This window comes from Pseudomonas sp. 3JA (assembly GCF_036961705.1).
Taxonomy (GTDB): Bacteria; Pseudomonadota; Gammaproteobacteria; order Pseudomonadales; family Pseudomonadaceae; genus Aquipseudomonas; species Aquipseudomonas fluorescens_Q.
The window spans coordinates 1-57671 of the sequence record NZ_JBAMDJ010000038.1 but is presented as its reverse complement, the minus strand read 5'-3'; the positions used below and the strand labels follow the sequence as shown (position 1 = coordinate 57671).

General features: G+C 60.4%; 52 protein-coding genes (1 of these 52 running past the window's edge). 31 read left to right on the top strand and 21 right to left on the bottom strand.

The genetic code is table 11. The features are described 5' to 3' along the window. From V7773_RS24380 to V7773_RS24360, 5 genes are all read left to right on the top strand, one after another. Window positions 1-314, top strand: the final stretch of a protein-coding gene (locus tag V7773_RS24380; RefSeq protein ID WP_336075659.1) for a putative bifunctional diguanylate cyclase/phosphodiesterase. 1561 nt of this gene lie to the left of the window's left edge; only the last 314 of its 1875 coding nucleotides appear in the window; its start codon lies off the left edge, out of view; the stop codon is at window positions 312-314. A 42-nt stretch (window positions 315-356) separates the two neighbouring features. Continuing rightward, window positions 357-1316 carry a cytochrome-c peroxidase gene (locus tag V7773_RS24375; RefSeq protein WP_063324561.1) on the top strand — a complete coding sequence of 320 codons (960 nt, stop codon included), beginning with the start codon at window positions 357-359 and terminating at the stop codon, window positions 1314-1316. Next, window positions 1313-3115, top strand: coding sequence for a DAHL domain-containing protein (locus V7773_RS24370; RefSeq protein ID WP_336075658.1), 1803 nt, complete (start codon window positions 1313-1315; stop codon window positions 3113-3115). The genes V7773_RS24375 and V7773_RS24370 overlap by 4 nt, the downstream gene beginning before the upstream one ends. Further along, window positions 3112-4518, top strand: coding sequence for an ATP-binding protein (locus tag V7773_RS24365; protein ID WP_336075657.1), 1407 nt, complete (start codon window positions 3112-3114; stop codon window positions 4516-4518). The genes V7773_RS24370 and V7773_RS24365 overlap by 4 nt, the downstream gene beginning before the upstream one ends. Before the next feature lie 217 nt (window positions 4519-4735). Beyond that, a complete protein-coding gene (locus V7773_RS24360; protein ID WP_336075656.1) occupies window positions 4736-6379 on the top strand; it encodes an FMN-binding glutamate synthase family protein in 1644 nt (547 codons plus the stop codon). Between the two features lie 166 nt (window positions 6380-6545). Here the strand turns inward: V7773_RS24360 and V7773_RS24355 are convergent, their stop codons facing one another. The 4 genes from V7773_RS24355 to V7773_RS24340 all read right to left on the bottom strand — a co-directional run bounded on the left by V7773_RS24355 (window position 6546) and on the right by V7773_RS24340 (window position 10982). Beyond that, the gene (locus V7773_RS24355) at window positions 6546-8075 is read right to left on the bottom strand and encodes a glucosyltransferase domain-containing protein (protein ID WP_336075655.1); all 1530 of its coding nucleotides are present in this window, start codon (window positions 8073-8075) and stop codon (window positions 6546-6548) included. A gap of 23 nt (window positions 8076-8098) precedes the next feature. Next, entirely contained in the window at window positions 8099-9028 is a 930-nt protein-coding gene (locus V7773_RS24350; RefSeq protein ID WP_336075654.1) for a glycosyltransferase family 2 protein, read from the bottom strand. After that, on the bottom strand, window positions 9025-9399 hold the full coding sequence (locus V7773_RS24345) for a GtrA family protein (RefSeq protein WP_336075652.1): 375 nt from the start codon (window positions 9397-9399) through the stop codon (window positions 9025-9027). The genes V7773_RS24350 and V7773_RS24345 overlap by 4 nt, the downstream gene beginning before the upstream one ends. 161 nt (window positions 9400-9560) lie before the next feature. Beyond that, entirely contained in the window at window positions 9561-10982 is a 1422-nt protein-coding gene (locus V7773_RS24340) for an amino acid permease (RefSeq protein ID WP_092413052.1), read from the bottom strand. Window positions 10983-11566: 584 nt separating this feature from the next. Here V7773_RS24340 and V7773_RS24335 point away from each other — a divergent pair. Then, window positions 11567-12028: an REP-associated tyrosine transposase gene (locus V7773_RS24335; RefSeq protein WP_336075649.1), complete on the top strand. Its 462-nt coding sequence runs from the start codon at window positions 11567-11569 to the stop codon at window positions 12026-12028. A 312-nt stretch (window positions 12029-12340) separates the two neighbouring features. Then, window positions 12341-15451 (top strand): transglycosylase domain-containing protein, encoded by a 3111-nt coding sequence (locus V7773_RS24330; RefSeq protein WP_336075647.1) that lies wholly within the window; start codon window positions 12341-12343, stop codon window positions 15449-15451. Between the two features lie 144 nt (window positions 15452-15595). Here V7773_RS24330 and V7773_RS24325 read toward each other — a convergent pair whose 3' ends face one another. The 10 genes from V7773_RS24325 to V7773_RS24280 form a co-directional block, all read right to left on the bottom strand. Then, window positions 15596-16087, bottom strand: coding sequence for an adhesin (locus V7773_RS24325; RefSeq protein WP_336075645.1), 492 nt, complete (start codon window positions 16085-16087; stop codon window positions 15596-15598). 55 nt (window positions 16088-16142) lie between these two features. Continuing rightward, the gene (locus tag V7773_RS24320; protein ID WP_336075644.1) at window positions 16143-16634 is read right to left on the bottom strand and encodes an adhesin; all 492 of its coding nucleotides are present in this window, start codon (window positions 16632-16634) and stop codon (window positions 16143-16145) included. 39 nt (window positions 16635-16673) lie between these two features. Then, window positions 16674-17162: an adhesin gene (locus tag V7773_RS24315; protein WP_336075643.1), complete on the bottom strand. Its 489-nt coding sequence runs from the start codon at window positions 17160-17162 to the stop codon at window positions 16674-16676. A 226-nt stretch (window positions 17163-17388) separates the two neighbouring features. Beyond that, entirely contained in the window at window positions 17389-17898 is a 510-nt protein-coding gene (locus V7773_RS24310; protein WP_336075641.1) for an adhesin, read from the bottom strand. A gap of 180 nt (window positions 17899-18078) precedes the next feature. After that, a complete protein-coding gene (locus V7773_RS24305; RefSeq protein WP_336075639.1) occupies window positions 18079-18561 on the bottom strand; it encodes a CS1 type fimbrial major subunit in 483 nt (160 codons plus the stop codon). A 44-nt stretch (window positions 18562-18605) separates the two neighbouring features. Continuing rightward, window positions 18606-19349, bottom strand: coding sequence for a molecular chaperone (locus V7773_RS24300; protein ID WP_336075637.1), 744 nt, complete (start codon window positions 19347-19349; stop codon window positions 18606-18608). A 93-nt stretch (window positions 19350-19442) separates the two neighbouring features. Continuing rightward, window positions 19443-20678, bottom strand: coding sequence for a hypothetical protein (locus tag V7773_RS24295; RefSeq protein ID WP_336075635.1), 1236 nt, complete (start codon window positions 20676-20678; stop codon window positions 19443-19445). A gap of 66 nt (window positions 20679-20744) precedes the next feature. After that, window positions 20745-22013, bottom strand: a complete 1269-nt coding sequence (locus V7773_RS24290; protein ID WP_336075633.1) for a hypothetical protein — start codon at window positions 22011-22013, stop codon at window positions 20745-20747. A 94-nt stretch (window positions 22014-22107) separates the two neighbouring features. Continuing rightward, window positions 22108-24642, bottom strand: a complete 2535-nt coding sequence (locus V7773_RS24285) for a CS1-pili formation C-terminal domain-containing protein (protein ID WP_336075632.1) — start codon at window positions 24640-24642, stop codon at window positions 22108-22110. 126 nt (window positions 24643-24768) lie between these two features. Then, entirely contained in the window at window positions 24769-25254 is a 486-nt protein-coding gene (locus V7773_RS24280; protein WP_336075630.1) for a CS1 type fimbrial major subunit, read from the bottom strand. A gap of 428 nt (window positions 25255-25682) precedes the next feature. Here V7773_RS24280 and V7773_RS24275 point away from each other — a divergent pair, with 428 nt between their 5' ends. The 4 genes from V7773_RS24275 (at window position 25683) to purT (ending at window position 29009) form a co-directional block, all read left to right on the top strand. Next, a complete protein-coding gene (locus V7773_RS24275; protein WP_336075628.1) occupies window positions 25683-26246 on the top strand; it encodes a PadR family transcriptional regulator in 564 nt (187 codons plus the stop codon). Next, on the top strand, window positions 26243-27028 hold the full coding sequence (locus tag V7773_RS24270) for a siderophore-interacting protein (RefSeq protein WP_336075627.1): 786 nt from the start codon (window positions 26243-26245) through the stop codon (window positions 27026-27028). Before V7773_RS24275 ends, V7773_RS24270 begins: the two co-directional genes overlap by 4 nt. A gap of 230 nt (window positions 27029-27258) precedes the next feature. Continuing rightward, window positions 27259-27726, top strand: coding sequence for a preQ0 transporter (locus tag V7773_RS24265; protein WP_336075625.1), 468 nt, complete (start codon window positions 27259-27261; stop codon window positions 27724-27726). Window positions 27727-27827: 101 nt separating this feature from the next. Continuing rightward, window positions 27828-29009 carry a formate-dependent phosphoribosylglycinamide formyltransferase gene (purT, locus tag V7773_RS24260; RefSeq protein ID WP_063324546.1) on the top strand — a complete coding sequence of 394 codons (1182 nt, stop codon included), beginning with the start codon at window positions 27828-27830 and terminating at the stop codon, window positions 29007-29009. 417 nt (window positions 29010-29426) lie between these two features. On the opposite strand, the gene V7773_RS24255 is transcribed toward purT, so the two are convergent. Next, on the bottom strand, window positions 29427-30812 hold the full coding sequence (locus V7773_RS24255; protein ID WP_092349276.1) for a sensor histidine kinase: 1386 nt from the start codon (window positions 30810-30812) through the stop codon (window positions 29427-29429). Then, window positions 30790-31473 (bottom strand): response regulator transcription factor, encoded by a 684-nt coding sequence (locus tag V7773_RS24250; protein ID WP_039592999.1) that lies wholly within the window; start codon window positions 31471-31473, stop codon window positions 30790-30792. The genes V7773_RS24255 and V7773_RS24250 overlap by 23 nt, the downstream gene beginning before the upstream one ends. 266 nt (window positions 31474-31739) lie before the next feature. On the opposite strand from V7773_RS24250, the gene hcnA reads away from it, so the two are divergent. From hcnA to hcnC, 3 genes are read left to right on the top strand one after another with little or no spacing between them, the layout of a single operon-like run. Further along, a complete protein-coding gene (gene hcnA / locus V7773_RS24245; RefSeq protein ID WP_092464337.1) occupies window positions 31740-32066 on the top strand; it encodes a cyanide-forming glycine dehydrogenase subunit HcnA in 327 nt (108 codons plus the stop codon). Next, window positions 32063-33472 carry a cyanide-forming glycine dehydrogenase subunit HcnB gene (gene hcnB, locus V7773_RS24240; protein WP_336075621.1) on the top strand — a complete coding sequence of 470 codons (1410 nt, stop codon included), beginning with the start codon at window positions 32063-32065 and terminating at the stop codon, window positions 33470-33472. The genes hcnA and hcnB overlap by 4 nt, the downstream gene beginning before the upstream one ends. Next, entirely contained in the window at window positions 33465-34727 is a 1263-nt protein-coding gene (gene hcnC / locus V7773_RS24235; RefSeq protein WP_336075619.1) for a cyanide-forming glycine dehydrogenase subunit HcnC, read from the top strand. Before hcnB ends, hcnC begins: the two co-directional genes overlap by 8 nt. A gap of 233 nt (window positions 34728-34960) precedes the next feature. On the opposite strand, the gene V7773_RS24230 is transcribed toward hcnC, so the two are convergent. Both V7773_RS24230 and V7773_RS24225 read right to left on the bottom strand, forming a co-directional pair. Next, window positions 34961-35566: a glutathione S-transferase gene (locus tag V7773_RS24230; protein ID WP_092146027.1), complete on the bottom strand. Its 606-nt coding sequence runs from the start codon at window positions 35564-35566 to the stop codon at window positions 34961-34963. 38 nt (window positions 35567-35604) lie between these two features. Continuing rightward, complete coding sequence (locus V7773_RS24225) at window positions 35605-36528, bottom strand: MurR/RpiR family transcriptional regulator (protein ID WP_092349270.1); 924 nt, start codon at window positions 36526-36528, stop codon at window positions 35605-35607. Window positions 36529-36842: 314 nt separating this feature from the next. Between V7773_RS24225 and V7773_RS24220 the strand changes: the two genes are divergently transcribed. The 14 genes from V7773_RS24220 (at window position 36843) to V7773_RS24155 (ending at window position 53872) form a co-directional block, all read left to right on the top strand. Further along, window positions 36843-38780 carry a bifunctional 5-dehydro-2-deoxygluconokinase/5-dehydro-2-deoxyphosphogluconate aldolase gene (locus V7773_RS24220; protein WP_336075614.1) on the top strand — a complete coding sequence of 646 codons (1938 nt, stop codon included), beginning with the start codon at window positions 36843-36845 and terminating at the stop codon, window positions 38778-38780. 194 nt (window positions 38781-38974) lie between these two features. Then, on the top strand, window positions 38975-39868 hold the full coding sequence (gene iolE, locus V7773_RS24215) for a myo-inosose-2 dehydratase (protein WP_092349265.1): 894 nt from the start codon (window positions 38975-38977) through the stop codon (window positions 39866-39868). Continuing rightward, window positions 39865-40674, top strand: coding sequence for a 5-deoxy-glucuronate isomerase (gene iolB, locus V7773_RS24210; RefSeq protein ID WP_336075611.1), 810 nt, complete (start codon window positions 39865-39867; stop codon window positions 40672-40674). The genes iolE and iolB overlap by 4 nt, the downstream gene beginning before the upstream one ends. A gap of 30 nt (window positions 40675-40704) precedes the next feature. Next, window positions 40705-42207 (top strand): CoA-acylating methylmalonate-semialdehyde dehydrogenase, encoded by a 1503-nt coding sequence (locus V7773_RS24205; protein ID WP_336075609.1) that lies wholly within the window; start codon window positions 40705-40707, stop codon window positions 42205-42207. A gap of 35 nt (window positions 42208-42242) precedes the next feature. Beyond that, on the top strand, window positions 42243-43064 hold the full coding sequence (locus V7773_RS24200) for a TIM barrel protein (protein ID WP_336075607.1): 822 nt from the start codon (window positions 42243-42245) through the stop codon (window positions 43062-43064). Window positions 43065-43212: 148 nt separating this feature from the next. Further along, window positions 43213-45144 carry a 3D-(3,5/4)-trihydroxycyclohexane-1,2-dione acylhydrolase (decyclizing) gene (gene iolD, locus V7773_RS24195; protein WP_336075606.1) on the top strand — a complete coding sequence of 644 codons (1932 nt, stop codon included), beginning with the start codon at window positions 43213-43215 and terminating at the stop codon, window positions 45142-45144. A 31-nt stretch (window positions 45145-45175) separates the two neighbouring features. Next, window positions 45176-46186, top strand: coding sequence for a Gfo/Idh/MocA family protein (locus tag V7773_RS24190; protein WP_092224803.1), 1011 nt, complete (start codon window positions 45176-45178; stop codon window positions 46184-46186). A gap of 39 nt (window positions 46187-46225) precedes the next feature. Further along, window positions 46226-47278 carry a Gfo/Idh/MocA family protein gene (locus V7773_RS24185; protein ID WP_336075605.1) on the top strand — a complete coding sequence of 351 codons (1053 nt, stop codon included), beginning with the start codon at window positions 46226-46228 and terminating at the stop codon, window positions 47276-47278. Window positions 47279-47420: 142 nt separating this feature from the next. Continuing rightward, entirely contained in the window at window positions 47421-47573 is a 153-nt protein-coding gene (locus V7773_RS24180; RefSeq protein WP_175456230.1) for a hypothetical protein, read from the top strand. Window positions 47574-47624: 51 nt separating this feature from the next. Continuing rightward, complete coding sequence (locus tag V7773_RS24175; RefSeq protein ID WP_063320683.1) at window positions 47625-48551, top strand: sugar ABC transporter substrate-binding protein; 927 nt, start codon at window positions 47625-47627, stop codon at window positions 48549-48551. Window positions 48552-48628: 77 nt separating this feature from the next. Continuing rightward, a complete protein-coding gene (locus V7773_RS24170) occupies window positions 48629-50182 on the top strand; it encodes a sugar ABC transporter ATP-binding protein (protein WP_063320684.1) in 1554 nt (517 codons plus the stop codon). Window positions 50183-50330: 148 nt separating this feature from the next. Then, window positions 50331-51353: an ABC transporter permease gene (locus V7773_RS24165; RefSeq protein ID WP_063320685.1), complete on the top strand. Its 1023-nt coding sequence runs from the start codon at window positions 50331-50333 to the stop codon at window positions 51351-51353. A 327-nt stretch (window positions 51354-51680) separates the two neighbouring features. Beyond that, the gene (locus tag V7773_RS24160; RefSeq protein ID WP_003202859.1) at window positions 51681-52085 is read left to right on the top strand and encodes a TraR/DksA family transcriptional regulator; all 405 of its coding nucleotides are present in this window, start codon (window positions 51681-51683) and stop codon (window positions 52083-52085) included. A gap of 182 nt (window positions 52086-52267) precedes the next feature. Further along, the gene (locus tag V7773_RS24155) at window positions 52268-53872 is read left to right on the top strand and encodes a methyl-accepting chemotaxis protein (RefSeq protein ID WP_336075599.1); all 1605 of its coding nucleotides are present in this window, start codon (window positions 52268-52270) and stop codon (window positions 53870-53872) included. 213 nt (window positions 53873-54085) lie between these two features. Here V7773_RS24155 and V7773_RS24150 read toward each other — a convergent pair whose 3' ends face one another. The 3 genes from V7773_RS24150 to V7773_RS24140 all read right to left on the bottom strand — a co-directional run bounded on the left by V7773_RS24150 (window position 54086) and on the right by V7773_RS24140 (window position 55006). Then, a complete protein-coding gene (locus V7773_RS24150) occupies window positions 54086-54322 on the bottom strand; it encodes a DUF2789 family protein (protein WP_336075597.1) in 237 nt (78 codons plus the stop codon). An 87-nt stretch (window positions 54323-54409) separates the two neighbouring features. Next, window positions 54410-54640 (bottom strand): hypothetical protein, encoded by a 231-nt coding sequence (locus tag V7773_RS24145; protein ID WP_063320688.1) that lies wholly within the window; start codon window positions 54638-54640, stop codon window positions 54410-54412. Between the two features lie 129 nt (window positions 54641-54769). Then, window positions 54770-55006, bottom strand: a complete 237-nt coding sequence (locus tag V7773_RS24140) for a hypothetical protein (RefSeq protein WP_092146011.1) — start codon at window positions 55004-55006, stop codon at window positions 54770-54772. Window positions 55007-55432: 426 nt separating this feature from the next. On the opposite strand from V7773_RS24140, the gene V7773_RS24135 reads away from it, so the two are divergent. From V7773_RS24135 to V7773_RS24125, 3 genes are all read left to right on the top strand, one after another. Next, a complete protein-coding gene (locus V7773_RS24135; RefSeq protein ID WP_003202850.1) occupies window positions 55433-55882 on the top strand; it encodes a hypothetical protein in 450 nt (149 codons plus the stop codon). A gap of 171 nt (window positions 55883-56053) precedes the next feature. After that, on the top strand, window positions 56054-57064 hold the full coding sequence (locus V7773_RS24130; protein WP_336075596.1) for an ABC transporter substrate-binding protein: 1011 nt from the start codon (window positions 56054-56056) through the stop codon (window positions 57062-57064). 140 nt (window positions 57065-57204) lie between these two features. Then, window positions 57205-57642 (top strand): DUF3995 domain-containing protein, encoded by a 438-nt coding sequence (locus tag V7773_RS24125; protein ID WP_063320692.1) that lies wholly within the window; start codon window positions 57205-57207, stop codon window positions 57640-57642. Window positions 57643-57671 lie beyond the last annotated feature (29 nt).

The window sequence follows — 57671 nt, the reverse complement described above, 5'->3', positions numbered from 1 at the left end:
TTGGCACCGGCTATTCGAGCCTGAGCTACCTGCAGAAATTTCCGGTGGATGTGTTGAAGATCGACCAGTCGTTCGTCGGTGACCTGAGCATCGACAGCAACGACGCCAAGCTGGTGAGCACCATCATCAGCCTGGGCAAGAGCCTGAACCTGCACATCATTGCCGAAGGTGTGGAAACCCTCGAACAGTTGGAATTTCTCAAGAAGCACCATTGCGAGGAGGTCCAGGGTTATTACTTCAGCAAGGCCGTCGAACCGCAGGCCTTCGCCGACTGGATGACCGAGTGGGAAAAACGCCAGAACCCGTTTTCGTGAACACCTGAGTGTTATCAACCAAAGTTTCAAGGAAAGCATCCCATGGCGTTACATGGACTGATTCTGGCTCTCGGCCTGCTCGTGGGATCAAGCGTGACCGCTCACGCCGAGCCACTGGACGAACCCCTCAAACCCCTGCCAGCGGCTCCGGCCCTGGACCCCAAGCGCGTCCAACTGGGGCTGCGGCTGTTCAATGACCCGCGGCTGTCGGTCAACAACACCCTGTCCTGTGCCAGTTGCCATCGCCTGGACAAGGGCGGTGCCGACGACAAGCCGTTCTCCCTGGGCTTCGACGGCAAGCCGGTGGAGGTCAATACGCCGACCGTGTTCAATGCCGGCCTGAACTTCCACCAGTTCTGGGATGGTCGTGTCGACACGTTGGAAGAACAGGTCCACGCAGTCGTGACCAGCCCGGCGGAAATGGGCAGCACCTGGGAATCGGTCGTCAAGCGCATCGCCGATGACCCCGGCTATGCCAAGGACTTCAAGGACGCGTATCCCGACGGCGTGACCAAGCCCAATATCCAGGGCGCACTGGCGGATTACGAGCGCACCTTGCAGACACCCAATTCGCGCTTCGACCAATACCTGCTGGGCAATACCGACATCCTCACGCCCCGGGAAAAGTTCGGTTACCAGCGCTTCAAGGAGTACGGCTGCATCGCCTGCCACCAAGGCGTGAACATCGGCGGCAACATGTTCCAGAAGTTCGGGGTGATGGGCGACTACATCAAGGATCGGGGCAACCCTACCCGAGCCGACGAAGGACGCTTCAACATCACCGGCGATGAAGCCGACCGCCAGGTCTTCAAGGTACCCAGCCTGCGCAATGTGGCCGTCACCGCCCCGTATTTCCATGACGCGTCGGCACCGACCCTGGAACGCGCGGTGGAGGTCATGTTCAAGTACCAACTGGGGCGTGAGCCCCTCAAGAACGATACGACCCTGATCGTCGAGTTCCTCAAGACGCTGACCGGTGAATCGGAGGGCAAGCCCCTATGACCACTCTCCGTCGCCTCGGCCTTGCGTTCATCGGCCTGTTGCTGGCATCGGTCCTGCTGTTCATGTACATCAATTCAGGGGCCCAGCAGGCCGCCTCGTACATTGAGTCCCGGGACCTGATTCGCCTGCTCAAGCAGCAAGACGCCATCTGGGACAACGAGGTGCTCAAGTCGCGGATCGCCCTGACCCACGACTACGATCCCCTGGTCACGCCCCTGCATGAAATGGCGCGCCTGTGGCAGCGTCTCGACGCCATCGAATCGGAGCCCGGACGCCACAAGCCGTCACTCTGGGAAGCCCAGCGCGACGAGTACCTCAAGGCGGTCAAGGAAAAGACCCGGTTGGTGGAACAGTTCAAATCCCACAACGCGGTGCTGCGCAACTCCATGGCCTTCCTGCCCTCCGCCGAGGACGACATCCAGGCCCAATTCGCCCGGCTGCCCGACACGGAGCGCCTGCAACTGCAAAACGTCGCCATCGACACCTACGACCTGTTGCTCAGCAGCATGGAGTTCGCCCAGTTGAGCACCAGCGAGGTAGCCGCCGAGGTGCTGCTGGGCCTGAACCGGCTGGACATCAACAAGGAGCGCATGCCCCAGGGGCTTCAAGGCCCCGTTGACATCCTGAGCAGGCACATCGCGCTGATCCTGCGCGAACAACCGCGGGTCAATGAGCTGTTAGCGGCCATCGAAGCGATCCCCGTGTCCGGACACCTGGACACCATTACTGACCTGTTGGAGAAAGACCAGAGCAAAGCCGCGGCCAAGTACGAACGTAACCACGTCTACCTGCTGGTGTTCGCCACGCTCCTGGTCTTGATACTGATCTGGCTGGCGATCCGGCTGGTACGCAGCTTCGCCGAGATCAAAAGGGTCAACAACGCGCTGCAAAGCGCCAACGATGAACTGGAGCAGCGGGTTGAAGAACGGACCCGCCAGCTCAAGGACACCCAGAGCGAATTGATGGACACCGCCCGCCAGGCCGGCATGGCGGAAATCGCCACCAACGTGTTGCACAACGTCGGCAACGTCCTCAACAGCGTGAACATCTCCGCCGACCTGGTCAGCCGCAAACTGCGCAGTAGCAAGGCCCAGGGGCTGGGCAAGGCGATGCAACTGATCAACGAACACGCCGATGACCTCGGCCACTTTCTCACCGAAGACGCCAAAGGCAAGCTGCTGCCCGGTTACCTCAACCAACTGGTCGAGGCCATCGCGCTCGAGCAACAGGGCCTTACCGACGAACTGGCCCAGTTGAGCAAGAGCGTGGACCACATCAAGGACATCGTTTCCACCCAGCAATCCTATGCCGGGGCCAACAGCCTGCTGGAACCCTTGGTGGTCAGCGAACTGCTCGAAGATGCCTTGCGCATGAATTCGGGCGCCCTGACCCGTCACCATGTTACGGTGATCAAGGAATACGGCGATGTGCCGCGGATCATGGGTGACAAACACCGCTTGCTGTTGATCCTGATCAACCTGATCAGCAACGCCAAATACGCCATGGCGGGGGTTTCCAATCATGCGCGAAACATGACCCTGAAGGCTGCCGTCGTCGATGGCCAGACCCTGCAAATCAGCGTCAAGGACGAAGGCGAAGGTATCCCGGAGGAAAACATGACGCGCATCTTCGCCCACGGTTTTACCACGCGTAAGGAAGGCCACGGCTTTGGCCTGCACAGTTGCGCATTGGCGGCCATTGAAATGGAAGGCCGCCTCACCGCCCACAGTGAGGGGCCAGGCAGGGGGGCGACGTTCCAACTGCAACTGCCCCTGAAACTTGCAGAAGGTGAGCCATGAATAGCATGAGTAACCGCCGCATCCTGTTGATCGACGATACACCCGCCATTCATGAAGATTTCCGCAAGATCCTCACCCCGGAGGATGACAGCAACGCTGACTTGCTGGACATGGAAAGCGCGCTGTTCGGCGAAGCACCAAAACCTGCTGCCACCGTGTTCGAACTCGACTCGGCCTATGGCGGGATGGAAGGCCTGAACAAGTTGCTGGAGGCATCGGCAAAAGGGCGTCCTTATGCCCTGGCCTTTGTCGACATGCGCATGCCCGAAGGCTGGGATGGCGCCAAGACCATCGAAGAACTCTGGAAGCGCGACCCGCAGTTGCAAGTGGTGGTCTGCACCGCCTATTCGGATTATTCCTGGGATGAACTGCTCGACCGTCTGAACGGCCACGACCGTTTGCTGATCCTGAAAAAGCCGTTCGACAACATCGAAGTCCAGCAGATGGCCAACACCCTGACCACCAAATGGGAAATGACCTCCCGCGCGCAACTGAAAATGAACAAGCTCGAAGACCTGGTGGAACAACGCACCCAGGCGTTCAAACAGGCCAGCGAGCTGCTGCAAATGGAAATCGACGAACGCAAGATGCTGGAAACCCAACTGGTGCAATCGGAAAAGCTCGCCTCGCTGGGACAGTTGGCGGCTGGGGTGGCCCATGAAATCAACAACCCGATCGGTTTCATTTCTTCCAACCTGGGTGCATTGGACGGCTACTTCGGCAAACTCCAGGAAATGCTCAGCGCCTACGGCAGCGCCGAGGGGGCCATCGCCTCGCCGGAGCTGGTGGTGCAATTGCGCAAGCTGCGCGAACAGGTGGAGCTGGACTTTCTCGTCGAGGACATTCCCCTGCTGATCAAGGAATCCAAGGACGGCATTGGCCGAGTCGGACAGATCGTCAAGGACCTGAAGGATTTCTCTCGCGTCGATTCCAGCCAGGAATGGCAGATGGCCAATTTGCAGCACGGCATGGATTCGACGTTGAACATCGTCGCCAATGAAATCAAATACAAGGCCGACGTGGTCAAGGAGTACACGCCGTTGCCGGAAGTGGAATGCCTGCCGTCGCAGATCAACCAGGTGATCATGAACCTGATCGTCAACGCCGCCCAGGCCATCGGCCCCGAGCGTGGCACCATCACCCTGCGCAACGGCGTTGGTGATGAAACCGTATGGATCGAAGTCGCCGACAACGGCTCGGGCATCCCCCCCGATACCCTGCAGAAAATCTTCGACCCGTTCTTCACCACCAAACCCATCGGCCAGGGCACAGGGCTCGGGCTGTCGTTGTCCTACGGCATTGTGAAAAAACACAACGGCGAAATCACGGTACGCAGCGAAGTCGGCGTCGGCACCACCTTCCGCGTGGAATTACCGTTGCGGCAGATGAAGCAGGCGGGCTGAGCAACTGTATCGCCTAACAGCAGCGAGCAGGCTCTTGTGGCGAGGGAGCTTGCTCCCGCTCGGCGGCGCAGCCGTCGCAAAACGCCTGACGCGGTCTACCTGAATGATCGCAGTGATCCAATTGGGGCCGCTTCGCAGCCCAGCGGGAGCAAGCTCCCTCGCCACAGCCTGCATTCCAAGCTAATGTCTCGCCAAATCGCCCCCCCAAGGAAACCGTATGAGCCTGTCGCTGCTGAGCCGTTACGCCTTCTTCGCCGGCTGTGTCATCTTCACCCTCGCCAGCCTGCCGTTCCTGCAACACGACTGGCTCTGGCCGATGGCATTGGTGACGGGGCTGTTAAGCCTGCTGGGGCTGTTCGACCTGCTGCAAAGCCGCCATGCGGTGCGGCGCAACTATCCGATCCTGGGCAACATCCGCTACCTGGTAGAAGGCATCCGCCCGGAGATCCGCCAGTACCTGCTCGAATCCGACAGCGAGGCCCTGCCCTTCTCCCGGGCCCAACGTTCGCTGGTGTACTCCCGGGCCAAGAACGAAAGCGCCGACAAACCCTTCGGCACCCTGATCGACGTCTACCAGACCGGCTTCGAATTCATCGGCCATTCCATGCGCCCGGCACCGTTGAGCGATCCCAGCGGTTTTCGCGTGACGGTCGGTGGCCCGCAGTGCACCCAGCCGTACTCAGCGTCAGTGTTCAACATCTCGGCGATGAGTTTCGGCTCCCTGAGCGCCAATGCGATCCGGGCGTTGAACCAAGGCGCCAAGTTGGGCAACTTCGCCCACGACACCGGTGAAGGCAGCATCAGCCCCTACCACCGCGAACACGGCGGCGACCTGACCTGGGAACTGGGCAGCGGCTACTTCGGCTGTCGCACCAGCGACGGGCGCTTCGACCCGGAGCGCTTCGCCGTCCAGGCGCAGAACCCGCAGGTGCGGATGATTGAAATCAAGATGAGCCAGGGCGCCAAACCCGGCCATGGCGGGATCCTGCCCAAGCACAAGGTCACCCGGGAAATCGCCGAGACCCGGGGCATCCTCATGGGCGAGGATTGTGTTTCGCCGTCACGCCACAGCGCGTTTTCCACGCCGATCGAACTGATGCAGTTCGTCCAGCAACTGCGCGAACTGTCCGGCGGCAAACCGGTGGGCTTCAAATTCTGCCTGGGCCACCCCTGGGAATTCATGGGCATCGCCAAAGCCATGCTGGAAAGCGGAATCCTTCCCGACTTCATCGTGGTGGACGGCAAGGAAGGCGGTACGGGCGCGGCGCCAGTGGAATTCACCGACCACATCGGCGTGCCGCTGCGTGAGGGCCTGCTGTTCGTGCACAACACCCTGGTGGGCCTGAACCTGCGGGACAAGATCAAGCTCGGCGCCAGCGGCAAGATCGTCAGCGCCTTCGACATCGCCAGCGTCCTGGCCATCGGCGCCGACTGGGCCAACGCCGCGCGCGGCTTCATGTTCGCCATCGGCTGCATCCAGTCCCAAAGCTGCCACACCAACAAATGCCCCACCGGCGTCGCCACCCAGGACACCCTGCGCCAGCGCGCCCTGGTCGTCCCGGATAAAGCCCAACGGGTCTACAACTTCCACCGCAACACCCTCAAGGCCCTGGCCGAAATGCTCGCCGCCGCCGGGCTTGAGCATCCCTCGCAACTGCAACCCAAGCATCTGGTGCGGCGCATGTCGGCCACTGAAATCAAGTTGTTTTCCCAGCTGCATGTGTTTTTGAAGCCGGGGGAATTGCTGACGGGTGAGGTCGATGGGGCGTTTTATTCGCGGATGTGGCAGATGGCGCGGGCGGATAGTTTTGAGGCGCGGGAGGTGGTGACAGCATGTAAATCGAATCTTGCTAACGCTTAGGCTTTCGTGGGGAGACAATAGGGTCCCACCCTACACAACGCACACGCCTGTGAACTCGGATGTAGCGGTGGGCAACGGCCAAAGAGAATGTGGCCTGAAGGTGAGAGATGAATCAGCTATTTTTACGGCAGAAACCCGACAAGCATTGGAGATGCATATCCCGCTATCACCAGGGGTCATCCATATACTTTTCCGAGTCGACTATTTCTTTCATGACAATGAAATCACCAGATTCAGTGATGTAAATGGAATAGAATTTTCTATCCACGACAAGCTTCGACATTTTGCTGGAGGACATCGCCGCCTCGAATACTTCCCTTGTGCGACCATCAACATTATTAATACCTAGCCTTGGAAAAAACTGCGGATGCAACAGCTCACTTGCATTACTCAAAATATACCTCAATACCGGCATATAGCTCATTGCTGGGTGCCCCATAGGCAACCAGTTCCCATTCGCTCGGGGTCCAATGAAGAAAATTACTTTGCTAGGCTTCAGTTCATCAGTTGCGATAATGTCATAGGCGATAAATGTAGCCAGAGCTGTTTCAAGCTCTTTCTTTGCAACAATGACCTGCCCATAAGCAAAACAAAGTGAATACATACACAAGACCGGAATAATTAAAAGCAACCGTAGCCCGCTCCAAACACGCCCCAAGCACTCATAATTAAGCAGAAACAAAAAAAACAACACACCAGAGAATCCCAAGAAATTTCTGGCAAAAATGTTTTTTTCATCCAACAACAACATAGCGCCAGGAACACCTACTATCAGTACTGGTATCACAAGCAGATAGACGGCCAAAACCAGAAGCCTATCCCCTCGACCACCCTCTAATATAAAAATATTTTTACCCAACCTTATAAACTCTATGCCAGCCACAAGCAGAATCAAGATAGAAAAATAAAAATTACCTGAATTAACAAGTTCCAAAACCCTCTCCATCGAGAACAAAAGCTTCCCACTCACTACTTCAAACCAATGCTGATCAAGAGGTATAAAGCTCCCTCGCGAACTAACAACCATCTGAAAGGCTGTAAGGTAATATACAAATCCTCCTAAGGCTAGATGCAACGCACGCTGCCCCAAGCCGAGCAGCACCACTCGCGCAGGTATTTTATTTCGCACATTCCACATACACTCCACAAAACACAAACTTATAAAAACAGTTACCGTCAGTTGGTAAAGGCTCAGCATAACGGCCAGTAGCAGGGCCGACAACGCCCCGCGCAAATACACACTCCCGCGGTTACAGGTCAACGCATAAATAGCGGCCGCCACCGCAAGCATCATTCCAGGCCCATCATACTGATAACTAATATTTCCTAAAAAAAATGGATTACATAAGATAGGAAGTACGACTAAACATGCGCTCCACCTCGGCCGAGAGAAGAACCAGAACGTCAACAAACTCATCGCATGGGCCAGTACAAAGGTAGCAATCAACAAGGGAAGTGGGAATATATTGATGGAGGCGTTATTAAAGGCCAGAAATTTTGTTACCCCCTCAGCCAACACTCTGCCTTGGTTCCTCCAAGCTTCGTCCGCCCACAAAAGCGCTCTCCAGTTGTCATCTATATAGGCGTAATCGGCATGAATAATAGGAAACACATATAATAAAGAAGCAAGGATAAAAAAACCAAATACCTCACCTCTACTGAACGCTCTCTCTCCCCCCATAGCCTCCACCCCCATGAATCAGAACGTGCTTAACCAACTTATCTAGTCTCGCCAACCACGTCCTTAATTACATATCTTGGACGATGCTTAGTTTCCAGATAAATTCGTCCAACATACTCACCCAGCACCCCAATCCCAATAAGTTGCACACCGCCCAAAAATAAAATCGCAGTCATCAATGACGGGTAACCTGGCAAATCGTTTCCGAAAAACAACTTACCTAAAACCATGTACACTGCATACAACATCGAAACCATAGAAATACAACCGCCTACATAAGTCCACAGCCGCAACGGCACCGTACTGAACGAAGTTATGCCTTCCAGCGCCAAATTCCACAACTTCCAACCGTTGAATTTGCTATTGCCGGCTGCGCGAACAGCGCGGTCGTATTCGATGATGGCGGTGTTGAAACCGGCCCATGACAATACGCCTTTCATGAATAGCTGATATTCGGGCAATGTCTTGATCACCTCCACCACTTTGCGATCAAGCAACCTAAAGTCCCCAACGTTCCGTTCAATATGAGGGTAGGCAATCCGATCCAGCAGCCGATAGAACAGCGCAGCGCATCCACGCTTAAGATAGCTGTCGGAGGTACGATCACGCCGTTTGGCCAGCACCACTTCGGCGCCCTTCTCCCATTCGGCGATCAGCCGTGGAATGACGTCGATGGGATCTTGCAGGTCTACGTCCATGGGGATCACCACCTCGCCGCTGGCGTGCTCAAGGCCGGCAAACAGGGCCGGTTCCTTGCCAAAGTTACGGGAGAAGTTGATCAACAGGACCCGGCTGTCCATCAGGGCGATATCGCGGGCGATGGCGGCGGTCCGGTCGGCGCTGCCATCGTTGATGAATACAATCTCGACGGCGTGGTCTTTCAACGCCGGATGCTGACGGACACTTTCATAAAACAGATTGATGGCCTGTTCTTCATTGAATACCGGAACGATCAACGAAACGTTCATTGGCGATGTCCACGAAACACCACAAACCGGGACAACAGGAAACCGATCACCAGGCTCAACAGCGAAAACACCGCCACCGTCAGCAGGCCGTGGACATACCAGCGATCGCCCAGGTAACCCACGATGAAACTGAGGGCCCCCATGACGCCGAAGAAAAAAACATAGCCCAACGCTGAGGTCTTGGCTTCGAAGGTGTAGAGCGCATTCACATAAAAAGCGAATGAGGCCGCCACGCAAAAGGCCGTGAAATTACTCATCGCTTGATTGAGACCGAACGCCACCCGCAGCACGAAAAATATCTGCCAATGGATCAGCATATTAGCCAGCCCCACCAGGGAGTAGCTGAAAAACCCTTTCCATAACGTTTTCATGGATGCCCCCGACCGGGACGGTGGTTCAGGCGACTTAATCTAGGGTTCTGTCGGTGTGCGGTCTACTGTAAGAACTAACAGGTGTCCTGTCGTTCAGTTGGCTGTGGCGCAGAAAAAAGCCCCGATCATCTGACCGAGGCTCTCTTTACATCACCCTCAACTTACGAAGCTGAGCGCACCGCCCCCTGCACATCACCGGTCGGTTGCAACTTGAAGGTGTAAAACAACACCGTCAGCAGCACCAGGAACGCCGGGCCGACATAAAGCGCCACGCGAGTGTCCGGGAAGTACGCCATCAGGCCCACCACCAGCACCAGGAACGCCAGCGCCAGGTAGGAACTGACCGGGTACAGCCACATGCGATACTTCAGCGCCGCACGTTCCGAAGCGCTCAGGCTTTTACGGAATTTGAGCTGGGCCAGCAGGATCATCACCCAGGTCCAGATCGCGCCGAATGTGGCGATGGAGGTCACCCAGACGAAGACTTTCTCTGGCACCAGGTAATTGAGCAGCACGCCCAGCAACAGCGCGGCAATGGACAACAGCAAGGCGCGGCGCGGCACGCCGTTGGCCGAAGTGGTGGCAAAACCGGCCGGGGCCTGGCCATTCTGCGCCAGGCTGTAGAGCATCCGCCCGGTGCTGAAGATGCCGCCGTTACAGGACGACAGCGCGGCGGTGATCACCACGAAGTTGATGATGCCGGCGGCGGTCTTGATGCCCAGGCGCTCGAAGGTCATCACGAACGGACTGCCCTGGGTGCCGATCTCGTTCCACGGGTAGATCGACAGGATCACGAACAGCGCGCCGACGTAGAACAGCAGGATCCGCCAGAACACCGAGCCGATGGCGTTGGGGATGGTTTTCTGTGGGTTCTTCGCTTCGCCGGCTGTCAGGCCGATCATTTCCACGCCCAGGTAGGCGAACATCACCATTTGCAGGGACATCAGCACGCCCTGCACGCCGTTGGGCATGAAACCGCCGTGGGTCCAGAGGTTGGAAATGCCCAAGGCCACGCCATCGTTGCCGAACCCGAAGGCGATGATGCCGACGCCGCCGATGACCATGGCGATGATGGTGACGATCTTGATCAGGGCGAACCAGAATTCGAACTCACCGAAGGCCTTGACCGCGATCAGGTTGATCGAGCCCATGCTGACCAAGGCGGCCAGGGCCCAGATCCAGCGGGGCACATCGGGGAACCAGATGCCCATGTACACCGCCACCGCGGTGATCTCCGCCACGCAGGTCACCAGCCACAGGAACCAGTAGTTCCAACCGGTCAAGAAACCGGCCAGCGGGCCGAGGTAGTCCTGGGCATAACGGCTGAACGAGCCCGCCACCGGGTTGTGCACGGCCATCTCGCCGAGGGCGCGCATGATCACCAGGATCGCCAGGCCGCCAATGATGTAGGACAGCATGATCGCCGGGCCGGCCATTTCAATGGCCTTGGCCGAGCCGAGGAACAGCCCGACACCGATGCAGGCGCCAAGCGCCATCAGGCGGATGTGCCGCTCACCGAGCTCACGTTTGAGCGGACCACCCTGAGCGGTCTCGCCATGGGGCAGATGATTGCCGACAGCCATAGGGATACAACCTCGTCTTGTTATTGGATTGACCACCGAGTCTCCAAAGCCGCAGGTCGATGAACCTGCCACTTTGCCGAAACCGGTCTGTTTCGTGGACAGACCGTCCTGTGAACAGCGCCCTCAGGATCAGCGGGCCGTGCAGTATAAAAAGCCAGGGATAGAGAGATTCACTGTAAAACCGGGGAAATTCAGGGAGAAACCTCAGTAGAAACCGTGTTTCCGGAGATGCATTATCTGGACGACAGACCTTTCCGAAAGCGCCGCCGAGTATTGCACAGGGAGGGTGCAGCGTCATGCCTGGGCATGGGTGGATGGCTCTAGCACAGGCCTTACAGACACCACCGCCCCACCGTGGCGAGGGAGCTTGCTCCCGCTGGGTGGCGCAGCCGCCCCGCTTTTTCCCTCCCCAAGCAGACGCCTCAACCGTGCCACCGTTGCGTCTGCTGCGCAGCCGAGCGGGAGCAAGCTCCCTCGCCACGGGTACTACAGCGTTTTCGGAAAAGTCGCTCAGCCATCAGCGCGTCGGATTATCGTGGGCGAAACTACGATAAATGGACACCCCAATCATAGGAAGCCAAGGAATGCGTCCTCAACGTCCAAACTCTCATCGCCTGCGTCATGGACGCTTTTCGGAACGTGGACGAGGTTATCTCGTCACTGCGGTCGTTCATCAACGCATGCCTATCTTCAAGGACTTGCGACTGGGTCGTCTATTGATTGCTGAAATGCGCCTGGTCCATGAGCAAGGCCTGGTCAATTCGCTTGCCTGGGTTGTAATGCCCGACCATCTGCATTGGCTGGTGCAATTGGAACGAGCCCAACTCTCTCAGGTCATGCAGACGATCAAATCCCGCAGCACCCTTACAATCAACCGGGCCATGAACAGAACCGGCGCCTTTTGGCAAAGCGGCTTCCACGACTGCGCGATCCGCGACAACCAATCCCTTCGCCCCGCTGCCGACTACATCACCGCCAATCCTATTCGCGCGGGGCTGGTGGAGCATATTGGCGACTACCCGCATTGGGATACTGCATGGATCTAATCGTTTGTTGAGCCAAGGCTGACGCCCCCACTCTTGAAACCACCGAGCACCTGTGGCGAGGGAGCTTGCTCCCGCTGGGTGGCGCAGCCGCCCCCGCTTTTTCATCTCAAAGCAGACGCCTCAGCCGTGCCACCGTTGCGTCTGCTGCGCAGCCGAGCGGGAGCAAGCTCCCTCGCCACAAGAGCCGTCAGCCAGTTGATCAGTCAGTCAGCTCGGCAATGACGTCAGCCCACAATTTCCCCTCCCCCCACGCCAACCACCGTCTAAGCTTCAAGCAAGTCCGATCAATCTGCGTGAATGGATCAGTCGACTATGGGCGCTTTGTGGCAAACCGATTCGAATGAACCTGTGGTCCCGACTGAACGTATGGAAGAAGCGCCTTTACCTCAAAAAAAACGCCGCGCCCGGCATGGCTGGCGGGCGTTCTGGTTGTTGTTGCTGATTATCGTCGTGGTGGTCGGCCTGGCGGTGGCCAAGGAAATGCGCACCTCGCGCTTCCAGGCCCAGGAAATCAGCAAGTACGCCGCGTCGCTGAACTATTCGGTGCAACCAGGGCCCAGCGATGCCATCATCTACCCGGGTGCAGGCCCGTTCGACCGGCGGTTGGGCTATAGCTCGCTGGGGGAGTTTCTGCCGCGGTTGCTCAAGCGCGACTACGTTATCCAGGCCCAGGCCCGTTTCTCACCGGCCTTGATGAATTACGTCGAAAAAGGCCTGTTCGTGCCCTACGCCGAAAAGATCCAGGCCGGGCTGACCATCACTGACTGCCGCGCCGCGCCGGTGTATCAGTTCAAGTATCCGCAGCAGTTGTACGCCAATTTCGATGCGATCCCACCGGTAGTGGTGCAAAGCCTGTTGTTCATCGAGAACCGTTTCCTGCTCGACCCCAAGCAGCCCTTGGCCAACCCAGCGGTAGACTGGCCGCGTTTCGCCATGGCGGCCTGGTCGCAAATGGCCAAGCTGTTGAGCTTGCCGGGACAATCCGCCGGCGGCAGCACGTTGGCGACGCAGTTGGAAAAATACCGTCACTCCCCCGAGGGCCTAACCGTGTCGGGCGGGGAGAAAATCCGCCAGATGATTTCCGCCAGCGTGCGGGCCTATCAGGCCGGCCCGCAAACCCTTGAGGCGCGGCAGCGGATCATCCGCGACTACCTCAACAGCGTACCGCTCTCCGCCGTGCCCGGGCATGGTGAGGTGCATGGCATGGCTGAAGGCTTGCGGGTTTGGTACGGCGCCGATTTCAAGCGGGCCAATGAACGCCTGTCCAGTGCCGCCAACGACCCCAAGAGTCTGGCGGAAAAAGGCCTGGCCCTGCGGGAAATGCTGTCGTTGATGATCGCCCAGCGCCGCCCGTCCCATTACCTGTCCAAGGGGCACGAAGAGCTGGCGCGCCTGACCGACAGCCATATCCGGCTGTTGGCGCAGAACGGCGTGATCGATGCGGCACTGTCGGAGGCGGCCCTGGCGAGCCAGGTCAGCTATCGCGACTGGGTCCAGGACCCGACCGTGCAACCCAACGAAACCAACAAAGGCATCAGCGCCGCCCGCAGTCGCCTTGCCACGCTGCTCAATCGCCCGCTATACGACCTCGATCGCCTGGACCTCTCCGCCACCAGCACCTTGCAAAGCGACTTGCAGGCCCAGGCCACCGAGTACCTCAAGCGCTTGGCCGACCCGGCGTTCGCTGCCGAGATCGGCCTGATGGGCGAACGCTTGCTAACCCCCACCAGCACCACCCAGGTGCGCTACAGCTTCACCCTGCTGGAACTGACCCCCGACGGCTCGCGGGTACGGGTGCAAACCGACAGCACCGACCAACCCTTCGACATCAATGAAGGCAGCAAACTGGAACTGGGCTCCACCGCCAAGTTGCGAGTCCTCACCACGTACCTGCAGATCATCGCCGAGCTGCACGAGCGGTATGCCGAGCAGACCCCGGCGGCGTTGAAGAAGGCCGATATCGCCGAACAGGATCGCCTCTCGCGCTGGGCCGTCGACTATTTGATCCAGAACACCGACCGCAGCCTGCCGAAGATGCTGGAGGCGGCCCTGGACCGCACCTATTCCGCCAGCCCCGGCGAGGCGTTTTTCACCGGTGGCGGCCTGCACACCTTCCACAACTTCCGCAACGAGGACAACGGCCGCAACCCGACCCTGCGCGACGCCCTGCGCGAGTCGATCAACCTGCCGTTCATTCGCCTGATGCGCGACCTGGTGCGCTACGCCACCTATGCCGGCCCCAATAACAGTTCCGAGCTGCTCAAGGACGATAAGGACCCGCGCCGCCAGGAATACCTGGCCCAGTTCGCTGATCGCGAAGGCACTTCGTTCCTGCTCAGGTTCTGGAAGAAGTATCAGAAAAAGGACACCAGCCAACGCCTGGAAACCTTCCTCGACGGCATGCGTCCCACGGCGATCCGCCTGGCGGCGGTGCACCGCTACTTCTTTCCTGGCGACAGCCAGGAAAGCTTCAACCTGTTCGTGCGCTCGCACCTCAAGTCGGTCAAGAACCCCGAGAAGCTCACCGACGAACGCCTGGAACGGCTCTACCAGAGCTACGGCCCCGGCGCCTATGACCTGCCGGACCAGGGTTTCATCGCCAAGGTCCATCCACTGGATTTATGGTTGATGGGCTACCTGCTGAATAACCCCGACGCCAAATTCAGCCAGATCGTCAAGGCCAGCGAGTTCGAACGCCAGGAAGTCTACAGCTGGCTGTTCAAGAGCCGGCACAAGAGCGCCCGCGACAGCCGTATCCGCACCATGCTGGAGATCGAAGCCTTCCTGGATATTCACCAGCGCTGGCAGAAAGTCGGCTACCCGTTCGATCACCTGGTGCCGTCGCTGGCCACCGCCATCGGCAGCTCCGGCGACCGCCCTGCCGCCCTTGCCGAGCTGGTGGGTACCATCCTCAACGACGGCATCCGCCAACCGGCGCTGCGCGTCGACAGCCTGGACTTTGCCGTCAACACGCCCTACGAGACACGGCTGGTGAGCAACCCGGATAACGGCAAGCGCGTGATGCCGGTGGAAGTGGCCCGGGCCCTGCGCGGCGCGCTGTCCCAGGTGGTGGATGCCGGCACCGCGAAACGCGTGGCCGGCAGTTTCAAACTGGCCGACGGCACACCGCTGGCCATGGGCGGCAAGACCGGCACCGGCGACAACCGCATCGAAGCCATCGGCTCGGGTGGGCGGGTGATCAGTTCCAAATCGATCAACCGCACCGCCACTTTTGTGTTCTACATCGGCGACAGCCATTTCGGCACACTCACCGCCTTTGTCCCAGGGGCCTCGGCACAGAACTTCAAATTCACCTCGGCCTTGCCGGTGCAAGTGCTCAAGGGCATGGCGCCGTTTCTCTCGCCGTACTTGCAGCCGGGTAGTCATACCCAGTGCAAGCCGTTGGTGGCAAGCCAACCATAACTCCTGTGGCGAGGGAGCTTGCTCCCGCTGGGGCGCGCAGCGGCCCTGAAACCTGACGACGCGGTGGATCAGAGTGATTACGAGGCCCTTCAGGGGGGCCGCTTCGCAGCCCAGCGGGAGCAAGCTCCCTCGCCACACAAAAAATCACAGAGTTACACGGGGTACCGCATCGAAGATGACAGTGAAGTTCGCGGTGTACAGGCCAGGAAGGCGAGAGATGGGCCACTCACTCGCATGGATAAACATCTCCACCTGGGTCCCTGGCGTGGATGTGGCGTCATCGACTACTTCTTTAGGCACCTCGTTCAAGAATACGTCGTTGAAAAAGACACGCAGAGGTATGCGCGTGCGACCATTGGACAAAAAAGAGCCCCCCTCGATGTGGGCATGAATCGAGCCATCGGTATTCTTCACATCAAAGGTCTGGCGTATGGTGCTCAAGTCGTAGGTTACAGTGTTGTAATACATGTACTCATCTTTACCGAAATCCGGATTGCGTGGCTGCACATGAAATTGCTTGTTCGGAATGTTTGCGGTGATATGGATCGGTGCGCGGGCATCATCAGCGGCCAATACCAACGAAGGGCTCAGGGCTGCAACAACCAGGGCTGTTACGGACACGATTTTGTTTAACATACTTTTTTCCTTCTGATTAATGAAACGAAGTGGAGACTCCCCGTGGCACGGTGAGTTACTGGGTGACCCGAGGGACTGCGTCGAAGACCACGGTGAATTGGCCGGTGTACAAACCTGACTGCATGGGACTAATCGGGAACGGCGCGAAGATGCGCATCTCAGCCGTCGTACCGGGCGTGGACGTGGCGTCATCCACCACTTCCTGCGGTGTTCCTTGCACGTGAACATTGTTGAACATTACAACAGTGACAATCGGATACTTGTCACCGTGCAGCCAGGAATCCCCTTCAAGGTAGGCATGGACCGAACCGTCGGTATTCTTTACATCAAAGATCTGGCGCACCGGAGATAACATTCTGGTCACAGTATTGAGGTGCATGACCTCGTTCTTACCAAACTCCGGATCCCGTGGCATCACATGAAACTGCTTGTTCGGAATGTTCGCGGTGATATGAATGGCTGCGTGTGCATCATCCGCCGCCAACACCCATGAAGGATTCAAGGCTGCAACGACCAATGCCGTAAAGGACACTATTTTCTTAAACATGCTGAATTTTTCTTATGAGTAATGAAACAAAAATACAGATCAGAGGCTAACCCGAGGGACCGCGTCGAAGACCACGGTGTATTGCCCGATGTACAAACCTGACTGCATGGGAGTAACCGGGAACGGTGCGTAGATGTACATCTCAGCCGTTGTACCGGGCGTGGACGTGGCGTCATCCACCACTTCCCTCGGCAAGTGGTTCAGCAAAACGTCGTTGAACATGACGAAAGCAGGAATCGGATATTTGCCAATAAGGTCGGTGGAACCTTCTACGTAGGCGTGAACCGAACCGTCGGTATTCTTCACATCGAAGATCTGGCGCACCGGAGACAACATTCTGGTCACCAGGTTTAGGTGCATTACTTCGTTCTTACCAAACTCCGGATCCCGTGGCATCACATGAAACTGCTTGTTCGGAATATTCGCCGTGATATGAATGGCTGCGCGTGCATCATCCGCCGCCAACACCCATGAAGGATTCAAGGCTGCAACGACCAATGCCGTAAAGGACACTATTTCCTTAAACATGCTGAATTTTCTTATGAGTAATTAAACGAAATACATACCTGTGGCGAGGGGATTTATCCCCGTTGGGCTGCGCAGCAGCCCCACAGTCACCTTAATCTGTCTGATCCACCGAGTTGTCTGGTTTAGGGCTGCTTCGCAGCCCAGCGGGGATAAATCCCCTCGCCACAGAGAAATTCCTTCATCAGAGAGAAATCCTTCACCTCAGATAAATCCCCTCACCACAAAATCAGCGGGTGACCCGAGGCACCGCGTCGAAGATCACGGTGAAGTCAGCGTTATACATACCGGGAGAGAGTGGGCTAGTAGGCGAGTTCGCAACCATGATTAGCATCTCCGCCTGGGTGCCCGGTGTGGACGTGGCATCGTCCACGACTTCCTGAGGCAGGTTGTCCAGAGGTACACCGTTGAATACCGCCCTCAGGCTTACATGATCCACCCCGTTGCTCAGATAGATGGCACCTGTGCTGTTACCATTCTCAACATAGGCATGGACGGAACCGTCGGTGTTCTTCACATCATATATGTGGCGCAAAGGCGTAAATCTGTAGGTCATGGGGTTGTAGTACATGTATTCATCCTTGCCGAAATCCGGGTTGCGGGGCTGCACATGGAACTGCTTGTTCGGGATTTTCGCTGTGATGTGGATAGAGGCGCGTGCATCGTCCGCCGCCGACACCCATGAAGGACTCAGGGCCGCAACAACCAAGGCCGTGACGGGCACTATTTTTTTTAACATTGTTTGATACCTCTTCTGAGTAATGAAACGACATGCGGACTCCCTGTGGCGAGGGAGCTTGCTCCCGCTGGGTGGCGAAGCCGCCCCACGCTTTTCCAACCAACTGGATACCTCTGACTTGCCATCTTTGCGGCTGCTGCGCAGCCGAGCGGGAGCAAGCTCCCTCGCCACAAAAGCCAGTCAGGGCGCAATCGCGTCGAACACCATGTGCACCGTGCCGTAGTAATCACCCGACCTGTATCCATCACCGGGCTTGATCGCGGCGATTTCCAGGGGCACCTGGCGTCCGGGCCTGGCTTCGAGCGCCGTCACGACCTGGGTCGAGTCCAGGGTCAGTTCGACCTCGTTGAACTTCACCCGCAAGTCGATCCGCTCGCGGCCATTGGATAAATAGGCCTCCTCGGCCAGGCGCGCACCGATGCCGCCAGTGGTGTTCTTCACCTCATACGTCGCCCGCAGCGAACCGAGCTCGCCGGTGATGTTGCTGAACGGTAGGCGTTGCTCACGCTGGACCAGTTGCGGGTCGAGGGGCAGCACAAAAAAATCGACCGTCGGGATGGTCACGTGGAGTTCGAAGGTTTCCCGCTCGACCGCTCCCCAGGCCGAAACCCAGGGCAGCATCAGCGCGGTCAACGCAAGAGGGCTTAGCAGTGTCTTGGACATATTGATTACCTGTGGCGTCTGCGACGGTTCGGCGACGACAACCGTCAACCCTTGATCTCGACGGCTTGGCTCTTGCTGCCCTCGATCAGCGTGAAGCGGTACTCACGCCCCGCCTCCTTGTCGAAGGAAAACGTGCGCCCGGCCATGACGTGGTGCTTGGTCGTCGGGCGGCAGTCGCTATCCGTCTTCGCGTCGCAATCCTTGAACTCATCGATCACCACGACGCTGTTGCCGTTGTTGCGCATCAGGTAGCGATTGGCGCTGTCATCGATCACCGTCTCGAAACGGGTGTTCTTGGGTCGTACGAAAAACACCGTGCCGTAGCCCGCCAGGACCTTGACCCCTGCCGCCACCCGCTCCTTCTTGTACGCTTCGCGTTCCTCGGCGCTGACGGCAAATTCATCCTCGACTTCCGGCACCACCGGCACGAAACGCACCCGGAAATAGCGCTCCTTTTCGCGGTTGCCCATGAACAGCAACCGGGTGCCCTGCATGCCGTTGGCCGGCACGATCAGCCGCGCCGGGCTGGCCATCAGGCCATCCTTGGAGGTGGCGCCGGCCTGGTTCTCCAGGGGCAATTCCTGGTAGCTGCCGTCCTCGTTGTAGACGATCTCCAAGATGTTGACCTTGACGAACGCCGTGGACGTCCCGCCGTTGAACACCCGCTTCATGTAGGTGCTTTTGTCGCCGTCGAGATAGTCGTAGACCACCCCGACACCAATCTGCGGCCCGGCCTGGGCCATGCTGCAAAACAGAAGAAAACCAACCCATGCCACTAGATGCTTCATCACTTCTCTTAACCTCATGTATTAAACGCAACTCACTGCACATTGCTGACTGAATAGGGCTCGCCGAACACCGCCGGACGGCACGCCGTCGTTTCAAACCTCTGAATCCCAGATCACCGTGACGGCGCCGGTATAAGTGTCGGGCGCGCGATCGAGCATCGCCGCGACACTGCTGCTGCGGATATGGAAATGCAGGGTGGCGGGCTTGCGATCGATGTACCGGACAGGCAGAAATCGAACAGGATTGGAAAAGGCTCCAACAGGCACCGATTGGCGAATGACCGGTTGTCCGTTGGTATTGGTCAAGCCGTCGGGCAGCGTCACATCGACATCCACCGGGTAATAAATCTCGGAACCCGGTGCCGTTACACCGCACTCGGTGCCGGCCATGTAGCGGCATTCGAGCTTCATCGTGAACGGCGAAGACGTCGATATCCGGAACTGATGGTCGCGAAGCAGCACGGTCGGTTTGCTGCCGTTACTCAACCAGGCTTTCCAGCCTTCTCGAGGCTCCAATTCCACCCGGTTTCCGCCCGGCGGAATTTCAACCTTGAGGACATGCTCGACATCCAGGGTGAAATTGAGCGTGAGCGCCGAATCGTTGGGGATCACGACGTCACCGAAGTCAAAATCCTGGCCCGGTCCGATGCCGAGCGTCAGCGAGCCCCGGTACTGGCCGCCTGTCATTTGCAAAGGATTGGGCGTGCGCAACTCGTAGGCAAAGCTCAGGCCCTGGTATTCGAACTGTGGAATCAGGTAGCGGGCCGGTTTGGCACAGGCGTCTTCTACCGGTGTCTTCCAGAAGAACCAGGCGTGGGAAAGGGTCGCCCCCTGCCTCACACAGGGCGCCGGGGCTTGCCACCAGGTCGAGCCGAAGATCATGTTGTAGGCGGTTTCGTCACTCACGCCGCCACCGACAATCTCAGCGGGGCTGGGGCTCAGCCCGATCGCCCCGCCCAGGCCGACGACGCGAAACTCGAGGGTTTCGGTATGGCCTGTACCCGAATGGGTCACCTGTACCGTACGCCAGTTGACCGGAGCCTTGAGCATCGCACCTTGCCGGGTATCTTCATGATTGGCCTGGATCGGCCCCCCTGAAGCGCCCGTACCCAATATCAGGCTGAATATCCCGGCCGACTGGCACAGCACGACGAATTGCTCGCAATAACCGCTGTTTCGAGTGGTATTGACGAACTTATTCTCGTGAGGCTTGGCGCTGTCCGCTCTGAATTGCGCGGTGATGTCCACCGTGGCGGCATGGACAGCCGGCACGCAGGCCAACCCAAGCGCGGCAGCCATACCGCTTGCCCGTTTTCTCGAAAGCTTCATCTATGCAACCTCCTGTAGCAGAGCGAATCGTGGCGGAGAAAAACAGCCGTTGACCGAACCCAGGGTTCAGACTTCCGAATCCCAAATCACTGTGACGTTGCCGCTATACGCCTTGGCGCCGGTGTCCAGCATCGCTTCGACCTGGCTGCGGCCAACTTCGAAGTGCAGGGTTCCCGAGCGGCGATCGACATAGAAGCCCGGCTGGAACAGTTCGGTGCCACTGCCATCAAGCCTTAGCTGACGACGGTTGACCGGTTGTCCGGCGGCGTCCGTCAAGCCATCGGGCAGGGTCACACTGACATCCACCGGCACGGCATGACCGCTGCCGGTTTCGGTGATCGCGCAGGTATTACCGCTGACGTATTGGCATTCGAGCCCCATCTTGAAACGGGAGGAGGCTGAGATGTGGAAGCGCTGGTCACGGAACAGCTGTGTCGGTTTTTGCCCCTGGTTCAACCAGGCTTGCCAGCCGCCTTGGGGGACCAATTCGACGCGGTTGCCGCCGGGGGGGATTTCGACCTTGAGGGTGTGTTCGACGTCAAGTTTGAAGTTGAGCGTGATAGCCGAATCGGTGGGGATCATCACATCCCCCATGTCAATGTCCTGTCCCGGACCAACGCTATAGGTCAGCGACCCGGTGTATTGGCCGGACGACATCTTCAATGGGTTGGGTGTGCGCAGTTCGTAAGCGAAGTCCAGGTAGACGTATCTCATGCTTCCCTGAGGGATTAGATAATTGGCCCTTTTCGTACATACGCCCTCCGTCGGCGTTTTCCAGAAAAAAGAGTAGGTCCTATCGGTATAGCGTGCGATTCCGGTGTTTTGACACGGCGCAGGCGCATACAACCAATCACGACCGGTCCATAACATCTGGTGGGCTCTGTAACTACTCACATCTCCACCGACCAATTGGACCACATCACTCTCGGGGAAAAATTGTTGCGATCCCACACCGGCCCAGCGCACTTCAACAACCTCTGTTTCGCCCGTACCCACATGAGTAACTTGTACCGGGCGCCAATTGGCAGGCACTTTAAACATCGCACCTTGCCGAGGGTCTTCATGACCCGCCTGGATAGGGCCGATCGCATTGGCAGAGACATGCAATAGAATGCTGAAAATTCCTGCCGCCCTGCACTCCGACGGCTTAGATGCGCAAAACCCGCTAACTGGCGTGGTATTGGTGAACTTGTTCTCCATAGGTTTCGAAGGATCAGGCCGAAAAATCGCACTGATTTCTTGCGTCAATGCACTAGCCGTGGGTGAGCCAGCAAGAAGCGACGCAAACAACAGCACCGAAACCACGCTGCGCACCGCTACCGATAAGGGTTTCATCTATACAACCTCATACATCAAAGCGAATCCCTGCAAGTTGGAGAAAGAACCTTCACGCGGGGCGCACACCTTGCTCCCCGCGACACATCAGGAATCAGGAGCGCTGCCGGTCCTTGCCGGTCTCGCCCAACGAGTTATCTGCCAGGGTGTCCGGCGTGCAGCGCAAATCACCGATCATCAACACATCGCCTTCGCGGTTGGCGTTGTCCGGGTCGAGGCGGAACCGGCAGAACAATTCGCTGCCGTAGCGCACTTCCAGGGTGGGTGAGCTGGCGTTCATTTCCATGGAGAAAAACCCATCCGCCTCGCTGACGCCGCGGCTGGCGTGGTTGATCACGTGATGGCCCCGAAGCGGCTCGCCTTGTTCGTCCACCAGGCGCCCGAGTACGGTCACGGTTTTCATCACCTGGACCTTGCGGTAATCCACGCCGCCCTTGTTCAGGTGATAACGGGTCCGCGCAGGCTCGATATTGGCCGCCGGCGGATGCACACCCTCGAAGTCGAAGGTCACCATGCTGTTCTTGTAGGCGGTGATGGGGATGAAGTTGCGGCCCGGGTGCAACGTCGTGCTGCCACCGGTCAAGTCGTCGGCACGCAGGGCGACATCGTTCAGGTCGGTTTCCACATCGACGATCAGGCCCGCGCCGCGCCCTTGGGGCAGGCCGGTGAAGGCGGCTTTCTGGCCGCCCACGGCGACGGTGCTGCTCAGGTTCAAGCCGCCGGTGAGGTTGTCGTTATAGGACGAGCGCTGGACGAAACCGTCGCCATACAGCGAATCGGTCATGAAACTGCCGATGCCGGACAGCCCCACGCCATAGGTGTCGGCCATTGCCGTGGCGGAGACACTTTGCAAGACGTGGTCCTGCAGGTCCCGGCGATAGGTCACAGAGGCATTGTGGTCGCGGTCGCCGTCCCGCGATGTGCGGGTGCCGATGCTGCCCGACCAGTACTCGCCCGGCCCGCCCAACGCGACACTGATGCTCAGGTCGACGCCGCGGTTGCGCCGGTCGGCGGTGCTCGACGTACCGGGGCGGTCGAACACCGACAGCCGCCAGTTGGCATCGCTGCCACGCAGCTTGCCGCGCTGGGTCCAGCCCAGGTCAAGCCCGGTGCCCTGGACATTGCCTTCGCTGTAGGCCAGCCGTCCATTGATGGAGGTCTTGTTGCTCAAGCGATGGTTGACCGAAAGCGAGGAGTTGCTGGTTTGACCGACGAACACGCTGCGCTGGCGAATGCGGGTGCCGTCCGGCCGGGTTTCATAAGTGTTGCGGGTGTCCAGCCAGCTGCGGGTGTGGCTCGCCACGACGCTGCCATGGCCATAGCTGTACAGGCCTTGCACGTCCATGCCGGTGCCGTACTGCTGGGTCTGATAGACGTTGGCGTACAGGCTGGTGTTGCTGGCCAGCGTCCAGTCCACCGAGGTGCCCACTTGCAGTTTGTCCTGCACCTGGCGCGTGGAGGCACCGAGGATCACCCGGGGATGCAGCAGGTAGTTGAAGCCCACACCCGCGGTGGTGAAACCCGAGGGTTGGTCTTCCCAGTTGCTCCAGAGCCTGGTTTCGCGTCCGGCGAACAAGTTGTAGCGCCAGCGATCCTCGGAATTGCTCCAGTTATTGGGTTTGTAGACCAGCTCCTGGCTGGTGGCGGTGGTTTGCCCGTCCTCGATCAGGCGCACTTCCACTTCATAGATGCCGCCGGGCAAGGGCCGGGTGTCCAGGCTCTGCAAGCCGGCGCTGACCGCCTGAGAATTGATCAGCAGCCCGTTGCGATAAATCTCCACCGAAGCCTGGCGGCTGGCGGTGACATAGATGGGGTAGACGCTGGGCTTGGGGTTTTCCACCACCAGGCTGTCGGAGCTACCGTACATGACGCCGAGCGCGGTGTCGGGGTTGGCCCCGAACGAACGGATCTGACGGTTCAAGCCATCGGAACTGGGCGTGAAATAACCCAGGCGGAAAAAATTCCCTTCCATCTCTCGTTGGGTGTAAAGCTCGTGGACGGCGTGGTACAGCTTGTCGTCCGGGCCGCCAAGACGCGAAAGCTGAAGGTCCAGTGACTGGCTCCAGTTGCCCACGCTGGAACTGGCGTTGAGGCCATAACGCCCGCCAGTGTCCTGTTCCTGGCCACCATTGATATTCAGTTGGTTGTTGAAGATCAGGCCGAGGCTGCCGCCTTCTGGCTGATCGTGGTAACGCTTGGTTTCGTTGGCTCGCTCCACGTCCCTGGTCAGGATCGACACCAATGAATTTTCCAGACTGTAATGCACAGCCAGCAGCCCGGACGGGCAGCGGCTTTCACAAGCGCCCAGCCCTTGTCCCTGCTTGAGATGCTGCTCCCATTGATCGCGCTCGGCAGCTTTTATCGAGCTATCCTGCGTGTCGGTGAATTCGAGCAGGGTAATACGATCATCCCGCGTCAAGACCACCATGGCTTCACCGAGGTACTGTTGATTGAGTTCAACACGAACCGCCAAAGGCACATCGAAAAAGTGCGATTCAAACTCAGCCGGCAAACCCTTGGCCTGGGCTAGCAGGCTCTTGGGTGTGGTACCGGGGGCAGTCGGCGCAGCCAATGCACTCGCGCACAGAAACAGCGCGAGGGCACCCGCGATGGGTGTCATCGGAAACATCAACGGATTCTCATAATCAACGAACGATCAGGGCGTTTCGGGTGCGGGCCGCCCGGCAGGGGAGCGCCGGACGGCCTGCGGCAATGCCCGTGCAATGAGGCGAACCTCAACGGGCATCGAGCGGCATCACGGGCGCGGCACGGCGTCGAAGATCACGGTCATGTCGGCGGTGTACAGGCCGTTCTGGGTATCCAGTGGCTTGGCCGCGACGATGGTCATGTCAGCCTGGGTACCTGGAGTGGAGGTTGCATCATCCACCACTTCCTGAGGGGTGGCAGTCAGGGTGATGCCGTTGAACTTGGTGGTCAGGGCGATGGCGTCACGGCCGTTGTACAGCGCTGCCGGGCCACCCTCGATGTAGGCATGGACCGAACCGTTGGTGTTCTTCACGTCGAAGGTCTGGCGCAGGGAAGTCAGTGTGCCGGCGACAAGGTTGTAGCTCATGACTTCATCCTTACCGAAGTTCGGGTCACGTGGCTGCACATGGAACTGTTCGGTCGGGATGTTCGCCGTGATATGGATCGAAGAACGAGCATCGTCGAGGGCGAACGCCGCCGAAGAACCCAGGGCAGCAGCGACCAGAGCAGTACCGGATACGAATTGTTTGAGCATGTTGTTAACACCTGTTCTTGACATAAAGAGAAAGGTTGAAAGTTGCAGGCCAATAACCGCTTGGCCTGCCCCCTTCAACGCCGGGGCATGATCGGCTCTCTTTATCTAAAAATAAGCAGGCACTTTCCCATAACGGTGTAGTACTTCGCGCATACAGCACGAAGAAAAAGAAGCTGATTCTTATAAAGTTGAAGTTTGGCTGTCAGAAACAACCCACATTGCCAGCCTACACGCTACTCAATCATTACAAATGTATGCAGCCCGTATGCTTGTCACCCCGTGCCTAGAGCTTTCATGTAAGGTTTTTTCCGACCCCAAGTAAGACCTTGCGAATAAAAATACATCTTAGTTCCAGAAACTTATCAAAGATATATCTTCAAATAAAGATATATCTAAGTTTTATCTTATGCAGAATGGAGAGCGCGCATATGACAGTCACTTATTCCCTTCCCAAGAACGATGGACTTGAACAACCCACGGCAGTCCGTGAGCGTGGCAGCCGTGGTCCACGGGTCTTCGCTTCTGGCGATCTGAAGCTGCTGTTGCTGGCGCTGATTGCCGAACAGCCTTGCCATGGCTATGACCTGATCCGTCGGATCGAAAATATGTTCGACGGCGCCTACAGCCCCAGCCCCGGGGTGATCTACCCGACCCTGACCTTCCTGGAAATGAGCACGATGGTGACCTGTGGCGTCGAGGACGGGAAAAAATGCTACAGAGTGACCGACGCCGGACGTCTATCCCTTGAAGAGCAAGCCGTGGCGCTGGATGGGATGAGGGGGCGTATCGAAGCCGGCAAACGCGCGCTGCGCGGACAGGAGCGCCCCGCACAAATCCACGAAGCGGTGTATAACCTGCGGCATGCGCTGCACAAGCACCCCGGACATTGGACCCCGGAGGAGATCAAGCGGGTATGCGACTTGCTCAACGACACCGCCAAAGCCATCATCGACGGCCTCGACCGTCCACCCGTTTCGGAGTCAACACCATGACAGCAGTCGATCCAAACACCATTCACCGTGTCAATCACGAGGTCAAACGCCGTCGCCTGGAGGTCTTGCGGGTGCAGGACCTGACCCCGCGCATGCGCCGTATCACCGTCGGCGGACCGGAACTGGCCGGGTTCGTCAGCCTGGGCACGGATGATCACGTCAAGCTGTTTTTCCCGCAGAACGCCGAGGAACGGGCGGCGCTGGAAAGCATCAATCTCGCTGCCGGCAAGGCCCAGGGCGCATTGCCGGAAATGCGCGACTACACCCCGCGCCGCTATGACCTGGACACCCTGGAGATGGATATCGATTTCGTGCTCCACGGTGACGGCCCTGCCTCGACCTGGGCGTCCCAGGCAACGCCGGGGCAGTACCTCGACATCGGTGGGCCACGGGGTTCGATGATCGTGCCGGACATCTTCGACAGCTACCTGCTGATCGGCGACGAAACCGCCCTCCCCGCCATCGCCCGCCGCCTCGAAGGCCTGGCGCCGAACCGGCGTGCCCTGGTGGTGGTGGAAGTGGAAAACGGCGCCGAGCAGCAGGTCCTCCAGAGCTCGGCGCAGGTGCATGTGATCTGGGTGCTGCGCGAAGGTCGCCAGGACAACCTGCTGACCACCGTGCAGCAGTTGGATATGCCCGGTGGCAAGCTCTACGCCTGGGTCGCCACCGAGAGCAAGGTGTCGCGGCAGATTCGCAAGGTGTTGCTGGACGAGAAAGGGTTGGATCAGGATTTCGTGAAGGCTGTAGGGTATTGGAAGGCGGAGGGGAGTGAGGAGGAATGAGCTATTGGCGGCGGCTAAACTACCCATTGAGCGACACAGAACTCCGTGGCGAGGGAGCTTGCTCCCGCTGGGCTGCGCAGCAGCCCCCCTCTCAAAGACCACTCAATTAACCTGATCCACCGGGTTGCCTGGTTTGGGGCCGCTTCGCGCCCCAGCGGGAGCAAGCTCCCTCGCCACGGGGAATATCGCTATCCTTCAATATTTGGCACGACATTTCACCAGGTACCCCCATGCTCTTCCTGATCGCCTACATCGCCAGCGTCGTGCTGATCAACTCCGCGTTTTCCGCCGCGCCGCACCTGGACATCATCTGGTCGGCCTGGGGCGGGCTGGTGTTTATCCTGCGGGACATGGTGCAGACCCGTTTCGGCCATGGTGCTATCGCGGCGATGCTGGTGGCTCTGGTGTTGTCCTATGTCACCTCGGATCCGACCATCGCCCTGGCCAGTGCCACGGCGTTTGCCGTGTCCGAGTGCATCGACTGGCTGGTGTTCACGATCACCAAACGCCCATTGCATGATCGGCTATGGATCAGTTCGGCCCTGAGCATTCCGCTAGACACGTTCATTTTCTTCGGCCTGATCGACGCTCTGACGCCTGCCGTGGTGATCACCGCCCTGCTCTCGAAATTCGCCGGGGTCACGGCTGTCTGGCTGATCATGGCCTGGCGTTTGCGCAAGCAAACCGTCGCCACCTGAAGCCAAAACCCGCAGTTCATGTAAAATGCCGCGTTTTCTCCCCAAGGGAAGCTCGCCCGGCGTGCAACCCTCGACGACCGCTCCTGTTTGAGGACCTTCAGATGACCCGTATCGGAACTCCCTTGTCGCCCACCGCGACCCGCGTTTTGTTGTGTGGCAGCGGTGAGCTGGGCAAGGAAGTGGTAATCGAGCTGCAGCGCCTGGGCGTTGAAGTGATCGCCGTGGATCGCTACGCCAACGCGCCGGCCATGCAAGTGGCCCACCGCAGCCATGTGATCAACATGCTCGACGGCGCCGCCCTGCGTGCGGTGATCGAGGCCGAGAAGCCGCATTTCATCGTGCCGGAAATCGAAGCCATCGCCACCGCCACCCTGGTGGAACTGGAAGCCGAAGGCTTCACCGTGATCCCTACCGCCCGCGCCGCGCAGTTGACCATGAACCGTGAAGGCATCCGTCGTCTGGCCGCTGAAGAGCTGGGCCTGCCGACCTCGCCGTATTTCTTCGCCGACACCGTGGAAGACTATCGCAAGGCCGTCGAAACCCTGGGCTTCCCGTGTGTGGTCAAGCCGGTGATGAGTTCGTCGGGCAAGGGGCAGAGTCTGCTGCGCAGTGCCGACGACGTGCAGAAAGCCTGGGACTATGCCCAGGAAGGCGGCCGTGCCGGCAAGGGCCGGGTAATCATCGAAGGCTTCATCGACTTCGACTACGAAATCACCTTGCTGACCGTGCGCCATGTCGGCGGTACCACGTTCTGTGCACCGGTCGGTCACCGTCAGGAGAAAGGCGACTACCAGGAATCCTGGCAGCCCCAGGCCATGAGCCCGGTGGCCCTGGCTGAATCCGAGCGCGTCGCCAAGGCAGTGACCGAGGCCCTGGGTGGTCGCGGCCTGTTTGGCGTCGAGCTGTTCATCAAGGGTGATCAGGTGTGGTTCAGCGAAGTCTCGCCACGTCCGCACGACACTGGCCTGGTGACGCTGATTTCCCAGGACTTGTCGCAATTCGCCCTGCACGCCCGCGCCATTCTCGGCCTGCCGATTCCGTTGATCCGCCAGTTCGGCCCATCGGCTTCGGCGGTGATCCTGGTGGAAGGCCAGTCGACCCAGACCGCTTTCGCCAACCTCGGCGCCGCCCTGAGCGAGCCGGACACCGCCCTGCGCCTGTTCGGCAAACCGGAAGTCAACGGCCAACGCCGCCTGGGCGTGGCCCTGGCCCGCGACGAATCCATCGAAGCCGCCCGCGCCAAGGCGACCCGGGCTTCGCAGGCCGTCAAGATCGAGTTGTAAGGCTGGCCCCCCCCGTGGCGAGGGAGCTTGCTCCCGCTGGGGCGCGAAGCGGCCCTAAAACCCGGCGACACGGTGGATCAGGTTGATTGAGTGAGCTTGAGAGGGGCTGCTGCGCAGCCCAGCGGGAGCAAGCTCCCTGCCACAAAAGCATCCCGGTCGACCAACCGATTTGCTCTTGAAACTGACACTGATTCGAGGCATTCCCCTAACCCGCGCCGTGCCCAATTCCCCGTGGCGAGGGAGCTTGCTCCCGCTGGGTCGCGAAGCGGCCCTAAAACCCGGCGACGCGGTGGATCAGGTTGATTGAGTGAGCTTGAGAGGGGCTGCTGTGCAGCCCAGCGGGAGCAAGCTCCCTCGCCACAAAAGCTCAAGAGCCACAGGTGCAGTGTTCCCTGCAGCAACACAGGTGCGGTTTCCCTACAACAGTGTCCCCCGGCAATCGAGCACCAACCGCGCGCCGCCGTGTTCGCTGCTGCCCACCTCCAGCGTGAATCCATGCAGATTGACGATCGCCGCGACGATTGACAGGCCCAGACCGAATCCGCCGTGCTGGCTGCTGCCCTCGGCACGGTAGAAACGGCGAAACACGGCCTTGCGCTCCGCCTCGGGGATGCCCGGGCCCGAATCGAGCACTTCGATGCGGGTGCTGTCGCCCTGATCGACCCCACGCAGGATCACTGTGCCGCCCGGCGGAGTGAATTTGATGGAGTTGCTCAGCAGGTTCGAGACGGCCTCGAACAATAATGCCCGGTCGCCATTGAGCAGGGGCAGCGCATCAGGCACCTCGAGGATGAAGGTCAGCTCGCCTTCCTCGGCCAGCGGCAGGTAAAAGTCATGCAGCTCCTGCAATAACTGCAACGGGTCGAGGCGCACGAAACCCGAGCGCCGCTGCTGGTCTTCCAGCTCGGAAATCCGCAACAACCCCCGAAACCGTGCCATCAGGGTGTCGGTCTCGGCGATCACCTGATCCATTTGCAAGGCCTCGGGCGAGCCGTCCGGCGCCTGTTGCTGGATGCGATAAAGTTGCGCACGCAGACGCGTCAAGGGGGTGCGCAGGTCATGGGCGATGTTGTCGCACACGCCCTTGACCTCATTCATCAAGCGCTCGATGCGCTCGAGCATGGCATTGACGATTGCCGCCAGCATGTCCAATTCATCACGCCGGCTCGACAGCGGCAGGCGATGGGTCAGGTCGCCGGCAACGATGGCTTCGGCGCTGGCCTGCAACTGGCGAATCCGTCGTAGCGGTCGGCGGCGCAGCAGGTGCCAGCCAGCAATGCCCGGCAGGACGGTCAGCGATACGCCCCAGAACAGCGCGTGCAGGATGATCCGTGTCACCGCGAACAGCGAGCCGTTGTCCCGGGCCAGGACCAACCAGCGACCGTCCTGGGTCCGGGTCGCCACCGCGTCGCAGCTGTCGGAAGGCACTCCGGGGTCATCGGAATCGACGCAGCCGCCGAGCATGTGGATCTTGCCGTCAAGGGGCAGGTCGGCGGGCACGCGCAGGATCGGCCCGCTCAAATGGCGCAGTTGCGGATCGAACAGCCCGTAGGCGTCGACACCGCGCTCGTCCAGCGTCAGGCTGGCCATGAGCGCATCTTCCAGTTGATCGCCATGGATCCGGGCGAACAGGTGCTGGCGCTGCATCAGGGAGTGCTTGGCCAGGCTGTCGAGGTAGCCAAACACTTCGTAATACATGACCCCCATCAGGATCGCGCTCCAGATCACGAACAGCGAACTGTACAGCGCCAGCAGACGGCTGCTGGAGGAGCGCCAGCCCTTAGCGGGGTTCAGCAATGACATAGCCGGAACCCCGTACCGTGCGAATCAGCGGTTCCAGGCCCGGCGGGTCGATTTTCTTGCGCAGGCGGCCAATGTGCACGTCGATCAGGTTGGTGCCAGGGTCGAAGTGATAGCCCCAGACTTCCTCGAAAATCATCATGCGCGAGAGGATCTGCCCGCTGTTGCGCATCAGGAATTCGAGCAGCTTGTATTCGGTGGGCAGCAGGCTGAGCAGTTGCCCGTTGCGGCTGGCTTCTCGGCTGATCAGGTTCAGCTCCAGGTCGGCTACCCGCAGTACGGTTTCCGGCTCGCGGGCGCCATTGTTGCGCCGCAGCAGCACTTCGACCCGGGCGGCCATTTCGTCGGTGGCGAACGGTTTGGTCAGGTAATCGTCGCCGCCGGCCCGCAGGCCACGGACCCGCTCGTCCACGTCGGAGAGGGCGCTGATCATCAGGATCGGCGTGGCCACGCCCATGGTGCGCAGCGTGGTGACGATCACCAGGCCGTCGAGCTCGGGCAGCATGCGGTCGAGGGTGATCAGGTCGTAGTCGCCGCTCACCGCCCGTTCCAGGCCTTCGCGGCCGTTGTCGACCCAATCGACGTCCAGGCCGTTGCGGGTCAGCTCGGCGACGATTTCACGGGCGGTCACGGCGTCGTCTTCGATGGTCAGGATGCGGTTCATGGGCGGTACCGTGTAGGGAAGTCGGTGCTATTGCGCAGCATTCTGCCAAAGAATACCTGTCGGCTTTCTGAAAAAAAGTTCATGAGCCGAAAAGCGGATTCACTGGCGTGGATCAACAACTGGTCACAAATAACTCCTAACATAAATCGGCGCGATCCAGCATGTTGTATCTGTTGCCCTGTGGTAGTGCGCTGTCGCTGCCAGGTACTGATACTCGTGGTGTGCCGCAAGGAGCCCGCCCCACAGAACTTTCAAGGAAGAGCAATATGATTCAACCTCAAGACCTTCTACGCCGAAAATTTGATATCCAGCCGCTGACCCAGGCCGACATGACGGTGCGCCTGGACGGGCAGGCCGTCAGCGCCGCCCACGGTGAAACCGTCCTCACCGTCATCCAGTCCTTGGGTCAACGGCAGGTGGCCCGCAACGACCACGACCAGATCAGCGGTGCCTATTGCGGCATGGGTGTATGCCAATGCTGCCTGGTCAAGATCGATGGCCGCCACAAGCGCCGCGCCTGCCAGACCCTGGTACGCCCCGGCATGCAGATCGAAACCCGGGTCAACCGCATCACCGAAACGGAGGCGCCATGAACCTCGATCCGGTGATTGTCGGCGGTGGGCCGGCGGGGATGGCCGCAGCCATCGAACTGGCCTCCCACGGCGTGCGCTGCACCTTGCTCGAAGAAGCGCCGCGCCTGGGGGGCGTGGTGTATCGCGGACCGTTGCGCGATGGCGTGCGCCTGGATTACCTCGGCCCGCGCTACAGCGAAGCCCTGGAGAAACTCCACGGTGAATTCCAGCAACACGCCGGCCTGATCGACGTGCGATTGAGCAGCCGTGTCATGGGTGCCGAAGGCTTCCGGGCGCTGGTGCTGCTGGATGCCGACGAGCGCCTGGGCGAGGTCGCCTATTCCCATCTGGTGCTGGCGGCCGGTTGTCACGAACGCAGCGTGCCGTTTCCGGGCTGGACCCTGCCGGGCGTGATGATGCTCGGGGGCCTGCAATTGCAGATCAAGAGCGGTGTGGTCAAGCCGCCGAGCCCGGTGGTGATCGCTGGCACCGGTCCGTTGTTGCCACTGGTGGCTTGTCAACTGCACGCATCGGGCGTGGCGGTGGCGGGTGTGTATGAGGCCTGTGCGTTCGGCCGGATCGCCAAGGAAAGCCTGGCGTTGCTGAACAAGCCGCAACTGTTCCTCGACGGCCTGAGCATGTTGGCCTACCTCAAGCTCAATCGCATTCCCGTGCGCTATGGCTGGGGCGTGGTGCAGGCTGACGGCGAGGGAGAGTTGAGCGTCGTTACCGTCGCGCCTTACTCCACAAGCTGGGAACCCGACCTCAAACGCGCTGAACAGGTCCCGGCCCAGACGCTGGCGGTCGGCTACGGGTTTATCCCGCGGACTCAATTGAGCCAGCAAATGGGCCTGGAGCACGGTTTCAGCGACGACGGCTATTTGCGGGCCGTGTCCGATGCCTGGCAACAGAGCAGCGAAGCGCACATTCACCTGGCCGGCGACATGGGCGGGATTCGCGGCGGTGAAGCGGCCATGCTGAGTGGACGCATCGCGGCGCTGTCGATCCTGATGCAACGCAATGTGCTGGATCCGTCCACGGCCCTGGCGCGCCGCGAACGCTATCAGGCGCAACTGGAGCGGATCATTCGCTTTCGCGCCGCCGTGGATCGCTACACTCAGCGTGGCGCCGGACAAACCGCATTGCCGGCCGCCGATACGGTGATCTGTCGCTGCGAGCACACCACCCGCGCCGACATCGACCGGGCCCTGGAGCAGGGTGTGCAAGACATGGCCAGCCTGAAAATGCGCACCCGCGTGAGCATGGGCGATTGCCAGGGGCGGATGTGCGTCGGCTATTGCAGCGACCGCTTGCGCGAGGCTACCGGGCGTGCCGACGTGGGCTGGCTGCGACCGCGTTTCCCCATCGATCCGATTCCCTTTTCAGCGTTCCAGAACCTTGGCACGGAGGCCGTTTCCCATGATTAAGCACTATGACGTGGTCATCGCCGGTGGCGGTGTGATCGGCGCCTCCTGTGCCTATCAACTGTCCAAGCGCAAACACCTGAAAGTCGCCCTGATCGACGCCAAGCGCCCCGGCAACGCGACCCGCGCTTCGGCGGGCGGCCTGTGGGCCATTGGTGAGTCGGTGGGCCTGGGCTGCGGGGTGATCTTCTTTCGCATGATGTCGGCCAACCGCAAGCGCCAGACCCAAGGCGCCGCGGTGGCGGTGGACGCCAGCACGCCGCACATCCTGCCCCAGTCGTTCTTTGATTTCGCCTTGCAGTCCAACGCGATGTATCCGCAGTTGCACCGCGAGTTGATCGACAACCATGGCATGGATTTCAAGTTCGAGCAGACCGGGCTCAAGTTCGTGATCTACGACGACGAAGACCGTTTGTACGCGGAGCACATCGTTGCCTGCATTCCTCATCTGGCCGATCAGGTGCGCTGGCTCGACCAGGCCGCCCTGCGTGAGGCGGAGCCGAATGTCAGCCATGAAGCCTTGGGAGCGCTGGAGTTTCTCTGCGATCACCAGGTCAGTCCGTTCCGCCTGGCCGATGCCTACACTGAAGGCGCCCGGCAGAACGGTGTTGACCTGTTCTTCAACACCAGCGTGACCGAGGTGCTGCGCAGCGGCACGCGGGTGACAGGCGTGAAAACCGCCGAGGCGGGGACATTCAACTGTCGGACCCTGATCAACGCGGCCGGTGCCTGGGCGGCGGACCTGAGTGAGCAGGCCACAGGCGTGCGGATTCCGGTCAAACCGGTCAAGGGGCAGATCCTGTTGACCGAGCGCATGCCGAAAATCCTCAACGGCTGCCTGACCACCAGCGACTGCTACGTGGCGCAGAAAGACAACGGTGAGATCCTCATTGGCAGCACCACCGAAGACAAAGGCTTCGACGTGACCACAACCTATCCGGAGATCGAAGGGTTGGTGCAAGGCGCGGTGCGGTGTATCCCGCAATTGCTCGACATCAACCTGAAACGAACCTGGGCCGGCCTGCGCCCCGGGTCACCTGATGAATTGCCGATCCTGGGGCCGATGCGCGGCGTGGAGGGCTACCTCAACGCCTGCGGTCATTTCCGCACCGGCATCCTGACCTCGGCCATCACTGGGGTGCTGCTGGACAAGCTGGTGAACAATGAACCGCTGCCGCTGGACCTTACGCCGTTCCTGGCGGATCGCTTCGAAGTGGCACCGAGTGTCGTCGAGCCGAAGGACCTGGAGCTGGCCTGAAGGGGAGCCATGAAGGAGCTGAGGTGAACACCTCTCCCACAGTTACCCGAAAATAACTGTGGGAACATGCACGAATCTGCCCATCGCCACCGTCCCCAGTGGCGAGGGAGCTTGCTCCCGCTGGGGCGCGAAGCGGCCCTGAGACCTGGCGACTCGGTGTGTCAGGCAAATGGTTGGGGCTGCTGCGCAGCCCAGCGGGAGCAATCTCCCTCGCCACAAACCGCATTCATCCGTTATTCCATCGGCGTACTGACAAACGCCTCCAACCCTTCGGCATAGGCGGTGAACGCGCTGATCAACGGAAAAGCCTTGCCCTGCACCTGGTCCGGCACCACCAGATTGGTGAAGCTCCAGGCCACCGCGACAGTGATGCCGGCCTGATCGAGTTTGCCATCAGTGCTCAACGGCTGTTTTTCCAGTTCCTGCTCCAGCATTCCATAAGCCGCCGCCAGTTGGCCTTCTACGCGTTCAACCCAAGGCGCGTGCTGGATCTCCCGCAGGTTGCGTTCGTAGTAGATCTGCACCGACTTCTCACAGGCCGCCAAGGCCAATCCAATCAGGCGCAGTGATCGCAGCCGCTGCCCAAGGTCGGCCGGCATCAAGCTTTTCCCCGGAGCAGCCAAGGCCTCCAGGTAATCGATGATCAACGTGGAGTCCATTAGCACCGAGCCATCGTCCAGCACCAGGGTCGGGGCCTTGACCACCGGGTTGATGCGCTGGAACTGTTCGAAATGCCTGAACACCGAAACGGAATCGTGCTCCAGGGCAACCCCCAGGCACTTGGCGGAAATGGCGACGCGTCGCACATAGGGCGAGTCCAGCATGCCGATCAGTTTCATGGCTTCTCCTTCAGCGGTTTATAGAGTGGGGTGAGGCGTTAATCCTCGAACCCGACCTGTTCATGGATTTCATCGACCTTGAGTTCCAGTCGGTAAGCCACGGCGATGAACAATGCCTGGCACAGGCACAACGTGGCACTCAACGAACGGAAGGCGAACGAACTGCCTTCGTTGACCAGCAACACCGCGTTGGCCCGTTTGGCCAGGGGCGACAGGTTGCTGTCGGTGATGATCAGGGTCTTGGCCTGATGGTGCTGGGCAATGCGCAGGCAGTGCTGGGTTTCCTTGCCATAGGGCGTGAAGCTGATGGCGATGACCAGGTCGTTGGCGCGCACGCTGCGCATCTGCTCGCGGTAACTGCCCCCCAGGCCGGACACCAGGTGAATGCGCTTATTGGTGTGTTGCAGGTTGTAGACCAGGTAATCGGCCACCGCGAACGAGCGGCGCACACCCACCACATAGATATTGTCGGCGTTGACCACCAGATCTACGGCCTTTTCGAACGCCTGGTCATCCAGCTCCAACCCCAGCCGCTCGATGCCCGACAGGGTCGCGTTGACGCACTCACGGGCCAGGTCGCCGCCGCTGGCTTTCTGCGACTTGTTGGCGATCATGCTGCGGATGCGCTGCTGGTAGTTCTGCACCGGCGTGGTCTTGTGGGTGTAGGCCTCGCGGAACAACGCCTGCATTTCGCTGAACCCGCTGAAACCGAAACGCTGGGAAAACCTGACGATGGCCGAGGGGTGCACTTCGCACTCCCGTGCGATGTCGCTGATGCGGTCGACCATGATCCGGTCGCTCTGCTGGCTCATGTAGCTGGCGATGCGTTTGAGCTGGCGCGGCAGGCTTTCGTATTCATCGGTGATCAGTTGCAGCAGGCGCTCGGCATTGATCGGTGGGCTCGAGAGGGCGGGGTCGGACGCGCTCTCGGACGGCGCCGGCAGATCATCGGGGCGGGTCATAGAAAATCCTTCTGGCTTGTTCTTATAGGGCGGCCCGAAAAAAAGGCCGGCCCTCGACAATAGGTTGGCTGGTCGCAGTCTACAGCGTAGGCGCAGGGAAAATCATGGGCGGACAAATGTTGCGGCAACTGCTGAAACGATGCACTGCGTCTGGTCCGGTTCGGGCATAGCGTATTGGAAAAAATATTCCACGTAAAAAATTTATAGAATAATTATTGATTATTGCCCGCCGCTCGTTTTAGTCTGCATTCACCAACAGCGCTGGCGTCGGTTTTGGCGACAAGCGCAGGCTGATAAAAATAACAGGAGCCAGCATGGGCCAGACTCGTTTTGCCAGTGGGCGTCAATTGGATGTGATCTGCCTGGGACGCCTGGGCGTCGACCTTTACGCGCAGCAAGTCGGCGCGCGCCTGGAAGATGTCGCAAGCTTCGCCAAGTATCTGGGCGGTTCGTCGGCCAACATCGCTTTCGGCACGGCACGGCTGGGGCTCAAGTCAGCGATGTTGAGCCGGGTCGGGGACGACCACATGGGCCGCTTCCTGGTGGAATCCCTGGCACGTGAAGGCTGCGACGTCAGTGGCATCAAGGTCGATCCCGAACGCCTGACGGCCATGGTCCTGCTGGGTATCAAGGACCGGGAAACCTTTCCTTTGGTGTTCTACCGGGAAAATTGCGCCGACATGGCGCTGCGCGTCGAAGACATCGACGAAACCTTCATTGCCTCTAGTAAGGCGTTGCTGATCACCGGCACGCATTTCTCGACCGAAAGCGTCTACAAGGCCAGCATCCAGGCGTTGGATTACGCCGAGAAACACAGCGTCAAGCGCGTGTTGGACATTGACTACCGCCCCGTGCTCTGGGGCCTGGCAGGCAAGGCCGATGGGGAAACCCGTTTTGTCGCCGACCAGAAGGTCAGCCAGCACGTGCAAAGCATCCTGCCGCGTTTCGACCTGATCGTCGGCACCGAAGAAGAATTCCTGATCGCCGGCGGCTGCGAAGACCTGCTGAGCGCCTTGCGCACCGTGCGCTCGCTGACGGCGGCGACCCTGGTGGTCAAGCTTGGCGCGCAAGGTTGCACGGTGATTCATGGCGCCATTCCGGCCCGCCTTGAAGACGGCGCCCTTTACCCTGGTGTCCGGGTCGAGGTCTTGAATGTACTGGGCGCCGGTGATGCATTCATGTCGGGGTTCCTCGCCGGTTGGCTGGAGGACGCCAGCGATGAGCGCTGCTGTCAGTTGGCCAATGCCTGCGGCGGCCTGGTGGTGTCGCGCCATGCCTGTGCCCCGGCGATGCCGACCCGGGCCGAGCTCGACTATTTATTCAAGAGCCCGGTGCCGATTACCCGGCCGGACCAGGATGCGGTGCTGCAACGGCTGCATCAGGTCAGCGTGCCGCGCAAGACCTGGAAACAATTGTTCATCTTTGCCTTCGACCATCGCTGGCAACTGGTGGAGCTGGCCCAGAAGGGCGGTCGCGACTTGAACTGCATTGGTGACCTCAAGCAACTGTTCATCCAGGCGGTGGAGCGGGTTGAAGCCGACCTGCAGCGCCAAGGCATCGAGGCCGACGTCGGCCTGCTGGCCGACCAACGCTTCGGCCAGGACTCGCTGAACGCTGCCACCGGACGTGGCTGGTGGGTGGCGCGACCGGTGGAGGTACAGAATTCGCGGCCGCTGGCGTTCGAGCATGGGCGCTCCATTGGCAGCAACCTGATCGCCTGGCCCCAGGAACAGATCATCAAGTGCCTGGTGCAATTTCACCCTGATGACGAACCACTGCTGCGCCTGGAGCAGGAAGCGCAATTGATGGGGCTGTACAAGGCGTCCCAGGTCAGCGGCCATGAATTGCTGCTGGAAGTCATTCCGCCCAAGGATCATCCGTCACCCCACCCGGACGTGCTCTATCGCGCCCTCAAGCGCCTCTACAACCTGGGTATTTTCCCGGCGTGGTGGAAGATCGAGGCCCAGAGCGCGCAGGAGTGGAAACAGCTCGATGAGCTGATCCAGCAACGCGACCCGTATTGCCGCGGCGTGGTCCTGCTGGGCCTCAATGCCCCGGCCGCCGCCCTGGCCGAAGGCTTTCGCCAGGCCAGCCAGAGCACCACCTGCCGCGGTTTCGCCGTGGGCCGCACGATCTTCCAGGAACCGAGCCGGGCTTGGCTGGCCGGGGAAATCGATGATGAAACGCTGATCCGGCAGGTGCAGGGCCGGTTTGTGGAATTGATCGAGGCCTGGCGCAGTGCCCGTGCGTGATGGTAATGCAGGGCTTTTTGTGGCGAGGGAGCTTGCTCCCGCTGGACTGCGAAGCAGTCCCGATCAGCCAGCCCAGGTTCGACAGGCAAACCGCATCCACAGGTTGACGACTGCTTCGCAGCCGAGCGGGAGCAAGCTCCCTCGCCACAGGTGATCGGTTGAACATTTAGAGACAACAATAAAAGGTGCAGCCCATGCCCGCTATTCGAATTGGCATCAACCCGATTTCCTGGAGCAACGATGACTTGCCGTCGTTGGGCGGCGAGACGCCGTTGAGCACGGCGCTGAGCGAGGGCAAGGCAATCGGCTACGAAGGTTTTGAACTCAACGGCAAATTCCCCAAGGACGCCAAGGGCGTCGGCGATGTGCTGCGTCCTTATGACCTGGCGCTGGTCTCCGGCTGGTATTCCAGCCGCCTGGCCCGGCGTTCGGCGGCCGAAGAGATCGATGCGATCGCCAGCCACGTCGAGCTGCTGGCACAGAACGGCGCGACGGTGCTGGTGTACGGGGAAGTCGCCGACTCCATCCAGGGCCAGCGGATTGCGCTGATCGAGCGCCCGCGTTTCCATACGGATGAAGCCTGGCAAGCCTACGCCGACAAACTCACCGAACTGGCGCGCTTCACCTTGTCCCAAGGCGTACGCCTGGCCTATCACCACCACATGGGCGCCTATGTCGAGTCGCCCGCAGACATCGACAAGCTGATGGCCCTGACCGGCAGCGAAGTCGGCCTGCTGTTCGACTCGGGCCACTGCTACATGGGCGGTGGCGAACCGCTGCAGGTCTTGCGCAAGCACATCGAGCGCATCTGCCATGTGCACTTCAAGGATGTGCGCAAACCGGTGGTGCAACTGGCGCGCAATAACCTGTGGAGCTTCCCCGACTGCATCATCAACGGCACCTTCACCGTGCCGGGGGACGGCGACATCGACTTCGCCGCGTTGCTCGACGTGCTGCTGGCCGCCGATTACCAAGGCTGGCTGGTGGTGGAAGCCGAGCAGGACCCCGCCGTGGCGCCGAGTTATGCCTACGCCAAGAAGGGCTACGACACGCTGCGTGCCTTGCTGCAAGAAAGGAGTCCGTCATGAGCCTGTTGATCAAGAGCCATTCCAGCGGTCGAACCATGGTCCAGTTGCCGGCAGGTGAGCTGGAATATGTCGGGTTCGCCGCCTACCGCCTGAGCCTGGGCGAAACCCTGCCGGTGGCCGCCGATGACAAGGAATTGTGCCTGGTGCTGCTCAGCGGGCGCATCAGCCTCAAGGGCGAAGCGCCGGGGCAGGGGGCCTTCGATTGGGACAACCTCGGTGATCGCCAGTCGGTGTTCGAGGACAAATCACCCTATGCCGCCTACCTGCCGCCCGGCAGCCAGGCCCAGGTCACCGCGCTGAGCGATGTACAGATTGCCGTGTGTGCCGCACCGGGTTCGGCCCAAAACGAATACGGCCCACGGTTGATCCGTCCGGACAGCATGAAGCGCAGTGTGCGCGGCAAGGGCGCCAATACCCGTTATGTCTGCGACATCCTGCCGGACAGCGAACCGGCCCATTCGCTGTTGGTGGTGGAAGTGCGCACACCGTCGGGGCACTCCTCGAGCTACCCACCGCACAAGCACGACACCGACGACCTGCCGCACCAGAGCTTCCTGGAGGAAACCTATTACCACCAGGTCAACCCGTCCCAAGGCTTCGTGTTCCAGCGGGTCTACACCGATGACCGCAGCATTGACCAGGCCATGGCCGTGGAGAACAGCGACCTGGTGGTGGTGCCCAAGGGTTACCACCCGGTCAGCGTGCCCTACGGGTACGAGTCGTATTACCTGAACGTCATGGCCGGCCCGAAGCGGGTCTGGCAGTTCCATAACGATCCGCAGCACAGCTGGCTGCTGGACCTCTGATTTCCAACATTCGCACGGAGAACAAGAATAATGAGTGACGCCCCGGTAGTAGGCCATTACCTCAACGGCCAGGTGCAGGACCACGACAGCACGCGGTTCAGCAATGTCTTCAACCCGGCCACCGGTGCGGTGCAGGCCCGGGTGGCCCTGGCCGAGCCAGGCACCGTCGACGCGGCAGTGGCCTCGGCGCTGGCGGCGTTTCCGGCCTGGTCCGAGCAGTCGTCATTGCGTCGTTCGCGGGTGATGTTCAAGTTCAAGGAACTGCTGGACCGGCACCACGACGAGCTGGCGCAAATCATCAGCCGCGAACACGGCAAGGTGCTGTCTGACGCCCACGGCGAAGTCACCCGCGGCATCGAGATCGTCGAGTACGCCTGCGGTGCGCCGAACCTGCTCAAGACCGATTTCAGCGACAACATCGGCGGCGGCATCGACAACTGGAACCTGCGTCAACCCTTGGGCGTTTGCGCCGGGGTCACGCCGTTCAACTTCCCAGTGATGGTGCCGTTGTGGATGATTCCCCTGGCGCTGGTCGCCGGCAACTGCTTCATCCTCAAGCCTTCGGAGCGCGATCCGTCCGCCAGCCTGCTGATGGCCCGGTTACTGACCGAAGCCGGCTTGCCGGACGGTGTGTTCAACGTGGTCCAGGGCGACAAGGTGGCGGTGGATGCGCTGTTGCAGCACCCGGACATCGAGGCGATTTCCTTTGTCGGCTCCACGCCGATTGCCGAATACATCCATCAGCAGGGCACGGCGCACGGCAAACGTGTGCAGGCCCTGGGCGGGGCCAAGAACCACATGATCGTCATGCCCGACGCCGACCTTGATCAGGCGGCGGATGCGTTGATCGGTGCCGCTTATGGCTCGGCCGGTGAGCGCTGCATGGCGATTTCCATTGCCGTGGCAGTGGGTGACGTGGGCGATGAATTGATTGCCAAGCTGTTGCCCCGCATCGACCAACTGAAGATCGGTAACGGTCAGCAGCCTGGCACCGACATGGGGCCGCTGGTCACCGCCGAGCACAAGGCCAAGGTCGAAGGCTTCATCGACGCCGGCGTGGCCGAGGGCGCTCGGCTGATCGTCGATGGCCGTGGTTTCAAGGTGCCCGGAGCCGAGCAGGGATTCTTTGTCGGCGCGACGCTGTTCGACCAGGTCACCGTCGAGATGAGCATCTACCAGCAAGAAATTTTCGGCCCGGTGCTGGGGATCGTTCGCGTACCGGATTTCGCCACGGCGGTGGCGCTGATCAACGCCCATGAGTTCGGCAACGGCGTGTCCTGTTTCACCCGTGACGGCGGCATCGCCCGGGCGTTCGCCCGCAGCATCAAGGTCGGCATGGTGGGCATCAACGTGCCGATTCCGGTGCCCATGGCCTGGCACTCCTTCGGTGGCTGGAAGCGCTCGCTGTTCGGCGATCACCATGCCTACGGTGAAGAAGGCCTGCGTTTCTACAGCCGCTACAAAAGCGTGATGCAACGCTGGCCCGACAGCATTGCCAAGGGGCCTGAGTTCAGCATGCCGACTGCTCAATAACTCACTTTTGAATGACTGCCGGAGGGAGAATAACAATGAACAAGCCCCTGCGTTTTGCCCTGAACCGAATGGTTGCCCCGCGTCTGTCGCTGCCCGAATTCATCGACCTGGCGCTGGCGTTGAGAACCGATGCCATCGAGATCCGCAACGATCTGAAGGGCGTCGAGATCGAAGACGGCATGCCGCCCGGCCGTGTGCGTGAGTTGTGTGAGGAAAGGGGCATCAAGGTGCTGTCGATCAACGCCCTGTACCCCTTTGACGTGTGGAACGAAGAGCGCCGCGCCCAGGCCGTGCGGTTGGCCGACTACGCCCGCGAATGCGGCGCCGAGGGCCTGGTGATGTGCCCGCTCAATGACCGCGCCGACCCACGCAGCGAGGCTGAACGCGCGGCTGGGCTGCGTACGGCCCTCAGCGAACTGGCGCCGATTCTGCGGGCCTTTGGCATCTACGGGTTCATCGAGCCCCTGGGTTTCGAAGAGTGCGCGCTGCGCCGCAAGCGCACGGCGGTGGAAGCGATCAAGAGCATTGGCGGGCTGGATGTGTTCCGCCTGGTGCATGACACCTTTCACCATCATTTGGCCGGTGAACAGGAATTCTTCCCCGAGCTGACCGCTCTGGTGCACATCTCCGGCGTCGAGGATGCCCAGGCGCCGCTGGCGACGATCCGTGACGGCCACCGGGTGCTGGTGGGCGAGGCCGACATCCTGGGCAATGCCGTGCAGATCGAGGCGCTGCGGGCCGGTGGCTACGAGGGCTACCTGTCCTTCGAACCGTTCGCCGAGAGCGTCCATGACCTGGCCGACATCCGTCAGGCGCTGGGGGCGAGCATGGATCACCTGCAAAGCTGCCAGGCCTGATCCGATTCCCTGAACGATGGAACCCCTGTGGGAGCGAGCTTGCTCGCAATGACGGCGGCACACTCAACATCTGAGCTGCCTGAAACACCGCTATCGCGAGCAAGCTCGCTCCCACACTTGACCGAGTTGCGTTTGAAAAGGTGCACGCATGACCACAACACGACTGACCATGGCCCAGGCCCTGGTGAAATTCCTCGATAACCAGTACATCGAAGTCGATGGCGTCCAGAGCAAGTTCGTCGCCGGGGTCTTTACCATTTTTGGCCACGGCAACGTGCTGGGCCTGGGTCAGGCGCTGGAGCAGGACAGCGGCGACCTGGTGGTCCACCAGGGCCGCAACGAACAGGGCATGGCCCACGCGGCCATCGGTTTTGCCAAGCAGCACCTGCGCCGCAAGATCTACGCTTGCAGCTCGTCGGTGGGCCCCGGCGCGGCGAACATGCTGACCGCCGCAGCCACCGCAACAGCCAATCGCATTCCGTTGCTGCTATTGCCCGGCGATGTCTACGCCAGTCGCCAGCCGGACCCGGTGCTGCAGCAGATCGAGCAGTTCCATGACCTGAGCATCAGCACCAACGATGCCTTCAAGGCCGTGAGCAAATACTGGGATCGCATCAACCGCCCCGAACAGTTGATGACTGCCGCCATTCATGCCATGCGCGTGCTGACCGATCCGGCCGAAACCGGCGCGGTGACCCTGGCGCTGCCCCAAGACGTGCAGGCCGAAGCCTACGATTACCCGGATTATTTCCTGCAAAAGCGTGTCCATCGCATTGACCGTCGCCCGGCCACCGAGGCAATGCTAGGCGACGCCCTGGCGCTGCTCAAAGGCAAGCGCCGACCGTTGGTCATCTGTGGCGGCGGCGTGCGGTATTCCGGGGCCAATGCGGCGTTGCAGGCCTTTGCCGAGCGCTTCGACATTCCGTTCGCCGAGACCCAGGCGGGTAAGAGCGCGGTGGTGTCCAGTCATCCGCTGAACGTCGGCGGCGTCGGTGAAACCGGTTGCCTGGCGGCGAACCTGCTGGCCAAGAAAGCCGACCTGATCATCGGCATCGGCACGCGCTACAGCGATTTCACCACCGGCTCCAAATGGTTGTTCCAGCACCCGGACGTGCAGTTCCTCAATCTCAATATCAGCCCCTGCGACGCCTTGAAGCTCGACGGCGTGCAACTGCTGGCCGACGCCCGCTCGGGCCTGGAGTCGCTGTCCGCCGCGCTGGGCGACTATCGCGCTGAATGGGGCGGGCAGATCGCCGACGCCAAGGTCCAGTTGGACGCCGAGGTCGATCGGATCTACCAGGCCGATTATCAAGCCGAGGATTTCCTGCCGGAAATCGACGACCACATGGACCCGGCGGTGTTTCGCGAATTCATCGAACTCACCGGTTCCTGCCTGACCCAGAGCCGCGTGCTGGGCACCCTCAACGAAACCCTGGCCGACGATGCGATTATCGTCGCCGCCGCCGGCAGCTTGCCCGGCGACTTGCAGCGCGCCTGGCGCAGCAAGGGCGTGAATACCTATCACGTCGAGTACGGTTATTCGTGCATGGGCTACGAGGTGAATGCGGCGCTGGGGGTGAAACTCGCCGAGCCCGACAAAGAGGTCTACGCCCTGGTGGGCGATGGCTCCTACATGATGCTGCACTCGGAACTGGCGACCTCGATCCAGGAGCGCCGCAAGATCAACGTGGTGCTGCTGGACAACATGGCCTTCGGCTGCATCAACAATTTGCAGATGGGAAATGGCATGGACAGCTTCGGCACCGAGTTCCGTTTCCGCAACCCGGACACCGGCAAGCTCGACGGCGCCTTCGTGCCGGTGGACTTCGCCATGAGTGCCGCGGCCTATGGCTGCAAGACCTACAGGGTCAAGACCCTCGACGAACTGCACGCGGCCCTCGCCGATGCGCGCCTGCAGACGGTCTCCACCCTGATCGACATCAAGGTCCTGCCCAAGACCATGATTCACAGCTACCTGTCATGGTGGCGGGTCGGCGTGGCGCAAGTGTCCACCAGCGCCCGCACCGATGCGGTCGCCAAGACCCTCAACGAACGGCTGGCCAAGGCCCGTCAATACTGATTGCCCCAACAATACGAAAGGAGTTCTCTACATGTCTTTGAAGCTGGGCGTCATCGGCACCGGGGCCATCGGCCAGGACCATATCCGTCGTTGCAGCCAGACCTTGCTCAACAGCCAGGTGGTGGCGGTGACCGACATCAACCTGCAACAAGCGGCCAAGGTCGTTGCCGATCTCAAGCTGACCGCCGAGGTCTACCCCGACGGTCATGCATTGATCAAGGCGCCTGACGTGGAGGCGATCCTCGTCACCTCCTGGGGCCCGAGCCACGAAGAGTTCGTGCTGGCGGCGATTGCGGCGGGCAAACCGGTGTTCTGTGAAAAGCCCCTGGCCGTCACGGCCGAAGGCTGCCGCAAGATCGTCGAGGCTGAAATCGCCCACGGCAAGCGCCTGGTGCAGGTCGGTTTCATGCGCCCTTACGATGAAGGTTATCGCGCACTCAAGGCGGTGATCGACAGCGGCCAGATCGGTGAACCGCTGATGCTGCATTGCGCCCACCGCAACCCGAGCGTGGGCGAAAACTACAAGACCGACATGGCGATCACCGACACCCTGATCCATGAGCTGGATGTGTTGCGCTGGCTGCTGGCCGATGACTACGTGTCGGTGCAGGTGGTGTTTCCGCGCAAGTCCAGCAAGGCCCTGGCCCATTTGCGCGACCCGCAGATCGTCCTGCTGGAAACCGCCCGGGGCACGCGCATCGACGTCGAAGTGTTCGTCAACTGCCAGTACGGCTACGACATCCAGTGCGAAGTGGTGGGGGAGACCGGCATCGCCAAGCTGCCGGAACCGTCCCAGGTGCAACTGCGCAGCGGCGCCAAGCTGTCGAATGCGATCCTGATGGATTGGAAGGACCGTTTCATCGCGGCCTACGACGTCGAATTGCAGGCCTTCATCGACGGCGTGCGCACCGGGCAGGTGGGCGGGCCGTCGGCCTGGGACGGCTTCGCCGCAGCGGTGGCGGCGGATGCCTGTATCCAGGCGCAGCAGAGTGGGCAGATCATCAAGGTTGACCTGCCCGAGCGCCCGCGTTTCTACGGCTAACCCACAGGGTGCATTCCAACCGTGACCTAAGGAGCTTTCATGCGAATCGGACTAGTGGGCTATGGCAAGGGCGGACGATTTTTTCATGCGCCGCTGATCAGCAGCCTGCCGGGGGCTACGTTTGTTGGCGTGGTGACCCGGTCCGTCGAGCGGCGCGAGCAACTGGCGAGTGATTACCCGCACGTCCAGGCCTTCGACACGCTCGAACAACTGGTGGCGGCCGGCGTCGATGCGGTGGTGGTGTCCACGCCGTTGGACGGTCGCCCAGCCGTGGTGATGCAAGCCATCGAACTCGGCGTGGCAGTGGTCAGCGATAAGCCTTTCGCCCAAGACGCTGCGCAAGCCGAGGCCATGGTGCTGGCGGCCGAACGGCGCAAGGTACCGCTCTGCGTGTACCAGAACCGTCGCTGGGATTCGGATTTCCTGACCCTGCGCAAACTGCTGGCGTCCGGTGCCCTGGGCCAGGTCATTCGTTTTGAATCCAGTGTCGAGCGCTATTCACCGACGTCGGTGGGGAAGGGCAGCGGCGGTGGATTCCTGCGGGACCTGGGCAGCCATCTGGTGGACCAGGCGCTGCAGTTGTTCGGGCCGGTGGTGCGGGTCTACGCCGAGCTGGACTACCGGCAGCCGGACCAAGTGTTCGACAACGGCTTCTTCATGTCCTTGACCCACGCCAGCGGCGTGATTTCCCACTTGAGCGGCAATTGCGTGCAAAACGCAGCGCGCCCGCGCTTTCGGGTCAACGGCACCCAGGGCTGCTATACCGTCGAAGGCCTGGACGGGCAGGAAGCCCAGGCATTGGCGGGCTTGAGCCCGGCGTCCGAGGGCGAACGCTGGGGCGCTGAAGAGCATCGGCGCTGGGGCTGGTTCGAACACGGCACCGAGCGCGAGCGGGTGACCTCGGAGCGTGGCTGCTGGCTGGCGTTCTACCAACACCTGCAAGCCGCATTGCAGGGCGCTGGCCCGCTGCCGGTGGAGGCCCGTGATGCACTGGCGACCACGCGCATCCTTGATGCTGCCAGGCAGAGTGCCGAGCAGGGCGAAGTGGTGCGGTTGTCCACGCCTGTCGGTCATGGAATAAAAAACGAATAAAATTCTAAAATCAGTTGATATGGAAAATATTTTCCAATAAAGTCGATTCCAGGTTACCGACAATCCTGTCCGCCTCCCGCCAAGCCAGCCTTGAACGGATGAAGGACGAAACAAAAACAAGAAACACAGCTAGGTACCGTCGATGAAAACCTTCAGCCGCTCTGCGTTTTACCTGTCACCTCTGCTGCGCCTGTCCGCAATCCTTCCCCTGTTCGAATCCCTGTGCATCCAGCGCAAGGGCGCTGTTGTGTGTTGCATGCCCGGCGCGCCCATCGTGCGCTTGCCCCGTTCCTGATCCGCTACGCCTTATCCATAAAACCAACAAAAAAGTGGAGAAAGACCGTTCATGAAGACCAAGACCCGTATCGCCTCGCTGGCCCTGTCGTTGATGCTCACCAGCGGCGCTGCCCTGGCGGACTTGAAGATCGGTGTCAGCATGTCCCAGTTCGATGACACCTGGTTGACTTACCTGCGTGAATCCATGGACAAGAAAGCCAAGTCCCTGCCGGACGGCGTCACCCTGCAGTTCGAAGACGCCCGCAGTGACGTGGTCAAGCAACTGAGCCAGGTGGAAAGCTTCATCAGTCAGAAGGTCGACGCGATCATCGTCAACCCGGTGGACACCGCCGCGACCCAACGCATCACCAAGGCCGCCGTCGCCGCCGGTATCCCGCTGGTCTACGTCAATCGCCGTCCCGACGACCTGAAACTGCCGGCAGGCGTGGTCACCGTTGCCTCCGATGACCTGGAGGCCGGTCGCATGCAGATGCAATACCTGGCCGAAAAAATGGGCGGCAAGGGCGACATCGTGATCCTGTTGGGCGACCTGGCCAACAACTCCACCACCAACCGCACCAAGGGCGTCAAGGACGTGCTGGCCAAGTACCCCAACATCAAGATCGAGCAGGAGCAGACCGGTACCTGGTTGCGGGACAAGGGCATGACCCTGGTCAACGACTGGCTGACTCAGGGGCGCGAGTTCCAGGCGGTGGTGGCCAACAACGACGAGATGGCCATCGGCGCCGCCATGGCCCTCAAGCAAGCGGGTACCAAGAAAGGCAGCGTATTGATTGCCGGGGTCGATGGCACACCGGACGGCTTGAACGCGATCAAGAAGGGCGACATGGCCGTCTCGGTGTTCCAGGACGCCAAGGGCCAGGCCGATGGATCGATCGATACAGCCGTGAAAATGGTCAAGAAACAACCGGTCGAACAGTCCGTCTGGGTGCCGTATCGTCTGATCACGCCGGAAAACGTCGGTCAGTTCAAGTGACGTTTGACGCACCGGTCCCACCACAACAATAAACAGGCAAGGTTGCAACGCCGACCTTGCCGAGGGAGTACCTGATCATGTTCGCTTCAGCGACTGCTTCGAGCGCCCCGGCGATGACTTTCCGGCCGGACGTAATACCTGATGAACCGTATCTGCTGGAAGTCGTCAATGTCAGCAAAGGCTTTCCCGGCGTGGTGGCCCTGTCCGATGTACAGCTGCGGGTACGCCCCGGTTCCGTACTGGCCCTGATGGGCGAGAATGGCGCGGGCAAATCCACCTTGATGAAAATCATCGCCGGTATCTACCAGCCGGACGCCGGCGAACTGCGTCTGCGCGGTAAACCGGTGACATTCGACACGCCGCTCGCGGCGTTGCAGGCCGGCATCGCGATGATCCATCAGGAACTGAACCTGATGCCCCACATGAGCATCGCCGAAAACATCTGGATCGGCCGCGAGCAACTCAACGGCCTGCACATGGTCGACCATGGCGAAATGCATCGCTGCACCGCCCGCCTGCTGGAGCGCCTGCGCATCAAGCTCGACCCTGAAGAGCAGGTGGGCAACCTGAGCATCGCCGAGCGGCAGATGGTGGAGATTGCCAAGGCCGTCTCCTATGACTCCGACATCCTGATCATGGACGAACCGACCTCGGCCATTACCGAGACCGAAGTCGCCCACCTGTTCTCGATCATTGCCGACCTCAAGTCCCAGGGTAAGGGCATCATCTACATCACCCACAAAATGAACGAGGTGTTTGCCATCGCCGATGAAGTGGCGGTGTTTCGCGACGGTGCCTACATCGGCCTGCAACGGGCCGACAGCATGGACGGCGACAGCCTGATTTCGATGATGGTCGGGCGCGAGCTGAGCCAGTTGTTCCCGGTGCGGGAGCAACCCATCGGCGATTTGGTGCTGTCGGTGCGCGACCTGAGCCTGGACGGCATTTTCAAAGGCGTTTCCTTTGACCTGCATGCCGGGGAGATCCTCGGCATCGCCGGGTTGATGGGTTCGGGCCGGACCAACGTGGCCGAGGCGATTTTCGGTGTGACCCCGAGTACCGGCGGCGAAATCCTGCTGGACGGCCAACCGGTGCGTATCAGCGACCCGCACATGGCCATCGAGAAAGGCTTCGCGCTGTTGACCGAGGACCGCAAGCTCAGTGGCCTGTTCCCGTGCCTGTCGGTGCTGGAAAACATGGAGATGGCCGTGCTGCCCCATTACGTGGGCAACGGCTTCATCCAGCAAAAAGCCCTGCGCGCCTTGTGTGAGGACATGTGCAAGAAGCTGCGGGTCAAGACCCCGTCGCTGGAGCAGTGCATCGACACCTTGTCTGGCGGCAACCAGCAGAAAGCGCTGCTGGCCCGCTGGCTGATGACCAACCCGCGCATCCTGATCCTCGACGAGCCGACCCGTGGTATCGATGTCGGTGCCAAGGCCGAGATCTACCGACTGATTTCCTACCTCGCCAGCGAAGGCATGGCGGTGATCATGATTTCCTCGGAGCTGCCGGAAGTACTGGGCATGAGCGACCGGGTGATGGTGATGCACGAAGGCGACCTGATGGGCACTCTCAACCGCGGCGAAGCGACCCAGGAACGGGTCATGCAATTGGCTTCGGGCCTGTCCTGATGCCAGCCCGTTCAACTTAATAACGTCGAGCAACATGTGGCGAGGGGATTTATCCCCGCTGGGCCGCGAAGCGGCCCTGTCCCAGGGGCGCCACACCTCCCGGCAGGGAACAACCCCCCTCGCCAAAGAACAAAAAAGGTGAATGGCTATGAACGCGATACTGGAAAACAAACCCACGGCCGCACCGGCCAGGGCGCGCCGGCGGCTGCCGACGGAGCTGAGTATCTTCCTGGTGCTGATCGGCATCGGCCTGGTGTTCGAAATGTTCGGCTGGATCATGCGCGACCAGAGCTTCCTGATGAACTCCCAGCGTCTGGTGTTGATGATCCTGCAGGTGTCGATCATCGGCCTGTTGGCTATCGGCGTGACCCAGGTGATCATCACCACCGGTATCGACCTGTCGTCCGGCTCGGTGCTGGCGCTGTCGGCGATGATCGCCGCCAGCCTGGCCCAGACCTCGGACTTCGCCCGGGCGGTGTTTCCCTCCTTGACCGACTTGCCGGTGTGGATACCGGTGGTGGCGGGGCTCGGCGTGGGGCTGCTGGCCGGGGCGATCAACGGCAGCATCATCGCCATTACCGGTATTCCGCCGTTCATTGCCACCCTCGGCATGATGGTCTCGGCCCGTGGCCTGGCGCGCTACTACACCGAAGGCCAGCCGGTGAGCATGTTGTCCGATTCCTATACCGCCATCGGGCATGGCGCCATGCCGGTGATCATCTTCCTGGTGGTGGCGGTGATCTTCCACATCGCCCTGCGCTACACCAAGTACGGCAAATACACCTACGCCATCGGCGGCAACATGCAGGCGGCGCGCACCTCGGGCATCAACGTCAAGCGTCACCTGGTGATCGTCTACAGCATTGCCGGCTTGTTGGCCGGGTTGGCCGGCGTGGTGGCCTCGGCGCGGGCGGCGACCGGGCAGGCGGGCATGGGCATGTCCTATGAACTGGACGCGATTGCCGCGGCCGTGATCGGCGGCACCAGCCTGGCGGGCGGGGTGGGGCGCATCACCGGCACCGTGATCGGGGCGTTGATCCTTGGGGTGATGGCCAGCGGTTTCACCTTCGTCGGTGTCGATGCCTACATTCAGGACATCATCAAGGGACTGATTATCGTGGTGGCGGTGGTCATCGACCAGTACCGCAACAAGCGCAAACTCAAGCGCTGATACCCGGGACGTTGCGACAAAGCGCCACGCCTGACCCGCGTGGCGTTGCCATTTGTCTTCTTAATACAGCTATTGCACCGAATTTCTTGTTATAAACGCACTCCGATGACTGCCAAAAGCCTGTCAGAGAACATTTGAAGGGGTTGTCGGACATTTTCCCTATGTTTTCAGTTGCTGAGGCCTCGACTCGGCCTTAGACTGCCGCCCCTCGTAAATTGAGTGCCGGGTGGCGCTTGGAATAGACGGCGCCTTCCTGATGAGCGTGGCAGCTGCGCTGCGGGACGCTCCATAATTCGCCTTAATGCACGTTTTTTTATAGAGATATCAATGACAAAGGAAAAGTTGCTGGCCATGCCGGCGGATGACTACATGAATGCCGAGCAGCTGGCTTTCTTCACCAAGCTGTTGCAGAACATGAAAGTCGAAACCCACGAGCGCATCGAACAGAACCGAATCGCCATTGAGAGCCTGGACACCCCGGCTGACCCGGCGGACGCTGCTTCCGTAGAAGAAGAGCGTACCTGGCTGGTCAACGCCATCGATCGCGACCAGCGCATGCTGCCTCAGTTGGAGCAGGCCCTGGACCGTATCAACGACGACAGCTTCGGCTGGTGCGACGACAGCGGCGAGCCGATCGGCCTCAAGCGCCTGCTGATCAGCCCGACCACCAAGTACTGCATCGAAGCCCAGGAACGTCACGAACAGATCGACAAGCACCAGCGTCAGGCCTGATTCGCGTTTTTGCAAAAAAAGATCGCGACCTTTTGACGAAGGCCGCGATCTTTTGCTTTCGCCCGTGCCCGTACGTCTACTCCCGTTGATCTGCTGCAAAGAACGCGACTAATGGACCATGGATAATGGCTCTGTAGTGGCGTTTAATGCATTCATAACAACGAGAAGCGTGGGTGACGAACATGGCGACAGACGGATCTCTGGCGGGTGCGGTGCCGGCCTCGGTACCTGAGACAAACAGCACGGCGCGCTGGCTGACGCCGACCTTGCAGAGTCTCGCCTTGGCATTGCTGCTGTGCGGCATGGCTTTGGGCGGTTGGTCGTTGTACCTGGGCCTGCCGCTGGTCATGCTCATCGTCTGGTTGCCGCGCCTGCGTTCGCGCGTGGCCGCGACGCCCGCACCCGCGACCGACACACTGGCCGAGCTGACCCGCGACCTGTCCTACACCACCAGCCATAACGCGCTGTCGGCGGCCGGTGTCGCCTATTCGGTCAAGCAATTGGCTGGCAAGGTCCAGTCGCAACTCGATGCGGCGGCGCAAATCGTCAGCAATGCCGAATCGATGATCGCCACCGAGCAAGCCACTTCGCAACTCAGCCAGCAAGCCCTGGGCGCCGCCAGCGAGGCCCATCGCAGCAGTGTGGCCGGGCGCAGCGAGCTGGTGGAATCCATCAGCCGCATGCACCAGCTCAGCCAGCGCGCAAACGACAGCCGTGAGTTGATCGAGGCCTTGAGTGTGCGCAGCGATGAAATCCAGCGGGTCAGCCTGGTGATTCAGTCGATCGCCAGCCAGACCAACCTGCTGGCATTGAATGCGGCCATCGAGGCCGCGCGGGCCGGTGAGCATGGCCGTGGGTTCGCGGTGGTGGCCGATGAGGTCCGTGGCCTGGCCGGGCGCACGGCGGCGGCGACCGGCGAGGTCGGGGTGATGGTGGCCGACATCCAGCAACGCACCGCCCAGGTGGTGGAGCAGATCCGTCAACTGGCCGCTGACCTGGACATTGGCGTGCAGCAGGTCGAGCACACCGGCCAACACCTGGAAAACATCGCCCGGCTCGCCGCCGGCGTCGAAACCCAGGTCAGCGCCATCGCCGAAGGCACCGACACCAATCGCGAACAACTCGACAGCCTGTTCCACGCCATCGAGCAGATGCGCGGCGACCTGTCCATCAGCGACCAGCAGACCCAGCGCCTGGCCGAAGCGGCGGTGCAAATGGAAGGCCAGGCCGAAACCATCAGCGAACGCCTGGCCCAAGTGGGCCTCGACGATTATCACCAACGGGTCTATGACCTGGCACGGGAAGGGGCGAGCCAGATCGCCGCGCAGTTCGAAGCGGACGTCGACCAGGGCCGTGTCAGCCTGGAGGATCTGTTCGACCGTAATTACCAGCCCATCCCCAACACCCAGCCTGCCAAATACCAGACCCGTTTCGACCGCTATACCGATCAGGTGCTGCCGGCGATCCAGGAACCCTTGCTGGCCCGGCACGAGGGCCTGGTGTTCGCGATTGCCTGCACTCAGCAGGGCTACGTGCCCACCCATAACAAGGTCTTCAGCCAGCCATTGACCGGCGATCCACAGGTGGACACGCTCAATAACCGAACCAAGCGCAAGTTCTCCGACCGCACCGGGATTCGCTGCGGCAGCCATCAACAGCCGGTGTTGCTGCAGACCTACACCCGCGACACGGGAGAACTGATGCACGATCTCTCCGTGCCGATCATGCTCAAGGGGCGTCACTGGGGTGGTTTGCGGCTGGGCTACAAACCCGAGAAGCCGCGCTAGGCCCTGTGGCGAGGGAGCTTGCTCCCGCTGGGCTGCGCAGCAGCCCCAAAAGGCTGGATGCAGCCAGCAGCCGGAGACACGAGCCGGCAGTACTCCGGGGCGACTGCTGCGCAGTCGAGCGGGAGCAAGCTCCCTCGCCACAAGAGCTGTCTTGTACTTAACTAAAAGTCCTGGCTGCTACAGGTGCCTTGCCACAGCCAAAAGTCCTGGCTGCTATTTACCGTCATGCAGCCGCACATTCAACTGATCCACCAGCACCGCCTCTTCACCGTCGGCGAGCAGCCATTCGCGCAAGAGGTCTTTCTGCTGGTCCGACCAGAAATCGGCCTCCACCAGCTTGACCTCCGGGGCCAGTGGGTGTGCCACGATGAAATCGTCGATGGCTTTGCCGTCCGAGGTCAGGCCGAGTTGGTCGAACAGGGTGCTGAGTTCGTGCGAAGGCTGTTCCATGGGGTTCTCCTTTGGGCGGGCGCCGTCATGGCGCCTCGGTTGCTTCCCTTTATCTGAGGCAAGCACTGGTCAGGAGTTCGATCGGACTCAGGCTTTCAAGGCCCCTTCATCCACTGCGGCTTTCAGCGCCCTGGCGGCTTCCCGGGCGGCCTCGGCAGCAATTTCCGCGGTCTTGAACCAGCGATCTTTTTCCACTTGGTGCCAACTGACCGTGGTCAGGGGCGGTTTGGCGCGCATCACGATGACGGCCTGGAACTCGCCTTCGACCTCTCTGGCTTCGCCCCGGATAAAAAATTCGCCGATATCAAATTCCGTCACGTCGCGCCTTCTCAAAAGTCATGGTGTGGGTGCGCGATCCGTCAATGGGTGACGGTCTTCGCGGGCAGGCAGTATGGCAGCAGTTGCCTGTCGGCGGCTGAGTTAAGTCATGAAGGGGCGTATATGAGCTCAGGCACTTCGTTCCAGACGCCTGGCCAGGTGGCAGGCCTCGTTATGATCGGTGCGGAATCCTCTTACACGTCCAGTGGATGTTTCCTCAATATGGAAAAAGCACTTGCCGGCCAGGACGACCCGGTAACGCGGTTGAATCAACGAGACAGGCAGGCAGTCGACCCTGTCGAACGTGTCGGATGTCTCGACGACACAAGGGGCTTCAGGTTGGATCAGGGTTGTGAAAGTAGCCATGTGAATTCCTTTTCTATGGTTTACCGACGAATTGCCGAGCAGTTTGGGTAGTCTCCACGCCTCTGGCTGCTCTAGAATCGGCAGCACCGTGTGGACGGCTTGCCTATCTAAAGCAATTTTTTTTGGGCTCGATGTCAGAAAAATGCTTTTTTAAGTGAGAAATTTCCCTAAAGTTAGTAGTCCCATCTTTTCCGATGCTCAGAGTGGCTTTTTCCTTCAGCCTCTGGCGACCCCCCGGGAAAGACGGCGAGAGCGGCAACCTATAGTCTGCTCTCGGCCCGGGACAGGGCGCGCCGTTCACTTCGAATTTCAGTTACAGGTCCATTGCGACGTTACAGTCGGCACGGGTTCTCGTGGTCCGTCCTTTCCGAGGGGCGGGCCTTTTTCAAAGATGGGGATGTTTCCTTGGCAGTAAGTAATCTCGACATGCATGCGTTATTCGTACTTGGTGACCTGCGGGCAAAACTGGTCAAACTCTTCCAGTCACGTTTCGTCTACATCACCGAGCAGACCGCCGAAGGTATTTATGTCGCCGAAATCGACACCGAGTCGGCCCTGGTGGTCGATGACAAGCCCAGGCTCGAACTCAAGGTTGGTGATCATTTTCGCGCAGCGGTATTGCCCAGCCGCGAAGGTGGCAAGTTTGAAATCCGCTTTCGCGAAATCAAGCTGACGGTCTATGGCCTCGGTGATTACGCCTTCGTCACGACCCCCGGTGGTCAGGCAATCCTGTTCAAGGAAGGCCACAGCGTGGTGACCGTGTTTGCGGCCAACGAACAACTGCAAGAAGGCTTGACCAAGACCCTGAAGGCGGTCACCGCCAAGGCCGCCAAGTGGCGCAAGGGTGAACTGGTGACGTTCAAGGCCAGCGAGTGAGACGGGCAGTGCCGGTGAGCGCGGGGGCCTCGGTCGCCCTGGACCGGTTACAGTTTTAACGAGATATCGCTGGAACCTCGGCTACAGTCAATTGACTGAACTATTCAGAGGCTTGCGTTCGGTGACGCAGGGCCGTTCAGCCATTGCTGTGTTTGGTACGAGGTTAAAAGCATGAAACGAGTTCGACAGTGGCTGGCTGCCTGGGCCACCTTCACTGTGTTGGTTTCGCCATTCCCGACGTTGGCCGCGTCAGCGCCGATTCACTTCGCTGACTTGAACTGGGAAAGTGGCAGCCTGATCACCGATATCCTGCGAGTCATCGTCGAAAAAGGCTACGGGTTGCAGACCGACACATTGCCGGGCACCACCATCACCCTGGAAACCGCCCTGGCCAATAACGACATCCAGGTGATCGGCGAGGAATGGGCCGGACGCAGCCCGGTGTGGGTCAAGGCCGAGGCCGAAGGCAAGGTGGTCGCCTTGGGTGATACGGTCAAAGGCGCGACGGAAGGTTGGTGGGTGCCCGAATACGTCATCAAGGGGGATCCGGCCAAGGGCATCAAGCCCCTGGCGCCGGACCTGCGCAGTGTCGAGGACCTGGCGCGCTACAAGCATGTGTTCAAGGATCCGGAGAGCCCCGACAAGGGCCGCTTCCTCAACAGCCCCATTGGCTGGACCTCCGAGGTGGTCAACAAACAGAAGCTCAAGGCGTATGGCCTGTCTGACAGCTACGTGAATTTTCGCAGCGGTTCGGGGGCGGCGCTGGATGCGGAAATCAGCTCGACGATCCGCCGGGGCAAACCGATTCTGTTTTATTACTGGTCGCCCACGCCACTGCTCGGGCGCTTCAAGCTGGTGCAGTTGCAAGAGCCGCCGTTCGATGCCGAGGCCTGGAAAACCCTGACCGACGCCGATAACCCCAACCCGAAGCCGACCCGCTCACTGGCCTCGAAACTGTCGATTGGCGTATCTGCGCCGTTCCAGAAGCAATACCCGGACATTGCCGAGTTCTTCAGCAAGGTCGATTTGCCCATCGAGCCGTTGAACAAGGCCCTGGCCGACATGAGCGAGAAACGCATCCCACCCCGTGAAGCCGCCGAGGCGTTCCTCAAGGCACATCCGCAGGTCTGGCAGGCCTGGCTGCCCAAGGAAGTGGCAGATAAGGTCTCCGCGGGCCTGTAGGAGGGCTCGTGCGCCAGCAGGTTGAACTCTTGATCCTGGGCAATGAGTCATTCGCTGGAAACTGGCAACCTACGCCCGTCCAGCGAAATGCCAAATTCCAGCTAGGATGATTGTTCAACTCTTTTCAGGAGGCTGGCGAGATGACGCTTGTGTTGGCTCGGTCGCTGGTCGCAGTGTTTGCGACCATCAGCTTGATTCATATGTATTGGGCCCTGGGTGGGCGGTGGGCGGCCAAGGCAGTGGTGCCTCAGGTGCCGGTGAAGCAGGGGGAGGCGCTGCGACCGGCGTTCGATCCCTCAGGCTGGTTGACCTTGCTGGTGGCCCTGGCCCTGCTGATGGTGGCGCTGCTGGTCTGCCTGCGGGTCGGCCTGCTGGCGCAGCCGGTCACTCATCGGGCGTTGCAGTGGCTGATCAGCGCGATTGCCTTGCTGATGTTCGCCCGGGCCATTGGCGAGTCGGAGCTGGTGGGTTTCTTCAAGGAGGTCAAGGGCTCGACCTTCGCCAGGCTCGACACCTGGGTTTATTCACCGTTGTGCGTGGTGCTCGGGGCAGGGCTGCTGGCGGTGGCCTGGGCCTGACTGGCAGCGCAGTGGGTACACAGCCTGCT

Excerpts from the sequence above, each read along its gene's own strand:
- V7773_RS24165 (WP_063320685.1), top strand. The coding sequence starts at position 50,331 with ATGAACGCGATACTGGAAAACAAACCCACGGCCGCACCGGCCAGGGCG.
- V7773_RS24155 (WP_336075599.1), top strand. The coding sequence starts at position 52,268 with ATGGCGACAGACGGATCTCTGGCGGGTGCGGTGCCGGCCTCGGTACCT.
- V7773_RS24355 (WP_336075655.1), bottom strand. The coding sequence starts at position 8,075 with ATGGGGGTGGAGGCTATGGGGGGAGAGAGAGCGTTCAGTAGAGGTGAG.
- V7773_RS24140 (WP_092146011.1), bottom strand. The coding sequence starts at position 55,006 with ATGGCTACTTTCACAACCCTGATCCAACCTGAAGCCCCTTGTGTCGTC.
- V7773_RS24135 (WP_003202850.1), top strand. The coding sequence starts at position 55,433 with ATGCATGCGTTATTCGTACTTGGTGACCTGCGGGCAAAACTGGTCAAA.
- V7773_RS24265 (WP_336075625.1), top strand. The coding sequence starts at position 27,259 with ATGCTCTTCCTGATCGCCTACATCGCCAGCGTCGTGCTGATCAACTCC.
- V7773_RS24365 (WP_336075657.1), top strand. The coding sequence starts at position 3,112 with ATGAATAGCATGAGTAACCGCCGCATCCTGTTGATCGACGATACACCC.
- V7773_RS24160 (WP_003202859.1), top strand. The coding sequence starts at position 51,681 with ATGACAAAGGAAAAGTTGCTGGCCATGCCGGCGGATGACTACATGAAT.
- iolE (WP_092349265.1), top strand. The coding sequence starts at position 38,975 with ATGCCCGCTATTCGAATTGGCATCAACCCGATTTCCTGGAGCAACGAT.
- V7773_RS24305 (WP_336075639.1), bottom strand. The coding sequence starts at position 18,561 with ATGTCCAAGACACTGCTAAGCCCTCTTGCGTTGACCGCGCTGATGCTG.
- V7773_RS24375 (WP_063324561.1), top strand. The coding sequence starts at position 357 with ATGGCGTTACATGGACTGATTCTGGCTCTCGGCCTGCTCGTGGGATCA.
- V7773_RS24340 (WP_092413052.1), bottom strand. The coding sequence starts at position 10,982 with ATGGCTGTCGGCAATCATCTGCCCCATGGCGAGACCGCTCAGGGTGGT.
- hcnC (WP_336075619.1), top strand. The coding sequence starts at position 33,465 with ATGATTAAGCACTATGACGTGGTCATCGCCGGTGGCGGTGTGATCGGC.
- V7773_RS24330 (WP_336075647.1), top strand. The coding sequence starts at position 12,341 with ATGGGCGCTTTGTGGCAAACCGATTCGAATGAACCTGTGGTCCCGACT.
- V7773_RS24185 (WP_336075605.1), top strand. The coding sequence starts at position 46,226 with ATGCGAATCGGACTAGTGGGCTATGGCAAGGGCGGACGATTTTTTCAT.
- V7773_RS24280 (WP_336075630.1), bottom strand. The coding sequence starts at position 25,254 with ATGCTCAAACAATTCGTATCCGGTACTGCTCTGGTCGCTGCTGCCCTG.
- V7773_RS24130 (WP_336075596.1), top strand. The coding sequence starts at position 56,054 with ATGAAACGAGTTCGACAGTGGCTGGCTGCCTGGGCCACCTTCACTGTG.
- V7773_RS24345 (WP_336075652.1), bottom strand. The coding sequence starts at position 9,399 with ATGAAAACGTTATGGAAAGGGTTTTTCAGCTACTCCCTGGTGGGGCTG.
- V7773_RS24350 (WP_336075654.1), bottom strand. The coding sequence starts at position 9,028 with ATGAACGTTTCGTTGATCGTTCCGGTATTCAATGAAGAACAGGCCATC.
- V7773_RS24125 (WP_063320692.1), top strand. The coding sequence starts at position 57,205 with ATGACGCTTGTGTTGGCTCGGTCGCTGGTCGCAGTGTTTGCGACCATC.
- V7773_RS24285 (WP_336075632.1), bottom strand. The coding sequence starts at position 24,642 with ATGTTTCCGATGACACCCATCGCGGGTGCCCTCGCGCTGTTTCTGTGC.
- V7773_RS24335 (WP_336075649.1), top strand. The coding sequence starts at position 11,567 with ATGCGTCCTCAACGTCCAAACTCTCATCGCCTGCGTCATGGACGCTTT.
- V7773_RS24360 (WP_336075656.1), top strand. The coding sequence starts at position 4,736 with ATGAGCCTGTCGCTGCTGAGCCGTTACGCCTTCTTCGCCGGCTGTGTC.
- V7773_RS24190 (WP_092224803.1), top strand. The coding sequence starts at position 45,176 with ATGTCTTTGAAGCTGGGCGTCATCGGCACCGGGGCCATCGGCCAGGAC.
- V7773_RS24275 (WP_336075628.1), top strand. The coding sequence starts at position 25,683 with ATGACAGTCACTTATTCCCTTCCCAAGAACGATGGACTTGAACAACCC.
- V7773_RS24225 (WP_092349270.1), bottom strand. The coding sequence starts at position 36,528 with ATGACCCGCCCCGATGATCTGCCGGCGCCGTCCGAGAGCGCGTCCGAC.
- V7773_RS24325 (WP_336075645.1), bottom strand. The coding sequence starts at position 16,087 with ATGTTAAACAAAATCGTGTCCGTAACAGCCCTGGTTGTTGCAGCCCTG.
- hcnB (WP_336075621.1), top strand. The coding sequence starts at position 32,063 with ATGAACCTCGATCCGGTGATTGTCGGCGGTGGGCCGGCGGGGATGGCC.
- purT (WP_063324546.1), top strand. The coding sequence starts at position 27,828 with ATGACCCGTATCGGAACTCCCTTGTCGCCCACCGCGACCCGCGTTTTG.
- V7773_RS24295 (WP_336075635.1), bottom strand. The coding sequence starts at position 20,678 with ATGAAGCTTTCGAGAAAACGGGCAAGCGGTATGGCTGCCGCGCTTGGG.
- V7773_RS24255 (WP_092349276.1), bottom strand. The coding sequence starts at position 30,812 with ATGTCATTGCTGAACCCCGCTAAGGGCTGGCGCTCCTCCAGCAGCCGT.
- V7773_RS24310 (WP_336075641.1), bottom strand. The coding sequence starts at position 17,898 with ATGTTAAAAAAAATAGTGCCCGTCACGGCCTTGGTTGTTGCGGCCCTG.
- V7773_RS24300 (WP_336075637.1), bottom strand. The coding sequence starts at position 19,349 with ATGAAGCATCTAGTGGCATGGGTTGGTTTTCTTCTGTTTTGCAGCATG.
- V7773_RS24180 (WP_175456230.1), top strand. The coding sequence starts at position 47,421 with ATGAAAACCTTCAGCCGCTCTGCGTTTTACCTGTCACCTCTGCTGCGC.
- V7773_RS24250 (WP_039592999.1), bottom strand. The coding sequence starts at position 31,473 with ATGAACCGCATCCTGACCATCGAAGACGACGCCGTGACCGCCCGTGAA.
- V7773_RS24205 (WP_336075609.1), top strand. The coding sequence starts at position 40,705 with ATGAGTGACGCCCCGGTAGTAGGCCATTACCTCAACGGCCAGGTGCAG.
- V7773_RS24290 (WP_336075633.1), bottom strand. The coding sequence starts at position 22,013 with ATGAAACCCTTATCGGTAGCGGTGCGCAGCGTGGTTTCGGTGCTGTTG.
- V7773_RS24150 (WP_336075597.1), bottom strand. The coding sequence starts at position 54,322 with ATGGAACAGCCTTCGCACGAACTCAGCACCCTGTTCGACCAACTCGGC.
- V7773_RS24200 (WP_336075607.1), top strand. The coding sequence starts at position 42,243 with ATGAACAAGCCCCTGCGTTTTGCCCTGAACCGAATGGTTGCCCCGCGT.
- iolB (WP_336075611.1), top strand. The coding sequence starts at position 39,865 with ATGAGCCTGTTGATCAAGAGCCATTCCAGCGGTCGAACCATGGTCCAG.
- V7773_RS24220 (WP_336075614.1), top strand. The coding sequence starts at position 36,843 with ATGGGCCAGACTCGTTTTGCCAGTGGGCGTCAATTGGATGTGATCTGC.
- V7773_RS24270 (WP_336075627.1), top strand. The coding sequence starts at position 26,243 with ATGACAGCAGTCGATCCAAACACCATTCACCGTGTCAATCACGAGGTC.
- V7773_RS24175 (WP_063320683.1), top strand. The coding sequence starts at position 47,625 with ATGAAGACCAAGACCCGTATCGCCTCGCTGGCCCTGTCGTTGATGCTC.
- V7773_RS24370 (WP_336075658.1), top strand. The coding sequence starts at position 1,313 with ATGACCACTCTCCGTCGCCTCGGCCTTGCGTTCATCGGCCTGTTGCTG.
- V7773_RS24320 (WP_336075644.1), bottom strand. The coding sequence starts at position 16,634 with ATGTTTAAGAAAATAGTGTCCTTTACGGCATTGGTCGTTGCAGCCTTG.
- V7773_RS24230 (WP_092146027.1), bottom strand. The coding sequence starts at position 35,566 with ATGAAACTGATCGGCATGCTGGACTCGCCCTATGTGCGACGCGTCGCC.
- iolD (WP_336075606.1), top strand. The coding sequence starts at position 43,213 with ATGACCACAACACGACTGACCATGGCCCAGGCCCTGGTGAAATTCCTC.
- hcnA (WP_092464337.1), top strand. The coding sequence starts at position 31,740 with ATGATTCAACCTCAAGACCTTCTACGCCGAAAATTTGATATCCAGCCG.
- V7773_RS24315 (WP_336075643.1), bottom strand. The coding sequence starts at position 17,162 with ATGTTTAAGGAAATAGTGTCCTTTACGGCATTGGTCGTTGCAGCCTTG.
- V7773_RS24170 (WP_063320684.1), top strand. The coding sequence starts at position 48,629 with ATGTTCGCTTCAGCGACTGCTTCGAGCGCCCCGGCGATGACTTTCCGG.